We start from the raw sequence: 56460 nt of genomic DNA, 5'->3' as shown, positions 1-56460 counted from the left end.
CGAACACGTAATGTGTGGCGCGGGCCAGCGTGACGAAGCGCTTGCGGGCTGCGCCGGTCAGCTCGCGCTCCAGCGCGGCACTGTCCGCGGGGCGTGACCAGAAATCGAGCTCGCTGCGAATGACGAGCACGGCGGCGCGCAGGTCGGCAGCATCCCAGTACTTGCGACCGTGCGCCATTTCGAAGGCTTCGCGCCGGTACGCCGTCGGAATGCGAACGCTGCGCGGCTCGCGGCTACCGCTTGTTGGATCGCTGGCGATCGTCTCGTTGACATAGGCCTCGGCGACCGCGGGATCGCGCCATTCGGTCTTGTCCGGCGTCGGGATGCTCGCGTCCCAGCGGGCAAGCAGTCTGCTCGCATCGGCGAGCGCATAAGCTCCGCTCGCACGGAAGCGGCCGGGAAATTTGGGGTCCGCGAATACCTCGCCGAACGGCCAGGGCGCATCGACGCCATAGATGGTGTTGAGAAGGACGAGGTGACTCACCTTGTCCGGGTGTCGCGCCGCGTAGAACGCACTCCAGTGGCCGCCGCTGGCCCAGCCGAAGAGTGCGACGCGCGAAGTGTGTGTCCTCATCCGGATCTCGTCCACGACTGCTGCAATGTCCGTCGCGGCCGCATCGACAGCGACGGCAGGCGGATTCGCGTCGGCAGGTTGCTGCAATTCCGCCGGGCGCGTCGACCGGCCCCAGCCGCGAACATCCATGATGTACACGGTACGGCCAGCTCCCGCTGTCGCGAGGCTCTCCGCAAAGGAATATCCCGGCACGGGAAGATCGAAGGAGCCGATGCCGCCAGGCCCGCCGCCGTGGACCAGCAGCAGTGGTGAGGCGGCGGTGCCAGGTGCCTTGCCGCGGATTTCGCGCACGAAGATGGAAATGCCTGGGGCGCTCTCGACCTGGAAGTCTTCCCGTTCGACCGTGCTGGCCGCAACCGCGCATGTCATGAGCTGGCCCCATACAAGGAAGATTGGCGCAAGGAGATGAGCTGCTCGAGCTATCACCGCATGCCCCGGACGGCTCTGCCCGACACCTCGCCTGGCAAAGATTATGGGTTTGGACACCGCTTCTCTCCGGTTCGTCACGCGCCGGAAGCTAGGCATCTCGTTTGGCGTCGTCTAATATGAATGGCGACAATTTTCATATTGTGGTGATATGGATCTGCACCATCTCCGCCATGCGATTGCACTTGCCGACGAGCGCAATTTCAGCCGAGCGGCGGCCCGGCTTGGCATGGCGCAGGCGCCGCTGTCGCAATCGATCCAACGGCTGGAGAATTCGCTGGGCGTGAGGTTGTTCGAGCGTGGCCGCGGCGGCACACGCCTCACGGCGGCCGGCGAGGCCTTCGTCGGTGAGGCCCGGGTCGCCGTGGCAGCTGCGGACCGCGCCAAGAATCTCGCCCGGGCCGCAGCCGAACGCCGCGCGGTGGTGCGCATCGGTCTCGTCTCACTCGCGCTGTGGGGTCCGATTCCCTCACTGCTGAAGACGGCAAACGAAGCGGGCATTGCGATCCATCTCGTTGAACTGGGCACCGACGATCAGCTGGCGCTTCTCGCCAAGGGCGAACTGGATGTCGCACTGGTCTCGCCGCCGTTTGCCGCGCCGCCGCGCCTCCGGACATTCGAGCTTGCCGCGGAAGAGCTCATGGCCGCGCTTCCCGCCGGCGATGTCGATGACGACAAGCCGATCGGGATCGCGCAACTTGCGCGGCGGCTGATATTGTTTCCGAGATCGCAGGGGCCGGTCCTTTATGATGCGATTCTTGCGCTGTTTCACTCCCGCGGGTTGTCACCAAGCCTCGTTCACGAGGCGTCACGGATGCCGACGATCCTGACCCTCGTTGCGGCGGGTCTGGGTGCTGCGCTTGTACCGGCCGGCGTGTCCCGTCACATGCCCGTTCCAGGCGTCGCGTTTCGTCGGCTCGCCGAGGCACGCGCGGCGCCGAAATGGCCTCTGGCGCTCGTTCACCTGCCGCTGCCGTCCAAAGGCGATGCAGCTGAATTGATACGACGCTGGCGTCGGCGCCCGCCAGGAATCGGCTAGACCAATTCCTTCGCCAGCGCGCTGCCGGCGAGATAGAGGCCGAGCAGGATCATCGCGATCAGGAACCAGCGGCGAAACGCTTCCGCGGGCATCCGCGCCCGCACCGATTGGCCGATGAACATGCCGGCAAAGGCCATGGCGAGGCCGACGGCGCCGGGCACGACATTCGCGGGCGTCAACAATCCGACGGCGGTCAGGTTGAAGGCGAGCGCCAGCGTCGCCGTCGTGAAGAACACGCCGAGCGCCTGCACCAGCTCGTCCTTTTCCATGCCGATCGCTTGCATGAACGGCATCGAGGGGATCACCTGCACGCCGGTCGAGGCCGAGATCACGCCGGTGACGACCCCGACCACGCCGCCGACCCATTTCTCGTTTCTGGGCGCGACATGGAACTGGAATTTGTTCAGGCCGATCACCGCGTAGATCACGAGCAGGACGCCGAGCACGATCGTGCCGTAGCGCGCATGCGGCCCGGTCAGCGCGCCGGCATTCAGCCAGCATCCGACCACGGTGCCGATCATCAGCGGCCACAGCCGCCTCAGGATGTCGCGCAGATAGGGGCCGACGAAGGTCTGCCAGATGTTCGTGATGATGGCGGGCACGATGACGATGGCGATGGCGCGGCTCGGCGCCATGCTCACCGCCAGCAGGCCCATGGACACCGTCGGCAGGCCGAGCCCGACCACGCCCTTGACGAATCCGGCGAGCAGGAAGACGGCGGCGATCACGATGAGAAGCGGGTCGATCATGTCGGCACATTGACCGAAGCTGCGATCCGGCACAATCTGGAGGTTACGGAGAGAGCCTTCGTCTGGAGCGAAGGCTGGAGACACCGGCATGCGCTTCGACCTCGTCGACCTCCAGCTCTTCATCGCGGTCGCCGACCAGCGCAGCATCACGGGCGGTGCCGAGCGCTCGCACCTGGCGCTGGCCTCCGCCTCCGCGCGCATCAAGGGGCTCGAGGATGCGCTCGGCGTCGCGCTGCTGAAGCGCGGGCGACGCGGCGTCGAACTGACCGCGGCCGGCGAGAGCCTGCTCGATCATGCAAGGCTGGTTATCCACCAGATCGACGCCATGCGCGGCGATCTTGCCGGCTTTGCCAGCGGTCTGCGCGCCAGCGTGCACTTGCTCGCCAACACCTCGGGGCTCTCGGAGCATCTGCCGAAGGCGCTCGCCGGCTTCCTGCGCGCGCATCGCGACGTCGCCGTCGACATCGAGGAGCGCGAGAGCACCGACATCGCGGCGGCGATCACGACGGGTGCCGCCGATCTCGGCTTCGCCGCCGAGCACGCGCTGCCCGACCATATCGAGCGCTTCATCTTCAGCGAGGACCGCCTGACGCTGGTGACGTCGCGCCGTGGCCCGTTCGCCGGCCGGCGCCGGATCGACTTTCAGGAGGCCGGGGCCTGCGACTTCGTCGGCCTGACCAGCGCCACCGCGCTGCAGGTGCACATCTCCAAGCACGCCGCGCGGCTCGGCCTGCGCCCGCATTTCCGCGCGCGCCTGCGTGATTTCGACGCGATCTGCCAGATGGTCGCGGCCGATGTCGGCGTTGCGCTGGTGCCGGAAGCTGCCGCCCGCCGCTGCGCCAGGACCATGCCGCTCGCCATGGTCCGCCTGCGCGATGCCTGGGCCAACCGGCGGCTCGTGATCTGCGCACGCAGCTTCAAGGCGTTGCCGCGGCCGGCCAAGATGCTGGTGGAGCATCTAAGGGCAGAGGCGGTGTGAGCGGACTCTTACCCTCCAGGTCCCTCTAGGGGAGGGTAAGAACCACCTGCTTCGCCGTCTCGATTCCGGCGTCCTTGATCACGCTCGCCTCCGCTCGCGTTGCTACTGGTTCAGAAGCCTCAAGGCCTCCTCGTGAACCCGCGCGTCGCCGGCCGCGATGATGCGGCCGCCGCCCTGGGCCGGCTTGCCTTCCCAGGTGGTGACGACACCGCCGGCGCCGGTCACGATCGGGATCAGCGCGGCGATGTCGTAGGGCTTCAGCTCGGTCTCGACCACGAGATCGACATGACCTGCGGCGAGCATGCAGTAGGAATAGCAATCGCCGCCATAGCGCGACAGCCGCGCGCCTTGTTCGATGCGGCCGAAGATGGCGCGGTCGCTCTCGTTCATCAGCAGGGGACTGGTGGTGTAGGTCGTGGCTTCCGACAGCGAAGCGCAGCGGCGGACCTGGAGCCGGCGCTCGCCGGAGGGCCCTTTATAGTTGGCCGAACCGTTGTCGCCGGAGAAGCGCTCGCCGATGAAGGGCTGGTGCATCATGCCGTAGACCGGTGCGCCCTTGTGCAGCAGCGCGATCAGCGTACCCCAGATCGGAAAGCCGCCGATGAAGGATTTGGTGCCGTCGATGGGGTCGAGCACCCAGACATAGTCGGCATTGTCCTGCTCATTGCCGAATTCCTCGCCGACGATGCCGTGCTGAGGGAAATTGGCCCTGATCAGCCGCCGCATCACCGCCTCCGCGGCGCGGTCGGCCTCCGTCACGGGGTCGAAATCCTTGGTCTTGCTCTTGTCGTCGATCGACAAGGAGGTGCGGAAGAACGGCAGGATGGTTTCGCCGGAGGCGGTGGCGAGCCGTCCGATGAAGGCGGAGAAGTCGATCACCGTCACGGGAATCCTCGAAGCGAAGGTTGGATGAAGCTGGCCTCCTGCCTAGCTCAATTCCTCCCCCGCGTGCAGCGCTGTCTTGATTTGCTCCCTGGTATTTTGGATGCCGAGGCCCGCTGCCTCATCCTGGTCATCTGCTGGCCAAATATCGATCACGGAGTTGAAAACTTCGTTCCGATGTTGCCTCGTTGGTATGCAAATGATTATCAACCCATTGAATTTCCTTATTAAAGAAACTGAATCTGGGTTTCTCTGGAAGCAACTGAGCCATGTGCGAATTGCATGGGAAACGGTTCAAAAGGCCTTGCACTTTGTGCGGCGCGGCCGCATATTGTTGCGGTGCGGTAGCGCTTGGCGTTACCGCTGCCCTCCTTGGGCGTTTCCTCCCTAGACTTGGGCCGCTTCTTCATCAGAAGCGGCCCTTTTTTCTGTGCGCCTCTTTTTGCTTCGAGGTGCGTAGCGAAGCGAGCGCGCTTTCGCCTCCAATCGCAAGCAACATGATCGTGCGAAGAAGCGCGGGCCTATTCCGCCGCGGCCTGGAACGGGCCGAGATCGGCGAACGGAATCGTGCTGGCCAGCACGTCGGCGAGAACGCCGAAGTCGGAGGCCACTTGCGCAAAGCGTGCGCTCCGCTCGCGCCGCCGCTCGTCCATGTAGATCGCGCGGTTGAGCTCGAGCTGTACCGCGTGCAGGCCGCTTGCGGGATTGCCGTAATGCTCGGTGATGAAGCCGCCAGCATAAGGCTTGTTGCGGCCGATCGAATAGCCGAGGCCGGTCATCGTCTCCTCGACGCGATCTGAAAGCAACGGCGTGCAGCTCGTGCCGTAGCGGTCGCCGATCACGACGTCGGGCCGTCGCGGCTCGTCCCTGCTGACACCGACCGAGGGCATCGAGTGGCAGTCGACCAGCACCACGGTGCCGAACATCTGGTGCACCTTGTTGATCAGCCGGCGCAGCGCGCGGTGGTAGGGCTTGTACAGCGTCTCGATCCGGCCCAGCGCGTCGTCGACCAGGATACGCTCGCGGTAGATTTCCTGGCCGTCGCCGACCACGCGCGGAATGGTGCCGAGGCCGCCGGCGACGCGCATCGATCGGGTGTTGGCAAAGCTCGGCAGCCGTCCGCTGAACATGCGGGGGTCTAGCTCATACGGCTCGCGATTGACGTCGACATAGGAGCGGGGAAAGTTGACCCTAACCGTCGGGAAGCCACGGTCGCTCAGATGGCCGATCAGTTCGTCCATGAACGAGTCTTCCGACCGCCGCAGCGTCGGCAGGTCGATCCGCGATGCCGCCAGGAATTCGTCCGGATAGGTCGAGCCCGAATGGGGCGAGTTGAAGATGACAGGCGCGCGCCATTCGGCGGGCTCGAAGATCTCGAAGGCTGGCGACATGTCGCCGTCAAACCGGGTCATCTTCTCAAGCTTCGTCCCTGCTCAGGCTTCGCCCCCTTGGCGCCGCACGATCCGGCAAAGCTCCGGATCCAATGATTCGGCCGGTCGAACGGCTCTTATGTGTCGTCATTGTCCGGAATCGCAACCATTCTGCCAAGCGAAAAGATGTGATGGACGCTGGAACATGTCTTAACCCTGCGGGCATCGCGGCGGGGACCGGTCGGTCCGGCTCGATTGATTCGGAGCCCGTTCCGGTTCACAAGAGCCGGCAGCGCAGCCGGCCCAAGGTAAAGATTTTCACCCCAAATTTACCCTCTGTCGGGCTTAGTGACCTCTGCTGATATCCTCTGGGGATTCGACGTTTCCTGCCATGGCAAAAATCCTGCTCGCCGAAGACGACAACGACATGCGCCGTTTCCTGGTCAAGGCGCTGGAAAACGCCGGTTTCCAGGTCTCGTCCCATGACAACGGCATGGCCGCCTATCAGCGGCTGCGGGAAGAGCCGTTCGAGATGCTGCTCACCGACATCGTGATGCCGGAGATGGACGGCATCGAGCTCGCCCGCCGCGCCTCGGAACTCGACCCCGACATCAAGATCATGTTCATCACCGGCTTTGCCGCGGTCGCCCTGAACTCGGATTCGGACGCACCCAAGAACGCCAAGGTGCTGTCCAAGCCCGTGCACCTGCGCGAATTGGTCAGCGAAGTGAACAAGATGCTGGCGGCCTAAATCGGCGCCGTTCCGTCCTTGCGCCGGGTCCCCTGAGCCGTTATAGGGACCCCACCGATGAAATGACCTCTAGGGCACGTAGCTCAGCGGGAGAGCACTACCTTGACATGGTAGGGGTCACAGGTTCGATCCCTGTCGTGCCCACCATCTTCTTCAATGATTTAGGCGCCCGCGCTTGAGGCTTGAAGGAGTGGTTTCCACGAGATTTCCATTTCGGCGCGGGTCGCCCCATCCAGATTGGGCTGGTGCCCAAATGCGGGCGTCACTCCGAAGGTGACGCGGAAGGCCGCTTGCTCTTCGATCGTCACATCGGCCACAGCACACTTCCCTGTCTCGGCATCGAGCGCGCGCGTATCGACTGGAGACAGCGTGCGTGAACAGTGTCCGCGCGTAGCACTTCTTTCGTCAACAGCACGTTCGAAGCCAAAACTTTCCGCGGGCGGTCGGCGTTTCCGGCCCGGCGGAGGAAGTTCGCGGCCCTCAAATTCCGCCCGTCCTGTGGTCCATTGCCGTCGCAACACTTGCTCCTGCGCCAATGATCGCCGGGCGGTGGAACTCGCGGGCGCGGCGGCCGTTGCTTGGCCGCGGCAGCAGTAGCGAGGAGAACGCGTGAACCGACGCCAGCTTGTTCAAGGGTCGGCAGTGCTGCCGGCGTTGCTCCTCGCATCGCGAAGCGGTTTCGCCGCCGCTCGCACGTCGGAGGATGCATTCGGGTCGTCCACGGTGAGGGACCTTGCCCGTATTCTGGCGGGTAAGCCGCACGAGGCGCCGGACGAGAAGCTGCCGAGTGGATTGCACGATCTCGACTACGATCAGTATCGTTCGATCCGCTATTTGCCCGAGCGCGCGCTCTGGCGCGGCAAGAATCTTCCCTTCGAAGCGCAGTTCTTCCATCGCGGCTTCTTCTACAAGAACAGAGTGAACATCTTCGAGGTCGCGGACGGAAAGGCAACCGAACTCAAGTACCGCAAGGCGGACTTTTCGTTCGGCGAAAAGGTTCCGGCGTTCGAGGACGTGGATCTTGGGTTCGCAGGCTTCCGCATCCACGCGCCCATCAACCGCGCCGACTATTACGACGAAGTCTGCGTCTTCCTGGGCGCGAGCTACTTCCGCGCCGTGGCCAAGGGACAGACGTACGGGCTTTCCGCCCGGGGACTTTCGATCGATACGGGCGAAGCCAAGGGCGAGGAATTTCCGCTCTTCAAGGCCTTCTGGCTGGAGCGGCCGGCGCCGGGTGCGACCTCGTTGGTGATCCATGCTCTGCTCGACAGTAAAAGCTGCGCAGCGAGCTATCGATTCACGGTGCGGCCAGGGGACACGACGGTCTTCGACGTCGAAATGTCGGTCTATCCGCGTGTCGAAATGCAGCGGGCCGGACTCGCGCCGATGACCAGCATGTTCTTCTACGGTCCGAACGACCGCAATGACATCGACGATTTCCGCCCCTCGGTCCACGATTCCGACGGTCTTGCGATTTTCAACGGGAAGGGCGAAAGCCTCTGGCGGCCGCTCAGCAATCCCCGCGACCTCCAGATCAGCACTTTCGAGGATCTCAATCCGCGCGGGTTCGGCCTGATGCAGCGGGAGAGAAACTTCTCCGCCTACCAGGACATCGAATCCAGCTTCGAAAAACGCCCAAGTCTCTGGATGGAGCCGATCGGCGATTGGGGCGAGGGCGGGGTCATGTTGTTCGAGATTCCGACCAAGGAGGAAGTCCACGACAACATCGCGGCATTCTGGCGGCCTAAAAACCCGCTGCAGGCCAAGGGCGAACACAACTACACCTATCGGCTGCACTGGGGGCCAGATGGCCCGAAGCCGCATTCGCTCGCCAGATTCACGCGAAGCGGGATAGGGGCGAGGGGCGAGGACGCGCGCCTCTTCGTGCTCGATCTGCTCGGCGACAACCTGAAGGGCATTGATCCTGCGGGCGTCAAAGGCGTGGTGACGGCGGAGAAATCCGAGATCAAGAATATCGTCACGCAACCCAATCCCTACACCGGCGGTTGGCGGCTCAGCTTCCAGTGCCAGGTGAAGGGCGAGCCGATCGAGCTGCGAGCGTTTCTGGCCGAGGGCGACAAGCCCTTGTCGGAAGTCTGGGTCTACCGATGGGCCCCTTGAGCACGGCACCCCGGCCGGTTGCCGGCGAAATCGCGAGCCAACGCCTGCTGCCGCACGAGTCCCCGCTCCCGATGGCGCCTGGCGACCTCGGAAGGAGCCGGGTATCGAACCGTGTTCCAGCGCCGGTCACCCCCACGATGGTTTGGCGGCGCGGCCTCATCCTGCTCTCGACGGCGGCGCTCACGGGGGCGGGCGGCTATGAGATGTATCGCGTGCTGCAGGTCGGCGGCGTCACCGTCCTCGAAGGCATGGTGCTGGCTCTCTTTCTGGTCCTGCTTGCCTGGGTCGCGTTTTCGTTCGCCTCCGCCGTGGCAGGCTTTGTCGTGTTGCTGAACCCTCGTCCGGACGAGGTTGCCTTGGCCTCCGGCGCGGAACTGCCAGCCATCGCAAGCCGCACCGCCATGCTGCTTCCCACCTACAACGAAGACCCGCACCGATTGACGGCGCGGCTCCGGGCGATGATCGAATCCCTGGAGACGACCTCGCAGGGAAAGCTGTTCGACTGGTTCGTTCTGAGCGACAGCACCGATCCGGACATCTGGGTCGCCGAGGAAAAAGCGCTCCTCGCGCTGCGACAGGCCGTCGGGACACGGCTGTATTATCGCCACCGCGCCGAGAACAGGGAGCGGAAGGCCGGCAACATCTCCGAGTGGATCACGCGGTTCGGCGGCGTCTACGACTTCATGATCGTGCTCGACGCCGACAGTCTCATGAGCGGTCAGACCGTTGTCCGATTGGTCCATGCCATTGAGACCAATCCGAGCGCCGGGCTGGTCCAGACGCTCCCCATGATCGTCAACGCGCGAAGTCTGTTCAGCCGCGTCCAGCAATTCGCGGGCCGCCTGTACGGGCCGATGATCGCCGCCGGCGTTGCCTGGTGGCACGGCTCCGAAGGCAACTACTGGGGCCACAACGCGATCATCCGGGTGAGGGCGTTTGCCGAAGCGGCGGCGCTGCCGCAGCTGCGCGGGCGCAAGCCCTTCGGCGGACACATCCTCAGCCACGATTTCGTCGAAGCCGCGCTGATGCGGCGAGCCGGGTGGGGCATCTACATGCTGCCGATGCTCGACGGAAGCTACGAAGAGGTGCCGCCCTCGCTGCTCGACTTCGCCGCGCGCGACCGACGCTGGTGTCAGGGCAATCTTCAGCATCTCGCTGTCGTGCCCGCGCGGGGCCTCCATTGGGTGTCGCGCCTGCATTTCATGGTGGGAATCGGAGCGTATCTGACGGCGCCGCTGTGGCTGCTGTTCCTGCTGCTGGGAATGCTGATCTCGCTGCAGGCCCGCTTCGCGCGTCCGGAGTATTTTCCGAAAGGCTTTTCCCTGTTTCCGACATGGCCGGCCCAGGATCCCGTGCTCGCCATCTGGGTGTTCGTCGCCACCATGGCGCTGCTGCTGTTGCCCAAGCTGCTCAGCCTGGTCCTGCTTTGGATGCGGCGCCCGGTGCGACGCCAATTCGGCGGCGCATTGCGTGCCTCGGCCGGAGTTTTCGCAGAGATCGTCGTATCCGCGTTGATGGCGCCCGTGATGATGATCTTTCAGTCAATCGCGGTGGTCGAAATTCTGGCCGGCCGCGATGCGGGCTGGCAGACGCAAAGGCGGGACGACGGCACAGTGGAGCGCCGCGAGCTCTATCGGAAATACGGTGTCCCAACCGTATGCGGCGTTGTGATGGCGGTAAGCGCGTACGCGGTTTCGCTGCCCCTTCTGCTCTGGATGTCGCCGGTCGTCGTTGGGCTGCTGTTCGCCGTTCCCATAGGCGCGCTGACTGCCAGGCCCGCGCCCGGCAAATTGTTCGTCACGCCCGAAGAAGGAGCGCCGCCTTCGGTGCTGCGTCGAGCGAATCAATTGAGCGAGGCGGCTGATGTCGAGATCAGACCCGCGTTGCTGGAGCTGCGCGAAGACGCCAGGCTTTCAGCCTTCCACGTCGCGCAGCTGCCGCTTCCACGCGCCGTCCGGCCCGACACGGTCGATGCGAACCTGGCGGTCGGCCGTGCCAAGGTCGATGCGAGCGATACTTTCGAGGAGGCCATCGCCCATCTGTCCTCCCGGGAAGTTTTTTCGATCTTGAACGACGGTTCGCTGTTGCCGGCGGTGTTGCAAAAGCAATGAACACGCGCCGGGCGACCTGCCGGCGGACGTTCCGTTCCGCAGGATTCGAGATCAATTCGCGGCTGCCTACGAGAAGGCGATACCGAACGCATTGAAGACGGCGAAACCCGGCACCGCAGCATTTCGCGCCGCCCCTCGCGACGTGCTCGAGCTGGTCAAGGACGTGTATCTGAACAACGGCCTGTCCACGATGAGCGCAACCGATCACAACGGCTACGACGAGCGCTCGGCATTCCTGATCAAGGTGGAAGGTGGCCGCTTCAGGCTGATGAAGTAGCAGCCGGGCTGTGGGCGGCCTTCCGTCGCGCGACTTGTCGCCTCCGGCAATGAAGGCGTCGTTTACATGCTGCCGTGCTTTGCCGCGCCCAGCAGCAAGCCCTTCAGCCCGGTCGGAAACAGGCTCGGGGCACCGTCCACATCGAGCTCGGCGAGGTCGAACCAGCGCGCGACGATGTGGACGCCATTGTCCTCCCTGAAGTCGATGCGTTCCTGATCGCGGAAGGCGGCATCGGGAAACTCGACCTCCGAGATGAACATCACCTCGTGTCCGGTTTCTCCCTCGTGCACGAAGATGTTCTCCAGCATCAAGGGCTCGCCCTTGAGGCTGACATCGATGCCGAGCTCTTCGTTGAACTCCCGCACCAGGGCAGCCCGCCAGCTTTCGCCGAACTCGATCTCGCCGCCGAGCGGTCGCACACCCTTGATCCGGCCAGCGTCGTCGCGGACCTCGGCCGCGAGCAGGCGCCCGTCCCGCCAGTGCAGGCCGATCGCGACGACGCGGATGTGGGGATGCGGGCGCCACTGGGTCATCGCGCATCGTTAATCGGATTATCGGGGCCTCGTCCAATGTCACGGCCCCGGGGTGACGAACGCCGAGATGATCGTGCCGTCATTGCCCAGCGTGATGTGCCAGTGCGAAGCGCCGCCCTGGTGCCAGACGGAATAGACGTCCTGTCCCTGCGCGCCTACACCGAGGAATTCCATCGAGGTGATCGGACCCAGTTCGGCAAGGCCGGTCTGCAGGCGCGGCAATTGCTTGCGGGTCGCCTCAGCCAAATCCGCACTCATCTCGCCATAATTGGGCTGGCCCGATGCGACGCTTTCGACGAGACGGCGAAGCGCGGACGCGGTTCCGGGATTGGCGGACCGGGTGCTCATGCGAGTCTCGATCGCGCGCTGGAGGTCTTGCGCCACGGTCGCGTCGATGCGTCGCATGGTGTGATCATTGCCGTGCTGGCGCAGGATCACGGCCGTCGGCATCCCATCCGCCCCGAGGGCAAACCGAAGTTCAACATCGATTCCCCGCCCGATGAATTCGGTTTCGCCCACCGCGTAATAGGGCGCCGAGCTTTGACCGCTGAGCCGTCCCGATAAATGGTCCTGGTCACGCGTCACGGTGAAGACGGCGCTATGGAATTGGTATGTTCCGGCATAACGATCCAGCACCGCCCGCGGTAACTGAATCTCTTTGGCTCTCGACCGGAACTGATCCGCAGCGTCGGCCTTGTTGCTTCCCTCGTTGCTCCGGCCCGAGCCAGTTTGCTCCGCGGAGCGGATTCGAGCGGCTAGGACATTCCAGTCGGCCAACCCGAATATCCTGGCGACGAGCTCAAGGCTCTCACTGACGGTGAGGGAGACCGAACGGGCGTTGAGGGCTTCGCGGAGCGTTTGCGCCATGGCTTTGGCGTCGCGGAAGTCGCGCATACTCTGTTCCTTTGCAGCATGAACGGAGAATGTCAGGGCTTGCGTTGCTGACCCGTTCGCGTGAGCAAAGGAAGCCTGCGGCGGTCCGATACTCTTCACCATACCCCGAAGGGCGCAAGCGGCAGGCGGTATCTACCTATGAAAATTTTGCTTGGGAGCGACGTGTTTGTCAACCGACGTCTCGACAAACAGCACCATGCATCACTCTTTTGATGCAGGGATGCGTAGAGGGATGCAGAATGCTGGTCGGCTGTTCACCGGCTGGAGCAGCAACCTTTTTCAGCCCGCTCGAAATAGAGGTTCGGGCGGCCCTCCACGTGGAAAGCGTCAAGGGCGAACCAGCGGGCAGCGATATCTTCTCCGTTGTCCCAGCGAAAGTGTCGGTCTCGTCGCCGACTTCGCAGCACGAAGCGCTGATGACCGGAGGCATCGGCCGACGTGTCAACGCACGACCTGCGCGCACTTGAGTCATGAGCTCGCAAAGGCAGGGCAGACGTCCGACGGCTTCGTACCTCCGGCACCGCTGCGTCGCCGGGGTCAATGCGTTGATGTTGATCAAGGTGGTGGCGACGAAATGGGGCAATCTCAACGCGAAGATGCAAATGGGGAGATTGACAGTGCGTGCCGGTCTCTTTGCGTTGGCTCTCGTGATCGCTGTTCTGGGATCGTCCTCGGCGGACGCGGGTTGCTGGCCGAGCGAGAACTTTCCGCTCGTCTGTTGGCTCGATACGAAGGGCGAGGGGTGTTCGGAGCACCACGCGCTGACCAGTGCCAAAGCAGTGATGTACCCCTATCCGAACCAATCCATCTATGAGTTCGAAACCACCCATTGGTGGACGGGGCCTCCCATAACGGCCTGCCCGCCGAGCAAGACGATCAAGTTTACCGGCATCTGGGACCGCGAGACGGGCAAGGCGGAGGAAAATGCGTCCACCGGCTGGTTGTCCTGGTCGCGCTACGTCTATTGCAGCAACAACCCATGGACCGGACAAGGGCCGCCAACGGTGCCGATCTGCTCGGGGCCGGCCAACGACCCAAATGTGGGGCAGCCGGTGACCTCGGCGATGCTTTCGCAAAGTCAGAGATTGAATCTGCTTCAGGTCCAGGAGCCGCTACACACGCGATGCCTGCAGCTCGAACCCGACCCGATGGGTTCGGAATGGCTTACCGGAAACTCGCTCGTCCGGGTCGTCGTTTCGCACCATGAATCCCAGAAGATCGAGTGGCGCTATTTCTTCCAGGAATTCTATTCGTTCGATGGCTGGAAGGAAGTCCCTGCGCCGAAGTCGAAGGTCCCCTTGATCTCGACGAAGAAATACACCGAGCGCCGCATCGCGACCACGACGGGACGGTTCTGGCTCAATAAGCAGGGTCGTTGGAAAATCGTCGCGGTCCCGAAGCCGACCTCGGTCGCCGCCCAGCTCGTCGCAACGACCGTCACCAACGAATGTCCGGGCGCGCGATTCAATATCCAGTGAAGGCAGATCGAAAGGACCCCCCTCCCGAAATACGCATCACAAGATCGACAGCAATGACGAACACGCGAAGGAGCGTCTGCCGGATCAAGATCCGGCCAGATATTTCTTCACCGCCGCCTCATCCCATTTGATGCCATTCCCCGGCTCCTCGCCCGGCAGCGCAAAGCCGTCCTTGATCTTCAGCCGCGTCGCCAGCACTGCGTCGGCCCAGTCGACATATTCCAGCCAGTGCGCGGTCGGTGTCACGCAGAGCAGATGCGCGCTGACCTCCGAGAACAGGTGCGTCGACATCTCGATGCCGGCGGCGTGCGCCAGCGCGGCGGCGCGGAGCCAGCCGGTGACGCCGCCGATGCGCTGCACGTCGGGCATCACGTAGTCGCAGGCTTCCGCCGAGAGTGCCGCCTGCATCGAGAAGGCGCTGTCGAAATTCTCGCCGATCTGGACCGGGGTATGCAGCGCGTCGGCAATGCGGGCGCAGCCGGCATAATCGTCGTGGCGGATCGGCTCCTCGATCCAGGTGAGGCCCTCGTCGTCGAGCATCTCGCCGCGGCGGACGGCATCCGTCACCGTCAGCGCCTGATTGTAGTCGCACATCAGCGTGATGTCGTCGCCGACGGCCTTGCGCACCGCGCGGACGACGGCGAGGTCCTCCCGCGCATCGGGCCGGCCGACGCGGATCTTCGCTGCCCGAAAGCCCTCGGCCAGCAGCTTGTGGGCTTCGTCCACCGCGGCGCCGGCCGGCATGATGCCGAGCCCCTTCGAATTGTAGGCCCTGACCGGCTTCGGCGCGCCACCGAGCAGGCGGGCCAGCGGCATGCCGCGTGTGCGGGCCAGTGCGTCCCATGCCGCCATGTCGATGCCGGATTGGGCCAGCCGTTGCAGACCGGCGAGGCCCAGCAGCGTGAAGCGCTGGGTCAGCTTGCGCTCGATCTCGACCGGCAGCAACTCGTCGCCGGCGAGCAGGTCTGACATTTCCGTGACCATCGCCGTCAGCGGCTTCAAGGCCGAGGGCGTGATCGAGAACAGATAGGCATGGCCCACCGCGCCCTGGTCAGTCTCGCAGTCGATCAGCAGCAGCGGCGCCCTGGCGATTGCCCCGGTCGAGGTCTGGAGCGGCAGGTTCATCGGCACGATCACGGGGCGCGCGTGGAAGCGTTTGATGCGAACGGTCTCGGTCATGGGCTTCTCCCGGCGGGGGCGGATGCAGGCGCGGCCGATCTTAAACATCCGTGATGAAACGAAAAGGGCGCTTCGCCCGACCACCATAAAATGGGGTTGCGCAGGCCCGCGATTGTTGGCTCTGTGCTGCCGCATTCTTTGCCGCAGATCCCGACGGGTTTGCGACAAAATCGCACACAGCGGAGCCACAGAGTGAAACAAGAGATCGCCGAAGATCAGCGCAAGAGCGGCATTCTCACGGGCGCCGTGATCGCCTTCCTGCTCCTCGCCCTGCCGCTCGCGGTGTGGCTGGATCTGACCGAGCTGAGCAAGACGGCGCTGCGCCGGCAGGCCATCGATCTCAACTCGGTGATCACGAGCGTGCGCAGCTACTACGCGACCAACGTGGTCGGGCGGGTGCTGGCCAATCCCAACGGCACGACGCGGGTGGTGCACAATTACGAATCCATCCCCGGCGCGATCCCGATTCCGGCAACGCTGTCGCTCGAACTCGGCCGGGTGATCGGCGCGCAGCAGGAGAACATCACCTACCGCTTCGTCTCCGACTTCCCGTTCCAGAACCGTGCCCCGCACCAGCTCGACAAGTTCGAGAAGGACGCGCTCGATGCGCTGCGGAAGGATCCCGAGCAGAAGATCGTCGAGACCGAGACCTCGCTGTTCAACGACAAGGTCCGCCTGGTCGCCCCCGTCACCATGGGGCCGGCCTGCGTGAGCTGCCACAACAGCCACCCCGAAAGCCCGAAGACGGACTGGAAGGTGGGCGATGTCCGCGGCATCCAGGAGGTGATCATCGCCCAGCCGATCGCCGCCAACATCTTCTCGTTCAAGTTCCTGCTGGCCTATTTCGTGATCGCCGCCGGCAGCGGCCTGTCGTTCCTCTCGCTGCAGCGCCGCCAGGCGCGCCGCATCAAGGGCATGAACAAGGAGCTCGAATCCGCCAACGACTTCCTCGCCTCGCTCTCGATGAAGATCTCGCGCTACATCCCGCCCCAGGTCTACAAGAGCATCTTCTCCGGCCAGAAGGACGTCACCATCCACACCGAGCGCAAGAAGCTCACCATCTTCTTCTCGGACATCCAGAATTTCACTGCGACCGCCGAGCGGCTGCAGCCGGAGCAGCTGACGCAGCTCCTCAACGAATATTTCACGGAAATGTCGGCGATCGCCCACGAATATGGCGGCACCATCGACAAGTTCATCGGCGACGCCATGCTGATCTTCTTCGGCGATCCCGAGACCAGGGGCGACCGCGCCGATGCGCAGGCCTGCCTGCAGATGGCCTGGCGCATGCAGCAGCGGCTTGCCGAGCTCAATGCGAAATGGCGCGCCTCCGGCATCGAGCAGCCGTTCCGCTCCCGCATGGGCATCAATTCCGGCTATTGCAATGTCGGCAATTTCGGCAGCGCGGACCGCATGGACTACACCATCATCGGTGCGGAGGCGAACCTCGCCGCGCGCCTGCAATCGATCGCCGAGCCCGGCGGCATCGTGCTGAGCTACGAGACCTTCGCGCTCGTCAGCGACATCGTCCGCGCCCATGCGCTGCCGGCGATCACCATGAAGGGCATCAGCCGCGAGGTCATTCCCTATTCGGTGGACGCGCTGAGCGACACTGCTGCGGAGAACAGCGGTATCATCACCGAGCGCGCCCCGGGCCTCGAGCTCTATCTCGACCCCGCCGTGGTGAAGTCAGGCGACGCCGCACGCGTGCGCTCGCTGCTGGAAAACGCGCTGGCCTCGCTCAAGCCGGCGTGAGGGCGGGCACAGGAGGTCGTCATGCCCGGGCTTGTCCCGGGCATCCACGTTCTTTGTGCCGCGAGGAAATACGTGGATGGCCGGGACAAGCCCGGCCATGACGCCCTGGAAGCTTCGGTGCACCCAACGATCACTTCAGGTGCTCGCTGCGGGGAGGGTGTTCAGACCGGAGACAAGGTGAACAGAGGGCTGGCGAGGGGGTAGGCCGGCAAGCGCGGGTGAGTCAGCTCACCTTGCCGCGCCTTCCGTGAAGGCCGTCTCGATCACCTCGCCGAACGGCTGCCAGGAACGGCCGTCGAACTGGACCAGCCGCATCTGCCTGATCGGCAGGTAGTTGCTGGGCGAAGTATTCATCCGGATGTCGGGCAGCGCCACGGACGGATGATAGTCCCTGAGCGAAGCCGCCTGACGCATGATGTTCTCGCGCGAGAAGTCGTCGCCGCATTGCTTCAACACCTGCGTCAGCGCCTCGGCCGCGGCGTAGCCATAGAGTGCGGCGCTGTTGTTGGTGCTTTCGACCCGATGGTATTTGTCCATGAAGGCGAACCAGTCCTTCATGGCGGGATCGTCCTTCCAGGCGGGGTCGCTCGGATCCTTCAGAAAGGCCGCCGAGATCACGCCGGCCGAGTTCTCGAGGCCCGCGGGTGCCATCGCATTGGCGATCGAGGCGGAGGCATCGTTGACGATGAAGACCGGATGCCAGTTGAAGGACGCCGCCAGCTTGATCACCTTGGATGCCGTCGATCAGCGCGAGAAACCTGCTCCGGTCGAGAAGGTGCCTTGGCCACCACACCTTCGGTTCGGCTAGGTGAGTGCCAACACCACGTTATGGACCAAATCGGAAATCGTATCGTCGGCTTGCGGCTGGAGAACTACCATGGTTGATGGGTGCGCCGCGGTGTTCCTTCTGCCCAGCTTTTCTCTAAGGGTTCGGACGACATTGTCGTTAAGCAACTGAGCGGTTTTGCACAGGTCGATGATTTCTGATTCCTTCAGCTCATCGGAGAAGTCGTCGTAATCCTTGATGACGATGCCTGACTTTTTAGGGCTCTGGAATTTCTTCGGGATGGCGGCATTGAAGGAATCCAGCCGCGCCGGGTCCTTGAGTATCCAGTTCAACAGATGGTCGAATGCCAGATTCCAGGTCATGACGATGCAAGCGCGGTAAGCCTTGACGCGGTAGCAGTCGATGGCCTCGCTCAGGAACACCTTCTCCGAGGAGTTGGGCACCTTACCCGGCAGGTCGGTCAGAAGCTTACTGACCGCCTGCATGCTCGGTTGATTGCCATACTTCGTATCAAACTGACTTCGCACTGGACGCGTCAGCTTAAAGCCTTGCTTCTCACGGACCAAGTCTGGCGTATTGTAGCTGGCCATTCGCATCAGAGACTGGCCTATGTTCTCTTTGGTGACGAGATGAAGCGTCTTGTAACACGCGCGAATGTGGTCGGAGTGGAAGTGCTCCTTCCCCTCATATGTGTGAAGATACCAACCGATCAGCTTGATCTTTTCTCTTGGTGGCAGCTTGTCAAAGCCCGCCACCTGGTTCACGAATTCACTCAGCACCATTGGCAAGCTTCTTATTCACGTAGTCGAGCCCTATGTGGTTGATTTCGTAATGACCGCGTTCCGGTGTCGTGAAGAACTTGCGACCCTTCAACTCGCGTAGCGGCTGGCTGAAGTCGTTGATGGCGGTGGACCACCCAATCGACCGAAAGCACGTATAGATATGACCATCGGTGACGATCGGGACGTTCCGGTGCTCAGCAAGCCATGCGGCTGCAATCAGAAACTTTTTGTGCTGGCTGCCATCGTCCTTCCCTTTGGAGAAGTCGGAGAAGGATAACGGCGCGTTCATATCGATATCCACTACGTCAGGTGCCTTGGGAGGCTTGCGCGGCGAGCTGGAACGAGGCTTCTTCAGCGTGATGACCTCAGCTTCATCGCCGGCATCAACACGGTCGAAGTCCATCTCCTCTTGCTCAGGCTCGCCGCCACCGTTCAACTGAGGCGGTGCAGGTGGCAGGCGGCGCAAAGCCGGAGCTGGAGCCGCAGGGCGCAGCGCGTTCGTCAGGGCAGCGGTCAAAGTATGAATCTGGTCGTCAGCAACTTCGGCGTCCAGCACAATCAACTTGATCCGGGAGGTCCCGGTCGGCTTGCTACTCTTTGCCATTACTAGGTTTCCAGACTAGAGGGGCGAATCACACGTTGTCACTTACCTATCGTGTATCCATGGGTTGAGAGTTCCGGGCAAGGGGAAGTTGCTTATTTGTTCCGGTTATCCGGGGCTTTCCCCATCTCTGCACCCAACCGGATGAGATGAAGAAATTTAACCCGCCGGATACCAGGAAATGCGCGCTGGGCGGTAGCAATTGTAGGCCGCTGATATCGAATGTGATCTGACTCACGGCGGACTTTGTAAGACTTTTTCGATTGACGGATTTTGCCGAGTATACGGCGAAATCCTCAAATAATTCAGATACTCAGCGCGGTCGTTGTGAGTCCGGATTTCGCGACTAGAGTTTTTTGGTGCCCCAAGCGTAAATCAATTCTGTTGCAAGGAATCGAATCTCTGGTCGTTGTGAATCTTGGCTGAGGAAGCAGCCGACCATCCCGTGCTGCATGTTATATTCCTGGGTCTGAGCCTCAGCGCCAAAGGTGCGCTGGCCGTTTGCGCCGCTCCGACCATCGTGCTGTCGGTGGTCGCGTTCCACCGGCTTTGATTGACGCTCATTTGCAATCGGCTCACGATTCAAACCATGCAAACATCTCAGCCTGTGAAGCGAGGTGGCCGCCGCGTTGGCGCCGGTCGGCCAAAGGTAGTGGCCGGTATGGGGAGGATACAGTGCCGATGAGAGTCCCTGCCTGCATGTTGGACGGGTCGTGGACGTCGTTCGGATGGGCGGACGCTCGCGGCTGCTTATCGACATGAAGCAGTTCAACTGCCACCTAAGCCGAAATATCCAAGGACAAACTTCGTAGCTAAGGCTCTAGCTGCGTCGAATCCAACCTTCAGTGTCCCATTTCCCAAGGCAACCGGAATATCTTTGAGCCATTCAGCGGTTCGCTGACCTACCGTTTTCGATCCCGTCTTGGCGTCGTCCTTTACTGCGATCTCCAGCTTTTTTACGTCCTGCTCAACCAAGCCAAGCTCTTTCATCGCCGAAAGCAAGCCCGACAGGTCATTCTGAGTGACTGTCATGCTTTGCAGTTGGCTGAACTGCTGAGCAGATGCTGCGACCACGACATTCCCACCGTAGATGTGGTTCACAACTGACTGATCGACCTTGGCTTCTGGAAGTCCCAAAATATCGCTGGTGTCGTCGCCGAGTTCATCTTTCAGTTCGAGGGCGAGCTGGAGTATTCGTGTTCGCACCGTATCAAGGATCGCTGTGAAAACGGTGCCCGGTATTTGTTGCGAAGCTCGGATCAGACTCCATCCCTTGATGAACTTGTCAGAGTACATGTTCACGAGGTCTTGCGGCCAAGCTATTCGCCCACCGTTGGGACTTCCATCTTCATCCTTGCCAACGTCGTAGGCCGCAATCGGCTGCGTCAGGAAGACCTTCTCCGCCCAATGGCGAAAATCCTCCTTCAAAATGCTCGACGCCAGCGGTTGATTGTTCAGCACGTTTCCAAACGGCCCAGCAAAGGAGCCGGTCGCTGCTGCCCCCACCACACGGTAGTCAGGAAGAGCCTCAGCGTCCTTATATCCATTCAGCTCTTGTTCGACCCAAGCCTTGAGCTTCTCGTTCTTAAGTTGATGGGCAAGCACTAGGCATTGCCGCAATAGTGTGGGTAGGGGGGTGTGCTCGGTTACAGCGCCGGTAATGATGTCGTCAAGCAACGGCATAGCGGGACCTTAAAGAAAGGGAGCGTGCCGCTTCTAACATTTCCCGTTGGCTTCCGTAGTTCGCTTCAAACGTGCGAGTTCTGTTATGCACAGCTTCGCCGAATGGACCGAGCCGGTGTTGGCATTCACCAGCGCAGTGTGGATGAGGGCATGTTGTCGCGGCCCCACTCCCACTCTGCTCCCTCCCCCCTTGTGGGGGAGGGCTGGGGAGGGGGAGCCCAGCAAAAGGTCCGCATATGGATCGTCGTGCGCCCGCAGCCTGAATCGCTTCACCTTGCCGCGCCTTCCGTGAAGGCCGTCTCGATCACCTCGCCGAACGGCTGCCAGGAACGGCCGTCGAACTGGACCAGCCGCATCTGCCTGATCGGCAGGTAGTTGCTGGGCGAAGTATTCATCCGGATGTCGGGCAGCGCCACGGACGGATGATAGTCCCTGAGCGAAGCCGCCTGACGCATGATGTTCTCGCGCGAGAAGTCGTCGCCGCATTGCTTCAACACCTGCGTCAGCGCCTCGGCCGCGGCGTAGCCATAGAGTGCGGCGCTGTTGTTGGTGCTTTCGACCCGATGGTATTTGTCCATGAAGGCGAACCAGTCCTTCATGGCGGGATCGTCCTTCCAGGCGGGGTCGCTCGGATCCTTCAGAAAGGCCGCCGAGATCACGCCGGCCGAGTTCTCGAGGCCCGCGGGTGCCATCGCATTGGCGATCGAGGCGGAGGCATCGTTGACGATGAAGACCGGATGCCAGTTGAAGGACGCCGCCAGCTTGATCACCTTGGATGCCGTCGACGGCACGCCGAGAAAGACGAAGATGTCGGCGCCCGCGCGTTTGAGGATCGAGACGTGCCCGTCGAGATGCTCGTCGGCAATGTCGAAGGCGATGTCGACGAGGACGTGACGGTTGAGATCGCCGAGGCCTTCCTGGATGCCCTTGTAGAGCATGCGCCCGAACTGGTCGTTCTGCCAGAGCACCACGATCTTCTTCCTGGGGTAGTAGGCCTGGATGTAGTTGGCGTAGATGCGCCCCTCGGACCTGAACGACGGCTGCCAACCCATGGTCCAGGGAAACGCCTTGGCCTTGCTCAGCTCCTCGTCGCCGGAGGCGACGAAAAGCTGCGGGATCTTCCTCTCGTTCAGGTACCAGCGCGTGGCGAGATTGCCGGGCGTGCCGAACGAGCCGAACATCAGGTGCACATCCTCAGTCTCGACCAGATTGCGCGTCAGCTCCAGCGCAGTCGCCGGATCGGAATTGTCGTCGCGCGTGATGAAGCGGATCCTGCGGCCGTTGATCCCGCCACGCGCGTTGATCATGTCGAAATAGGCGGCTTCCGCCTGGCCGATGGCGCCGAACTCCGAGAGCGGTCCCGAATACGGCATGACATTGCCGATGCGGATTTCCTCGTTGCTTGCCGGTTGCTCGGCACGTTGCTGGGACATCGCCCCGAGCGAGGCGAAGGCGGCGATCAACACGAGCAGCAGTCTGCCGGTGACGCGCATGTTCGACACCTTGTCGTTGGCCCCACACCAAGGCCGCTCCGTCTAGGTCAAGCGTTTGTCAATCGTGTGGCTTGCCGCCCACTTCAAAGTGGCGGGGCTGACGGCCTCGACCTAAAGGGGCAGACGTGCTGACGCTCTGTTACAGCTGTGTGCCCTCAAGCCTTCGCTACGGCAGCCCGCGCGCCTCGAGCTGACGCACCAGCAGCAGCGTCGGCTCGGCGAGGCTCTCGCCGGAGCCGTCGAGGCCGAAGGCGCTCGCGATACCTTCGCGGCTCCGCAGCAGCGTGCTGCGCGGGCAGTGGCCGGCGCCGCAGAGCGTCTTCTTCAAGGTTTCGCCCTGCGCCACGAGGCCGGAGGAATCGTCCACGGCCCAGGCCAGCACGATCGGCACATCGACATTGAGGATGCCGGGGAAGACCGATCGGCTGTCGTACTGGGTGGGGTCGGTGCCGAGATAGGCCTTCTCGCTGTCGCTCGCCTCCTTGCCGACGCGGTAGATCCCGGACACCAGCACGACGCCGGCGACGTCGGCGCCGTCGGTCTGCAACTCGGGATGGGCCAGCAGGGTGGCGACATGGAAGGCGCCCGCGCCGTAGCCGACTGCGACGATCTCGCGGCGATCGCCGTTGAAGAGGTCGATATTGCCGTGAACCCATGATAGCGCCGCCGCCACATCGGACGCGCCGGCGGGCCAGGTCGCCGCGGGCGCCAGGCGATAGTTGACGCGGACCCCGATCATCTCGTTGCGCGCGGCAAAGCACATGGCCTGGTCCTGGATCTGGCGCGACAACTCCGGCGCCGCGCGGTCGCCGGTAAAGGTGTCGCCCGCCACGAACAGCAGCACAGGCCGCGGCGTGTCCGCCTTGGTCGCGCTGGTTGCGACGTCGAGCACGTTGGCCTCGCTCTCGCCATAACGCAGACCGCGCGAGAAGGCGACCTGCTCGCACAGCCGGGCGGTGCCGCCGGCGGTGGTGTCGCTGTCGGTGAGGCCCGCCTGGACGAGCCCGGTGGGCGGCGACAGCCGCGCCGGCAAAACTCCGTGTGCGGAGGCCGCGGTCATGGTCAAAAGCAGGAAAAATGCCAGGTAATTCTTCATGGTGATGCCGGCCTCGCGGACCGATATTGGCTTGCCGATTTGGCCTGTCTTTTCAATTCGCCTCATTAGTTGGCTGATGTTGAGGCGAATTCACGGCACCTTCGCCCGGCAGGCGGCCGGCGTGGCGCGGGCCTCAGCCTGGCAAAAACCCGCGATTGGAGTGCAAGTCCGCGGGCCCCGCGACGATTGCGCCGCGCAGCCACTTTGTCCCGGTCCGTCAAGCCGTTGCCGGGCGCCATCTGGCCCCGCACCGGAAATGGCTTCCTACTGTGCATGGGGTTGTTTTCGCAGTTTATGTTGGACCGGCCTGTCAGGCCCGCTTCATCGTTCGGAAGGTGATGGAGTAGCGGCGCGCCTCGACCGGCGGAATGCTGTGCTCCCATTGCGACCGCGCCTCGCCCTCCATCATGTAGAGCGAGCGCGGCAGGGCCTCGAGCGTGTGGCGTTCCCATCTGTCCCCGTTGCGGCGGCGGAAGCGGAATTTGCAGGGCGAGCCGAGCGACAGGCCCAGGACCTTGTCGAAGTGCGGCTTGTCGCGGTGCCAGCCGATGCCGACGCCGACCTCATATTCGGTGCACAGCACCTGCCGGACGCTACCCGCCGGCAGCCGCGCCCATGCCTCGACCTGCCGCGCGACGGGCAGCAGCCAGTCCGGGACCGGCTCCGCCTCGGCCAGCCGCTGCAGCGAATAGTCATAGCGATAGCCGAACGAGGCCACCCGGCGGTTGCCCTCGAAGGCGCCGAACTGGAAGCGCTGGAGCGGCCATGCTGCGATGCGGTCGATCAAGCCCTGCTCTACCGCCGCATCGATGAAGTCGTCCGTATGGCGAAGCCCCGCAGGGCCCGCTTCCGGTTCGGCGAACAAACCAAGCTGCGTCATGCCTCGCATTTCCGTGATGGAACCTAATGGCGGCTGATGCGACTTATCTATGACGCGGGAAGAAACGTGCGAGGCTGTCATGGCAGAGAAGCATACCGCCGATCCGGTCGAGATCATGCGGGCGACCGGTCATCCTGAGCTTGAATATGCCGCGGGCTGGACCATCGCTGGTCTCGTCACCATCGGCACCATCGTCGCCGCTTGGGTGTTCGCGATCTGAGGCATGATCCGGAAAAGTGTGAAGCGGTTTTCCGGATAGATCATGCCTCAACAAGAAAGCTGGGGGGCGATGCGCATCGCACCTCAGGCCACAGGGAATTGGAGCTCGAAGGTGACGCCGCCGTCGGTCGGCTTGAGCCTGATCGAGCCGCCATGGCTGGCCATCACCGCACGCGCGATCGCCAGCCCCATTCCGGTACCGCCCTGGTCGCGGCGGGTGGTGAAGAACGCATCGAAAATCCGGTCGCGGTTGGGCGCCGAGATCAACTCGCCGTCGTTGCTCACGGTCAGCCGCAGGGTCGTGCGCTCGTCGGCGGCCTCCAGCCTGATGGTCCTCGCCTTGTGCCGCAGCGCGTTGTCGGCGAGATGCGACAGCACGATCAGCGCCTTCTCGCCGGACATGCCGATCGCCCGGTCGAGGCTGCCGCTGGCTTCGATCGAGCTTGCCGGAAACCTGTTCCGGAGGTCGGCGATCACGGGCGCGAGCTCCGTGCGCTCGTTCTGCGGCAGGCTTTCGGCGCGGGCGAGCTCGCGCAGCCGCTGTGCCATCGCATCCAACCGCTGGGTGTCGGACAGGATGTTGGCGATGAATGTCGTCTGCTCGGCCGGCGTCAGGCCCCCGGCCTTGCCCTGAAGTGAATCCTGCAACAGCTCGGCCGCGCCCTTGATCGAGGTCAGCGGCGATTTCAGCTCGTGGGTGAGGTGCGCCGAGAACGTCGCGATGTAGTCCGAACGCCGCGCCAGCTGCTCGGCCATGCCGAGGAAGCTGTGCGAGAGCTGGGCGAACTCCCGTGTGCCGTAGTGCCGGAGCGGCCGGAACGCCTCGCGGTCACCGCGGCCGATTCTGGCGGCGCGATCGATCAACTCGCGCATCGGCAGCGTGATGGTGCGCGAGAACACGAGCCCGATCGCGATGGTGCCGAGGAGCACGGCCAGCCCCGCCAGCACGAACTTGGCCCGCTCCTGGTAAAGGTGGTCGAAGATGTTGCTCGGCGTCCGCGTGGCGTAGATCACCCCCGCGACGCGATTGTCGACAATGACCGGCATCGCCGAGAACACGTGCACGCCGAGGCCCCGGCTGAAGGAATAGATCGGCGGTGGCGGCTTGTCCGGCACGCGGTTGCGCAAGGTGGCGCGGTATTGCCCGTGCAGCGCGTCCGCGACCTCCTCGATATGCGCAAGGGATTGCCCGACCTCCTGCCGGCCGGCGATCACCACGCCTTGCGGATCGAGGATGCGAAAGCCCGCCAGCGTCACCTTCTGCGTCTCGCGGATGATCGGCGTCAGTCTTGCGCCGATCTCGACATAGGCGGGCTGCGCCGGCCGGGGTGCAGCCTGGGCATCCGGCCGCCGCCGCAGCAGATCGTTCGCGGTGAGGTCGAGCCCGGGGCGGATCGGCGTGACCTGGTCACCGGGATCGGGCAGCACGCCCGGTGGCACCTCGGCGCCCAGCGTGAGGCCGCTATCGAGCCTTGCTGCAACCTCCTGAGCATAGATCGTCGCCAGCACGCGGCTCTGCGCGATCAGTTCGGCCTGGGTCTGTCGGATGAGCTGGTTGTCGTAGAGGCGAAAGAAGAACAGGCCCACAAGCGGCAGGATGGCGACGGTGGCCAGCACCGTGAAGATGACCAGCCCCAGCGACGGCCGCCATTTGTCTGGCGCCGCGCTCATGCCTCTTTCTCGCAGCGGCCGAGCTTGAAGCCGACGCCGTGGATGGTCTCGATGACGTTGTCGCAAGCCAGCGCCGCGAGCTTGGCGCGGATGTTGCGGATGTGGCTGTCGATGGTGCGGTCGGAGACCTGGATGTTGAGCTGATAGGCGGCCCGCATCAGCTGCTCCCGATTGAAAACCGATGTGGGTCGGGTCAGGAAGGCGCGCAGGATGCCGAACTCGATCGCGGTCAGCTTCAGCGGTGTCCCTGCAAATGAAGCTACGTGCTGTTCGGGATCGATCAGGAGACTGCCCTGCGACAGCGCGGTGGGGACCGCCTTGGCCTCGCCATTGCGCGGGTTGAGGCGACGCAGGATGACGTTGACCCGCGCCACCAGCTCGCGCGGGCTGAACGGCTTGGTCACGTAGTCGTCGCCGCCGATCTCGAGGCCGAGGATGCGGTCGATCTCCTCGTCGCGCGCCGACAGGAACAGGATCGGTACGTCGGACGTCTTGCGGATCTCGCGGCAGACGTCGAGGCCGTCGAACTCGGGCATGCCGATGTCGAGCACGATCAGATCGGGCCTGTCGGCGGCAAAGCGGATGAGCGCCTCCTTGCCGTCGCGCGCCTCGATCACGTCCATGCCGGCCTTCTTCAGGGCGACGCGGATGACCTCGCGGATGTGGCCCTCGTCGTCGACGATGAGAATGCGATTCGCCAAGAAATTCTCCGCTGTCTCGTCAGCCCGCCAACCGGCTGCCGGACCTGGTTTCCGCCCGGGCGTCCAGCCTGCGCTGGAGCCGCCAGCTTCGGAAGCTCCAACTCCGCCAGGCCAGGTCCCGGCGCTGCTGTTCTACAAGGCGGTCGCGGCGCGACACAAGGCAGCCCTCGCTGGCGCCGGGCCGCAGCGCGATCGCCCTGTCGATGGCGGGCAGCGCCTGTGGCCCGAGCGTCAGGAGATAGTTGATGTCGATCTGCACGCCTTGGCCCGATGCTTCCCGGCTGTGGGTGACATTGTAGTCGGCAATGAAGGCGTCGAAGTTCACGAGCGAGCAGCCGTACAGCACGATCGTCAACGCGATCAGGTTGGTGCTGATCAGCCATTGGTTGGACCGGTTGAGGGCGATGCGGGTCACGATCAGGACCAGTCCGAGCGCGACCAGCCCCATCCAGACGAAGGCCGCGATACGCCAGTAAGTCAGCATGTAGATGTCGACATAGAGATCGAGGCGGAGGATGGAGGAGGCGACCAGAAGCACGTTCTGCCCGACCCAGAGATAGACCAGCGGCCGGATCACCTTCGATTTCTCGGCCGGTCCGCCCGGTCGCATCGCGACCAGAACGAAGGCGGCAGCGAGCAGCGCGGTCGCGATCAGCGGGTAGGCGCCGCGATGGGCGTAGGACGCATAGGTCACATTGTCGGGCAGCGCGACGTGGCCCCAGAGATAGATGCCGTCGAGAATCGACTGTGCCGCGAACAGCAGATTGAACAGGATCAGCGAGCGCAGGATGGTGGAGGGGCCCAGAAATTCCGGCGGGATGAAGGGCGGCGGCGGCGGGCCCGCGAGGTCGGTTTCGGTGGCGGCGGCAACCTTCTTGCGCCGCCAGCGCACATGGATGAACGGCCAGACCAGCGCCAGCATCAAGGTCCAGAACAGCACGCGCGGGACGCTGACATATTCGAGGATGATCTTCGGATTGAGCAGCGACACCCATTGCTCGATCACCGGATTGGCGGCGGCGAACAGCGCCACGAACACGGTGCTCAGCACCACCGGCATCAGCCAGAGCGCGATGCCGCGGGTGAACGCCGACATGTTGAAGACCTGAAGCGCGTCGGGAAAGAATCTGAAGGGACCGAACAGGACAAGGTTTCGCAGCGCGCGGGCGCGGTCCGCGAGGCTGGTCGTCTCCGGATTGGTTGCGAGCAGCAAGGCGATGGCCAGCGCTGCGACGAGGATCAGCAACGAGAGCGGAGTGAGCTCCTCCACGGCCGGCACGAGACCGAGTGCAACGATCGCGCCGCCGGTCACTGCGCGGCGAAAGTCCAGCGCCGCACGGTTGGCAAGCAGCGAGGCGCAGGCAATCGCGACGGCCAGGATCACCAGCGACAGTCCGATCCGCCGGCCGTAGAGCAGAAAGTCGGCAAGTGCGGCGAGCATCAATGCCATTGCAAGCTTGGCCGACAGCGCCGAAGGCCTGATCGGTTGAGTGTCCGTCGTCGACGTCGAAGCCAGGCTCGTCATGTCCAGAAGATTCTCCGTGAAGGGTGTCGTGACGGAGTCTGAACGGCGCTTGCGCAGAAACCGGGATGGATGTCAGCACGGTTTCAGGGATCTTTTGCAGTTTTCGTGCAGGCAGGCTTTTCCCCCTCGCGCAGTGGCAGTCGCCTTGATAGGTGCGATGCGTTCATCACCTTGGGCTTGACGCATCATGCAGTTTCTCAATCGCCTCGGTCTCATCCTGCTCTGGCCTGCCGCGCTTCTCGCGGCGTTCGTGGCCGCGAACAAGAACGATCCCTACCTGCTCGTGCTACGCGGCGCCGGAAACGTCGCGCTTGTCGTCGCAAGCATCCTGGTCGTCATCGTCCTGCTGCGTCGTGGGCATTGGCGCAGCATTGCGGGCAAGCTGCTCGTCATGCTCTGGTGCCTGCCGCCGGTTTTGATGTTGGCGGCGCATGTCAGGTTCGAGCTGCGCAAGCACGAGGTTCTCAGCGCGAGCGCCGCCGAGGCGCGCCAGCTCGGGCCTCACTTCATGGTTGGCTATTCCTCTTTTCCCGAGGTCGCGCGTCTCGCCGAGCAGGGATTGATCGGCGGGGTCTACGTCACCCGGCACAACATCCGGGGACGGACGATCGAGGCGCTGCGGGCCGAGATCGCGGCGCTTCAGGACAAGCGGCGCGCCGCAGGCCTACCACCGCTGGTCGTTGCGGCCGATCAGGAGGGCGGCATCGTCGGGCATCTCGCGCCGCCGCTGACCAAGGTGCCGGCCCTGGCGACGCTCGCCGGGCTCGCTCCCGACGAGCAGCAGGCCAGGGCCGAAGAGTTTGGCCGCATCCACGGCCGAGAGCTTGCCGATCTCGGCGTCAACCTCAATCTCGCGCCGGTGCTCGACCTGAAGCCGCCGGTTCGCCGCAATCGCCTCGATTTTCACACGTTGATCGGCCAGCGCGCGATCGCGGCCGATCCCGCGGTCGTCAGCACGATCGCTAGCGCCTATGTCCGGGGGCTGGAAGAGTCGGGCGTCGGTGCCACGCTCAAGCATTTCCCCGGCATCGGGCGCGTGCGCGATGACACGCATCATTTCAGCGCCAGTCTCGATACGCCGGTGAAGCAATTGGAGGCAACCGATTGGCTGCCGTTCCGCGCGGTGCTGTCGCACTCGCGGAGCGCTCTGATGGTCGGCCATGTCACGCTCACCGCTGTCGATCCCGACCGCGCCGCATCGCATTCGAAGCGTGTGGTCGAGGGAATCATTCGTGGGAAATGGGGTTACCAGGGCGTGGTGATGACGGACGATCTCGTCATGGGCGCGATCTACCAGAACGATGTCTGCAAGGCCGTGGTCGAGGCGATCAATGCCGGTGTCGACATGCTACTGGTTGCCTATGACGGCGCGCAATTCTATCGGGTCTTTTCCTGCGCCCTGGATGCATCGCGGCAGGGCAGGCTCGACGCGGCGATGCTGCGCGCGAGCGCGGCGCGGTTGGAACTGCGCTCGCCGGCCGCACAGGCCGCAGCGGTCTCACCCGTTGGAAGCACACTTGGGATGATGGGCATGCCTGCTGCCCCGCGCGCGATGGCGCGGGGCGGTTGAGCTCGGCGAGTCTGCGCGTCGCGACGGGCGCTGTCTATTCTGCCTGCTCCAGCGCCGCGGGCATCTTCGCTACGGACATCAGCGACCGCGCCACCTGATTGAGCAGGAGATCGGCGTTCTCCTCTTCCGCGAGCGACTTCGATAGCAGCGCGACGATGGCGCTGTGCCGGAGCTGCTGCGCAAGGTTGCGCGCGGTGGTGTAGCCGGACATCTCGTAATGTTCGACGCGTTGGGCCGCCGAGATCAGCGCGAGGTCGGCGGCCGCGTCCTCCTTCTCTTCGCCTTCCTTCATGACTTCCTGGCCTTCCTCGATCAGGCCCATCATGCCCTTGCAGGGCTTGGCCCGCGCATTCTCGCCGAGCAGCTCGAAGCATTCGTTGATGCGCTCGACCTGGTTCTCCGTCTCGGCCAGATGCTGCTCGAACAGTTCGCGCAGCTGGTCGAAGCGCGCGGCCTGAGCCATCTTGGGAAGCGCCTTGGTCAACTGCTTCTCGGCATGGAGGATGTCGCGCAGCTCGTGAAGCAGAAGGTCGGTGAGGCCGGCCTCGTCGACGGGCGACGAACTCTCCGCGACGATCGATGGGGCCGCGCCGGGATCAGAAGACTGAAGCGCAGGCGATTCCGTGAATACCCAGTCCTCGCCTTCGTTCCAGGGACCGCGGGTGTCGATCTCGCCGTGATCACCGCTGCCGGTGGAATCGTTGAAATACTGGTTCACGAGGCCCGGCGTCGGAGCAATCCGGCCGATGCTGAAGGCCGGCTTGGACAGGCTTTCGAGCGCTCGCGCGAACGCCTTCATGTGTGTAATCTCTCGCGTCATCAGGAACTGCAGCGCGTCCTTGCTGCCGGCGTCGTCGCAGAAATTGATCAGTCGTTCGTAGACGATCTTTGCCCGTGCTTCGGCGGCGATGTTGCTGCGGAGATCGACGTCGAGCTCGCCGGTGATCTTGAGATAGTCGGCAGTCCAGGGATTGCCTTGCGAATTGAACAGGTTGACGCCGCCGCCGCCGGCAATCGCAATCAGCGGATCGGCTTCGGCCGCCTGGCGGTCGTTCTTCGAAGGCGCGAGGTGCATCCGGGCTAGGCAACCGACGACTTCGAGATGGCTGAGCTCTTCGGTGCCGATATCCATCAACAGGTCCTTGCGGTCGGGATCCTCGCAGTTCAGCCCCTGAATCGAATATTGCATCGCCGCCGCAAGTTCCCCGTTGGCGCCGCCGAACTGCTCGAGGAGCATATTGCCGAAGCGCGGATCGGGTTCGTCGACGCGCACGGTGAACATCAGCTTCTTGACGTGGTGGTACATGGGACGGCTCGCGCTATGAGGGAAACTACGGCGACAACGGGCCCTTGGAATGTTCGTTCCTTGTCATCCCAAAATTCGGATTTCGTTCCAGATCGGTCTGGCGGGGCGGCCTGAGCCTGTCCCGGCAATAGAGCAGCGACGGAGCTATGGGCCTCCGCCGCTCCCCCGCGCCAGTGGACCAGCTCGCAATGCGGTCGAGGGGCCGGCGGTCTCATCACGCATTGTGCTTCGAATGCAGGTGCGTTATGGCTCTCGCGCTTTTCAGAGGCGGAGACGAGCTTTGTCGAAACAATCCCTGCGCGAGGAGGCCGAACGCCTGATCCGCGAATCGATGGAAAAGAAGACCATCGTCGTCAAGCAGGGCACGACCCGCATCGAGGCGGTCTGCGGCAAATGCGGCGCCCCGAACCGGGTCCAGGCGGAAAAGGGCCAGGCCCGCGTCAAGTTCGCCTGCAAGCAGTGTGGGCACAAGCAAGAGACGTTGTAACCCATTCGCAGCTGCACCCTCGCCCCCTTGCGGGAGAGGGTGGCTTCGCGGAGCGAAGCCGGGTGAGGGGTTTCTCTCCGCGAGTCCTCTCTCAGTCGTATTCGTGGCGACAACCCCTCATCCGGCGCTTCGCGCCACCTTCTCCCACAAGGGGAGAAGGAAGAAGAATCATTCTCCCTCCACGAACTTCTTGAACGCATCGGCATAGTCCGGGTGCCAGCGCGACAATGGCGGGCGGTTCTCGACGATGTCGCCCATAGCCCAGAGCATGCGCTTCTCGTCGAGGGCCCGGGGCACGTCGTTGTCCGGGCAGAGGATGTAGAAATCGCCGGCTTCCAGCCGTGCCAGCATGAAATCGACCGTCTGCTCCGGCGTCCAGGCGCCGGCCGGCTTCTCGGTGCGTCCCTTGGCGGTCAGGCCGGTGAAGACGAAGCCCGGGATCAACAGATGTGCCGTGATGTGGCAGCCCTTCGTGTTGCGCAGTTCGTGTTGGAGCGCCTCGGTGAACGCTTTCACGCCGGCTTTCGAGACATTGTAGGCGGGGTCGCCCGGCGGCGTGGTGATGCCCTGCTTGGAACCCGTGTTGATGATCAGGCCCGGTTTGCCGCGCGCGATCATGTTCGGCGCGAAGATTCGCGAGCCGTTGATGATGCCCCACATGTTGACGCCGATGATGCGTTGCCAATGGTCGGGCTCGCCGAACAGTGTGCTTCCGGGCTGGATGCCGGCATTGTTCATGAGGATGTCGGTGCCGCCAAACCGCTCGCGCACCGCGCGTTCCAGTTCCGTCACGCTCTCGACCGTGCTGACATCGACGGCGGATGTCATCACGTTTGCGGGTGCCGTGACGGATGACAGTTTTGTTGCAGTCTCCGCCAACCGTGCCTCGTCGACATCCGCGACACATACCTTCATCCCAGCGCGCGCGAAGGCGGTGGCGGCGGCAAATCCGATGCCGGATGCGCCGCCCGTGATGACGGCAACATTGTCTTTGACGATGGCGGGATGTGGCATGGATCGTCTCCGTGGAGGGCGTCGGTCGAGCTATAACATGGCGGCAGTCCAGCCCTGCACAAGTCGGCATGGGAGGTCTTCGTTCGGCGCTGCCTTTACGCCTAACCAGCCCGGCTGTATCCTCGATCGAACGATCCCGCCCAGATCGAGCCAATCAATCACCTGACAGGGAGTGCAGCCATGGCTGTGTCGCAGGCTATTCCGATCACGCGCCATCCGTTTGCAAATGGATCTTACAAGCCGATGCTGATCGACGGGAAGTGGGTCGATGCAGCCTCGGGCAAGCGCTTCGAAACCCGCAATCCCGCCACCGGCGAGTTGCTCGCCACCGTCGCCGAAGGCGACAAGGAGGACATCGATCGTGCGGTTGCCGCCGCTCGCCGCGCCTTCGAAGGCCCCTGGAGCAAGGTCAAGCCCTTCGAGCGGCAGAACCTGCTCTTGAAGCTCGCTGACCTCGTCGAGAAGAATTTCGACGAATTGTCGCAGCTCGACACGCTCGACATGGGCGCGCCGCTCAGCCGCACCCGCGCCTATCGCCTGCGCGCCGTCGGCATGCTGCGCTATTACGCCGGCCAGACCACGGCGATCCACGGCGAGACCATCGAGAACTCGCTGCCCGGCGAGATCTTCTCCTATACGCTGAAGGAGCCGATCGGCGTCGTCGGCGCCATCATTCCCTGGAACGGGCCGCTGACCGCGACGATCTGGAAGATCGGCCCCGCGATCGCGACCGGCTGCACCGTCGTGCTCAAACCGGCGGAAGAAGCGCCGCTGACCTCGCTGCGCATCGCTGAGCTCGCGATGGAAGCAGGCGTGCCGCCCGGAGTCATCAACGTCGTGCCCGGCTATGGCGAGACGGCGGGCGCCGCGCTCGCCTCGCACCATGACGTCGACAAGGTCGCCTTTACCGGCTCGCATGTCACGGGCCAGTCGATCATCCGTGCCTCCGCCGGCAACCTCAAGCGCGTCTCGCTCGAGCTCGGCGGCAAGTCTCCGGACATCGTGTTCGCGGATGCCGATCTCGACGCAGCCGTGCCGGGCGCGGCGATGGCGGTGTTCGCCAATTCGGGGCAGATCTGCAGCGCCGGTACGCGCCTGTTCGTCGAGCACTCGATCTATGACGAATTCGTCGGCCGCGTCGCCGAGTTCGGCAAGAAGCTGCAGGTCGGCAACGGCCTCGATCCGAACGTGCAGATCGGACCGCTCGTCTCCGAGCAGCAGCTCGAGCGCGTCACCGGCTATCTCGATATCGGCCAGAAGGAAGGCGCCAAGGCGCTCGCCGGGGGCGGACGCGTCACCGAAGGTGCGCTGTCGAAGGGCTTCTTCGTCTCGCCGACGGTGTTCGCGGGCGTTGAGGACAACATGCGCATCGCGCAGGAGGAGATTTTTGGTCCCGTCATCTCCGCGATCGCGTTCAAGGACATGGACGAGCTGGTCAAGCGCGCCAACGCCACCACGTTCGGTCTTGGCTCCGGCCTGTGGACGCGCGATGTCAGCAAGGCCCATGCGGTGGCGAAGCGCCTGCGCGCCGGCTCGGTATGGGTCAACTGCTACCAGGCGATGGACCCGGCTGTGCCGTTCGGCGGCTACAAGATGAGCGGCTACGGCCGCGAGTCCGGCAAGCAGCACGTCGAGGAATATCTCAACGTGAAGGCGGTCTGGATCAAGACGGCGTAAGGCCTGTTCCTCGTCGCGTTCCGCGAGGGGGAATATCTGCTTCTTGTGGGGCGGCGCCTTTCCGGGTGGCCGCCCCACGCTATATGATCAGCATCCTTCCATGGAAAATTGGGGCCAGCATGAAATTTCCGGCGTTGTTCAAACCGTTGCAGGTGGGTCCGTACAAGCTCGCGCATCGCGTCGCGATGGCGCCGCTCACGCGCATGCGCGCCGAGCGCGAAAGCTTTGCGCCGCGGCCGCTCAATGCCGAATATTACGGCCAGCGCGCAACGCAAGGCGGCCTGATCGTCGCCGAGGCCTCGCCGGTGCTCTCGCACGGACGCGGCAATCCGGCGACGCCGGGCATCTATTCCGATGCGCAGATCGCCGGCTGGCGCAAGGTGACGGATGCCGTGCACGCCAAGGGCGGCATCATCTTCCTCCAGCTCTGGCATGTCGGCCGCGTCTCGCACTCCTCCTTCCACGGCGGTGCGCTGCCGGTGTCGGCCTCGTCGATTCCGATCAAGGCCGAGGGCATGAAGGCGATGACGGCCGACGGCAAGATTGCGGACTACGAGACGCCACGCGCGCTGGAGACCGATGAGGTCAAGGGCATCGTGGAAGCGTTCCGGCAGGGTGCGAAAAACGCGCTCGCCGCGGGCTTCGACGGCGTCGAAATCCACGGCGCCAACGGCTATTTGCTCGAGCAATTCCTGCAGTCGCGCAGCAACCAGCGTACCGATCAATATGGCGGCGGAATCGAGAACCGCGCGCGCCTTCTGCTCGAGGTCACGCAGGCCGCGATCGACGTTTGGGGGGCGAACCGCGTCGCCGTCCGGTTGTCGCCGCACGGCATCGCCAATGATTCCGGCGAGCCCGATCCGATGCCGCTCTACACCCATGTCGTGAAGGCGCTCGACAAGCTTGGCCTGGCGTACCTGCATTTCATCGAACCGCGCTCCAGCGGTGCCGGCCGCGCCGACGTCCATTGGGACAATGTGCCCTCGGCAATGGTGCTGTTCCGCCCGCTCTACAGCGGCGTGCTGATGACCGCCGGCGGCTTCACCGGCGAGACCGCGAACGCGGCGATCGCCGACGGCCATGCGGATATCATCGCGTTCGGCCGCATCTTCATCTCCAATCCCGATCTGCCGCGCCGTCTGGAGCACGGCTATCCGATCACGCCGTACAACCGGGCGACGTTCTATAGCGGCGAGGAGAAGGGATATACGGACTATCCGGTGTATGACGAACTGACGCCGGCATAACTTGCTCCGTCATTCCGGGGCGCGACGAAGTCGCGAGCCCGGAATCCACCCGACCGCATACCCGGAGGTGAGATGGATTCCGGGCTCGATGCTTCGCATCGCCCCGGAATGACGAGTTAGGGTGTCGCGCCACCGTCAGCCGCAATGACGACGGAGAAGACAATGGCCAAAGCCGCAGCCGCCGCAGGTATAGCCACCGGCCAGTGTCTCTGCGGCAAGGTCGCCTTCGAGATCGACGTTCCCGCGCGCTGGGCCTGGCACGATCACTCGGCCGCCAGCCGCCGCGCCCATGGTGCGGCTTACGCAACCTATGTCGGAAGCTGGAAGAAGCGCTTTCGCATCACATCCGGCAAGTCCGCGCTCACGCACTACGAGGACAGGGCCACGAAGACCACGCGCAGCTTCTGCTCCCATTGCGGTACGCCGATCATGTACGAACGTCCGCGCGGGCCGCACATGGTCAACATCCCCCGTGCGCTGTTCACGGAGCGCACCGGCCGCCAGCCGCTCTATCACATCGCCATCGAGGAGCTGCAGGAATGGGCCTATACCGGCGAGCCGCTGGTGCCGCTGAAGGGGTTTCCGGGCGTGGTGTGGCAGCGCTCGAAAAAGAAGAAGCGCGCGAGAGGCGAGGATCCGTTCGAGCTCGGCCGGGAGGAGATGTAACGTGGGCCGTGTGCTCAGCTCCCATGCCCCGGACGCTGCGCAGCGCCCCCGGCGATGCGAAGCATCGTCCGGTGCGGTGCGCTGCAGAGCCGGGGCCCATGCAGCCGCGAACGCGAAGCGAATCTGGGTCCCGGCTCTGCGCCGCAACGTTGCACGTTGCGCCGCGTCCGGGACACGCGAGTGGGGCTCTCGCGCAACGCAGCCATGACCACGCTTCCTTGCGCGCCTCCCAAGATCTCGGCCATCATGCCTTCAGTCCTTGCGGCAATGCCCGCTCCTGGAGGAAACATGAAGAACAAGATCACCGGCCGCTCCGCGTTTCTCGCGCTGCTCAAGGACGAAGGCATCACGCATCTGTTCGGCAATCCCGGTACCACCGAGCTGCCGATCATGCACGCGCTGAAGGATCATCCCGATCTCACCTATGTGATGGCGATGCAGGAAAGCCTCGTGGTCGCAATCGCCGACGGCTACAGCCGCGCCTCGGGCAAGCTCGTCGCCTGCAACGTGCACGTCGCGCCCGGCCTCGGCAACGCGATGGGCTCGCTCTACAACGCCCAGTTCACGGGCACGCCGATGATCCTCACGGCCGGCCAGCAGGAGCAGGGCCACGGCCTGATGGAGCCGGTGCTCTATGGACCGCTGGTGCGGATGGCCGAGCCGCTGGTGAAATGGGCGGTCGAGGTGACGCGGCTGGAGGACCTGCCGCGCATCGTCCGCCGCGCCGCCAAGGTCGCGACCACACCGCCGACCGGACCGGTGTTCATCTCGCTGCCCGGCGACATCCTCAACAGCGAGGCCGGCATCGATCTCGGCCGGTCCACCCGCATCGATGCGCGGACAAGACCATCGGATGAAGCGCTGAAGGCTTTCGCCGCCCGCCTGCTCAAGGCCGAGCGTCCCGTGATCGTTACCATGGACGAGGTGGTCAAGAGCGATGCGCTGAAGGAGGCGGCGGAGCTCGCAGAGCTATTGGGTGCTGCCGCCTATCAATCCTCCACGCCCTATGGCGCGCATTTCCTCTCCGAAAGCCCGAGCTTCGTCGGCACGCTCGCGCGCGTGCAGAAGGCCGCGCGCGATACCCTCGCACCTTACGATCTCCTGATCGCGCTCGGCGGCGATCCCCTGCGCATGTCGGTCTACAGCGAGGTCGATGCGCTGCCGGACGGACTTGGCATCGTGCAGGTCGGCCTCGTCGATTGGGAGATCGCCAAGAACTACGGCGCCGAGATCGCGCTGAAGGCTGATTTGAAGGAAACGCTGCGCGCGCTGATCCCGATGTTGAAGGAGATGGGTGGCTCTGCACTGGCGCAACGTGCAAGACAGCGTCTTGCCGAGCTTGCGCCGAAGAACTGGACCGCGCGCCGCGCCGAGCTGGTCGAGCAGATCAGCAAGAGCGCTGGCCGCAGCCCGATCGATCCGGACTTCCTGGTGCTGCAAATGATCGAGGCGATGCCTGACAATGCCATCCTCGTCGACGAAGGCCTCACGTCCAGCCGCCAGATCACGGCGCTGCGGCCGCACCGCGATCGCTACGGCTATCATGGCCTTGCCTCCGGCGGCATCGGCTGGGGACTGCCGGCCTCGGTCGGTGCCAGCATCGCCAATCCCGATCGTCCTGTGGTCTGCTTTTCGGGCGATGGCAGCGCGATGTATTCGATCCAGTCGCTGTGGACGGCGGCGCACCACAAGCTGCCGCTCAACGTCATCATCGTCAACAATGGCGGCTACCGCATCATCAAGCAGCGCCTGCTCGCCTTCCATGGCGACGACAACTACGTCGGCATGGACTTCGTCGATCCGCCCGTGGATTTCGCCGGCATCGCCAGGGCGCTGGGGTGCGAGGCGATCAAGGTCAGTGATCCCAGGGAGTTGAAGGGCACGCTGGCGTCGGCGTTCAATCGACCGGGGACGAAGCTGATCGAGGTGATGGTGGACGGCAAGGTCTGAGGCGCGATCAAGCTCCCGCACACTCGGTGTCATCGCCCGGCTTCGACCGGGCGATCCAGTAGTCCAGAGACGGTTGTGATGGAGCGAGGAGCCGCGGCGTACTGGATGCCCCGGTCAAGCCGGGGCATGACAGCGAGTGTGTGGCAGCTATCCCTTCCTCCCCACCCGATACCCCGCCGCGGGATGCGGCGCGCCTAACCTCGCACGTCCGCTGCCGAACAGCTTCTCCCGCAGCGAGCCCTTGGCATACTCGCTCTTGTACCGTCCGCGCCGGGTCAGCTCCGGCACCAGCATGTCGGCGATGTCCTCGAAATCGCCGGGCGAGATCGCGAACGCGACGTTGAGGCCATCGACATCGGTCTTTTCGAACCAGTCCTCGATCTTGTCGGCGACGCTTTCCGGCGTGCCGACCACGACTGGGCCGGCGCCGCCGATGCCGACATGCTCGATGACGTCGCGCACGGTCCAGACGCGGTCAGGATCGGCGCGGGTGACGTTGTCCATCGCGCTGCGGCCGGCGTCGTTCTGGACATGACGGACCTGCTGGTCGAGGTCGTAGCCGGAGAAATCGACGCCGGTCCATCCCGACATCAGCGCCAGCGCGCCCTCGGGGCTGATGTGGCGGCGGTAGTCGGCGTATTTCTCCTTCGCCTCGGCTTCGGTCCGCCCGAGGATGATCGTCATCATCGAGAACATCAGGATCTCGGCCGGGTTGCGGCCGAGCGCGGCGGCCTCCTGGCGGATCGCGGAGACGCGCGGCGCGATCACCTTGGCTGATGGCCCCGACATGAACACGCATTCGGCATGCTTGGCCGCGAATTGCCGGCCCCGCGGCGAGGTGCCGGCCTGGTACAGCACCGGCGTGCGCTGCGGCGATGGCTCGCTGAGGTGAATGGTGTTGTTGATGCGGTAGTTCGCGCCTTCATGATTGACGCGATGGACCTTTGCAGGATCGGTGAAGATGCCGCGCGTCCGGTCTCGCAGCACGGCGTCGTCCTCCCAGCTCCCTTCCCAGAGCTTGTAGACCACCTCCATATATTCGTCGGCGATGTCGTAGCGGTCGTCGTGCCCGGTCTGCCTGTCCTTGCCGGCACCGCGCGCGGCGCTGTCGAGATAGCCGGTGACGACGTTCCAGCCGATCCGCCCCTCGGTGAGGTGATCGAGCGTCGACATCCGCCGTGCGAACGGGTAGGGCGGCTCGAAGGACAGATTGCTGGTGACGCCGAAACCGAGATTCTGCGTCACCGCTGCCATCGCCGACAGCAGCAGCAGCGGCTCGTTCGAAGGCGTCTGTGCAGCATTGCGCAAGGCTGCGTCAGGGCTGTTGCCATAGACGTCGTAGACCCCGAGCACGTCCGCCAGGAACAGCCCGTCGAAACGGCCGCGCTCTAGCGTCCTGGCGAGATCGATCCAATAGGGCAGGCGATTATAGTCGGCGGTGCGGTCGCGCGGATGGGTCCACAGGCCCGGTGACTGGTGTGCGACGCAATTCATCGCAAAGGCGTTGAGCCTGATCTGTTTGGCCATGCTGGTCCCCTCGGCGCCCTGTACTGAGCGCTCTTCGAATGATAGATGTGCGCCCCAACTTGGCGAAGTTCTTGCATATGTTTGGGGGTTGGCAAGGTCAAAATCAGCGGTGCCGCCACGCCTGGCAAGCCGATCTCGAGCGAGCAGAAACGAAATCCCAAGAAAATTACAAGCGAACTACAAGAGAAACTCCAAGAAACTCTCCAAGCCCCCTGCCACTTTCGATGGCCTACGTAGCCCGCTACGTTCGCCCGCCTCGACAACCTTGAAAACGTAAGCAATGACCAGAGCCGACGCCATCGCCCGCGCCCGGAACGACTTCAAATCCGGTGCGTTCCTCGCTGAACTCGACCGCCGCGTCGCGTATCGGACCGAAAGCCAGAACCCGTCGCGCGGCACCGAGCTGCGCGCCTATCTGGAACGGGAGATGCAGCCGGCTTTCGCGGCGCTCGATTTTTCCAGCCGCATCGTCGAATCCCCGAGCGGCAAGGCGCCCTTCCTGGTGGCCGAACATCACGAGAGCGCGTCGGCGCCGACCGTGCTGGTCTACGGCCATGGCGATGTCGTCGACGGCATGGAGGGCGAATGGCGCGAGGGGCGCGATCCCTGGCGCACGACGGTTGCGGGTACGCGCCTCTACGGCCGCGGCACCGCCGACAACAAGGGCCAGCACAGCATCAATATGGCGGCACTCCGCGCGGTGCGTGACGCTCGCGGCGGCAAACTCGGCTTCAACGCGAAATTCATCGTCGAGATGGGCGAGGAGATCGGCTCGCCGGATCTCGGCAAGGTCTGCGATCTCAATCGCGACGCGCTCAAGGCCGACCTATTCGTAGCCTCCGACGGGCCGCGCCTGTCCGCCGACCGGCCGACGCTCTTTCTCGGCTGCCGCGGCGGCATCCGCATTCATCTCGACGTGAATCTGCGCGACGGCGGCCACCATTCCGGCAATTGGGGCGGCGTGCTCGCCAATCCCGCGACCATCCTGGTCAACGCGATCTCGACCCTGGTCGACGGCCACGGCCGTCTCCTGCTCGATGCCTTGAAGCCGCCGCGGCTCACCAACCAGATCCGCAGCTACCTCGCCGACGTGCAGGTGGTGCCGACCGCGGACGAGCCGATGCTCGCGGAGAACTGGGGCGAGGAGGGGCTGTCGGCGGCCGAGAGGCTCTATGCCTGGAACACGCTGGAAGTGCTGGCGATGTCGTCGGGCAATATCGAGAAGCCGGCGAACGCCATTCCCGGTCACGCCAATGCCGTGCTGCAACTGCGTTTCGTGGTCGGGACGAAAGTCGAGGGCCTGATCGAGGCAATCCGCGCGCATCTCGTTGCAAAGGGTTTTCCCATGGTCGAGGTGCGGGCGGCCCAGAGCTTTGCTGCATCGCGCACCGATTTCGACAGCCCCTGGATCAAATGGGCGGCGGATTCGGTCAGGGAGACCACAGGAAAGGCGCCGGCCGTGCTGCCGAACTTCGGCGGCTCGCTGCCGAACGACGTGTTTTCCGAGATCCTGGGCCTGCCGACGATCTGGGTGCCGCACTCCTATCCCGGCTGCTCCCAGCATGCGCCCAATGAGCACATCCTGCTGCCCTTGACCGAAGAGGCCTTGACGGTGATGGCCGGGCTGTTCTGGGATCTCGGGGAATTGCCAGGACCACTGACAGGCCCGTTAACCTGAGGCATTGGTCCAGCCAAAAGTCACATTCTAATCCGGCCCGATTTGTGCTTGCATCCGGCCGCATCATCCTGAAAGGGGAAGAAGAAAGTGAAACATTTCCGTAGCATCGGGCTCGCGCTCGCCGCGACCTTCGTCGTCAGCCAGGCCGGGGCCCAGGAGCTGACCGGCACGCTGAAGAACATCAAGGACACCGGCGCGATCACGCTCGGCTTCCGCGACTCCTCGATCCCATTCTCCTATCTCGACGACAACCAGAAGCCCGTCGGGTTCGCGATGGACATCTGCTACAAGATCGTCGACGCCGTGAAGAAGGAGCTCAAGCTCGACAAGCTCGAGGTCAAGCTCAACCCGGTGACGTCGGCGACGCGTATCCCGCTGATGGCCAACGGCACCATCGACCTCGAATGCGGCTCGACCACCAACAATGCCGAGCGCCAGAAGCAGGTCGCCTTCACCAACACCCACTACCTGACCGCCAGCCGTTATGTCTTCAAGAAGTCGAGCGGCCTGAAGTCGATCGACGATCTCAAGGGCAAGACCGTCGTCTCGACGGCCGGCACCACCAACATCAAGCAGCTCACCGAGGCCAACGTTGCGAAGAACCTCGGCGCCAACATCATCCCGGCCAAGGACCATGCCGAAGCCTTCCTGATGGTCGAGACCGACCGCGCGGTCGCCTTCGTCATGGATGACATCCTGCTCGCCAGCCTCGTCGCCGGCTCGAAGTCCCCGGGCGACTACGTCATCTCCAAGGATGCGTTCTCCAAGCCCGAGCCCTACGGCATCATGCTGCGCAAGGACGATGCACCTTTCAAGAAGGTGGTCGATGCGGCAACTGCTGCGCTCTACACCTCCGGCGAAGCCCAGAAGATCTACGACAAGTGGTTCACCCAGAAGATCCCGCCGAAGGGCCTGAACCTCAACACGCCGATCTCGGCCGAGTTGAAGAACGAGTTCGCCAAGCCTACGGATTCGCCGAACCCGGACGACTACAAGTAAGATAAAACCTCGATCTTTCGATCGGGATCATGTCCGGCCACTCTTGACACCAGGGTGGCCGGACATTTGCATAGGCGCTCAGGACATCCATGACTGGCGCGTTCGCGCGGGGGACACGTGAACTACAACTGGAACTGGGGAATCTTTTTCCAGCCGAACCCGATGGGGACCGGCACCTATCTCGATATGCTGCTGTCGGGCCTGGTGCTGACCCTCAAGACCGCGGCGCTGGCCTGGGTCATCGCGCTGATCACCGGATCGATCGTCGGCGTGATGCGTACGCTGCCGTCGAAGGGGGCGAACTGGTTCGGCTTTGCCTATGTCGAATTCTTCCGCAACATGCCGCTGCTCGTGCAGCTCTTCCTGTGGTACTTCGTGCTGCCGGAGCTGCTGCCGAAAGCTGCCGGCACCTGGCTGAAGCAGCTCCCGAACGCGCCGTTCTGGACGGCGGCGATCGGCATCGGCTTCTTCATGTCGGCCCGCGTCGCCGTGCAATTGCAGGCCGGCATCGGTTCGCTGCCGCGCGGGCAGAAGATGGCAGCAACCGCGCTGGGCCTGACCACGGTACAGGCCTATCGCTACGTGCTGCTGCCGATGGCATTCCGCATCATCCTGCCGCCGCTCACCTCTGAATTCCTCAACACCATCAAGAACACGGCGGTGGCAATCACCATCGGCCTGCTCGAACTGACCGGACAGGCGCGCTCGATGCAGGAATTCTCGTTCCAGGTGTTCGAGGCCTTCACCGCCGCGACCATCCTCTATCTCCTCGTCAACGCCGTCGTCGTGACCGGGATGCGCTTCCTCGAGCGCTGGGTCGCGATCCCCGGCTACATCACGGGGAAATAAGCGATGTTCGGCAATCTCGATTTCGACGTCATCCGCCGCGCACTGCCCTATCTGTTCTTGGAGGGCATGACCTTCACGTTGACGCTGACAGGGCTCGCCGCCCTTGGCGGTCTCGTTTTCGGCACGGCACTCGCGCTGATGCGGCTCTCCGGCTTCAAGATCCTCGGCCGCATCGCCGGAATCTATGTCGACTTCATGCGCTCGCTGCCGCTGGTGCTGGTCATCTTCTGGTTCTACTTCCTGGTGCCCTATATCGGGCAGTGGGTGACCGGCGCCTCGCGGCCGATCAGCGTCGGCGCCTTCGCCTCCTCGCTCATCACCTTCATCATGTTCGAGGCGGCGTATTTCTCCGAGATCATGCGTGCCGGCATCCAGTCGATCTCGCGCGGACAGCCGGCTGCTGCGAGCGCGCTGGGGCTGACCTACGCGCAGACCATGCGCTACGTCGTGCTGCCGCAGGCCTTCCGCAACATGCTTCCGGTTCTGATCACGCAGACCATCGTGCTGTTCCAGGACACCTCGCTGGTCTACGTTCTCTCGATCACGGACTTCCTGGGCGCGGCCAGCAAGGTGGCGCAGCGCGACGGGCGCCTGGTCGAAATGTACCTGTTCGCAGCAGTCGTTTACTTCACCATCTCCTGTATCGCGTCCTATGGCGTCCGCCGCCTCCAGGCGCGCATCGCCATCATTCGCTAGGGCTAGAAGCTCATGATCGAAATCAGCCACGTCAACAAATGGTACAGCCCCAGCTTCCAGGTGCTGACCGACTGCACCACCAGCGTCACCAAGGGCGAGGTGGTCGTGGTCTGCGGCCCCTCCGGCTCGGGCAAGTCGACGCTGATCAAATGCGTCAATGCGCTGGAGCCGTTCCAGAGCGGCGATATCCTGGTCGACGGCATCAAGGTCAATGATCCCAAGACCAACCTCCCGAAGCTGCGTTCGCGGGTCGGCATGGTGTTCCAGCACTTCGAGCTGTTTCCTCACCTGAAGATCATCGACAATCTCTGCCTCGCGCAGGAGAAGGTGCTCGACCGGTCGCGCGACAAGGCGAAGGCGAAAGGCATGCAACTGCTGGAGCGCGTCGGCCTCAAGGAACAGGCGCAAAAGTATCCCGCGAACCTGTCCGGCGGCCAACAGCAGCGCGTTGCGATCGCCCGTGCGCTCGCCATGGATCCGATCGTCATGCTGTTCGACGAGCCGACTTCCGCGCTTGATCCGGAAATGGTCAGCGAGGTGCTCGACGTCATGGTGGATCTCGCTCATGAGGGCATGACCATGATGGTTGTCACCCATGAGATGGGTTTTGCCCGCAAGGTCGCCAACCGCGTCATCTTCATGGACCGCGGCGAGATCGTCGAGGACGCGGCGAAGGAAGACTTCTTCGGCAAGCCCCGTAGCGACCGCGCGCAGAAGTTCTTGTCGAAGATTCTCTCCCACTAACCGGACGTCATCCCGGGGCGCGCATAGCGCGAGCCCGGGATCCATACTCCCGATGGTGGCTATGGATTCCGGCCTCATTCGCTGCGCAAATGCCCCGGAATGACGAAACGTGGGGTGCTTGCTCCACTCATTTCGCGTATAAACGCGCCAAATCCCTTCCCTCCCAGGAGACCCGCCTTGGACCCGATCGCCTATGTCAACGGCTCATTCGTCCCGCTTTCGGAAGCCAAGATCTCGGTGCTCGATCGCGGCTTCCTGTTCGCCGACGGCATCTACGAGGTCTCGGCCGTGCTGGACGGCAAGCTGGTCGACAATGCCTCGCATCTGGCCCGGCTGGAGCGTTCGGTCGGGGAGATCAAGCTGAAGCTGCCGGAGACGATCGAGCGCATCACCGAGCTCCAGAAGGAGCTGATCGCGCGCAACAAGCTCCAGGACGGTCTTGTCTATCTCCAGGTTACACGCGGCGCCGACAAGGGGCGCGACTTCCCGTTTCCCAAGGGGGACGTCAAGCCGAGCCTGGTGATGTTCACGTCCGAGAAGGACATCATCAACGCGGCGGCGGCGAAGACCGGCATCAATGTCATCACGGTGCCCGACATCCGCTGGGAACGCCGCGACATCAAGAGCGTGGCCTTGCTGGCGCAGGTGCTGGCGAAGCAGGCCGCGGCCGAAGCCGGCGCCGGCGAGGCCTGGATGCTGCAGGATGGCTACGTCACCGAGGGTGGCTCGTCGTCGGCGTTCATCCTGACCAAGGACGACGTCATCGTCACCCGCAAGAATTCCAACGCGATCCTGCCCGGCTGCACGCGCAAGGCCGTGATCGCGCTGGCCGAGGAGCGCCAGCTCCGCGTCGAGGAACGGTGCTTCACGGTCGCCGAGGCGCTCGCCGCCAAGGAGGCGTTCATCACCAGCGCATCCTCGTTCGTGCAGCCGGTGGTCGCCATCGACGGCAAGACAATCGGCGACGGCAAGCCAGGTCCGATCGCAACGCGCCTTCGCGAAATCTACGTGGAGTTCGCCAAGGCGACGGCGGTTTGATTGTCATTGCCGGGGCTTGACCCGGCAATCCATCACGAGTCAGAAGTCGTTTGGATGGATGCGCGGGTCAAGCCCGCGCATGACGATTTGTAATCGGGCGGGCGTTGTTGCCTACGCTACCGAAGCCTTCACCTTCACCGGATGCACCGCGCGGAACGCGATCGCGAGCCTGTTCCAGGCGTTGATGGCGCCGATCAGCATGGTCAGGTTCACCGTCTCCTCATCGGAGAACTGTGCGCGGACCTGCTCGTAAGTCTCGTCGGGCGCATGCGTCTGCGAGATCAGCGTCACCGATTCCGTCCACGCCAGCGCGGCACGCTCGCGCTCGGTATAGAGAGGGGATTCTCGCCACGCGTTTAGCAGGTAGATGCGCTGCTCGGTCTCGCCGCGCTTGCGCGCGTCCTCGCTGTGCATGTTGATGCAGAAGGCACAGCCGTTGATCTGCGACGCTCGGATCTTGACCAGCTCGATCAGCGATTTCTCGATGCCGGTCGACTGGATCTGCTCCTCCAGCGCCATCAACGCCTTCATCGTCTCCGGCGCGGCCTGGAGGTAGTTCATGCGAGGCTTCATGATTGTCTCCTTGCTTCTTGGGTTGAGGTCAGTGGGCGCCACCGGCCGAGGTGTGGCCGGGCTTCTTCAGGAAGAGGACGGCGAGCAGCGCCACGATCAGCGCCATGCCGAGCAGATAGAAGGTGTCGCTGAAAGCCAGGATATAGGCCTGCTTCTGCACGATACGGCCGATCGCGACATAGGCGCGATGCGCGGCATCCGCATGGTCGAGGACGCCGTGATTGACGAAATACTGGGTGAGTTGCTCCAGTCGCGTGCGCGTTGCCTGCTCGAATATCGAGACCGACTGCATCAGCACGTTGGAATGATACTGCTCGCGCTTGGTCAGAACGGTCTGCAGGATCGCAATTCCGACCGCGCCGCCGAGGTTGCGCATCATGTTGAACAGGCCGGACGCCGAGCCTGCGTTCTCGGCTTCGATGCCGGCGGTTGCCACCGCCGACAGCGGCGCCATGACCAGTGCCTGCCCGATGGCGCGAACGACATTGGGCCACAGCAGCTGGTCGGCAGCGTAGTCGCTGGTCATGGTGATGTTCATGAAGTTGGACGCCGCAAACAGCACGAAGCCGACGCCGATGATGATCCGCGCGTCGAAGCGCTGCATCAGGCGCGGCACCAGCGGGATCAGCACCAGCTGCGGCAGTCCGGTCCAGGCCAGCACCATGCCGATCTGCTCGGCATTGTAGCCCTGGATGCGTGACAGATACTGCGGCAGGATGAACACCGAGCCGTAGAGCGCGATGCCGAGCAGGAAGTTCGCGAGCATGCCGAAGCCGAAATTGCGGCGCACCAGCAGGCGCAGGTTCAAGAGTGGCTTCTTTACCGTGAGCTCGATGATCAGGAAGGCGGTCAGCGCCACCGCCGCTATCACCGACAGCTTGACGATGAAGGGTGAGCCGAACCAGTCGTCCTTGTTGCCTTCCTCGAGCACGGTCTGCAGCGCCGACAGGCCGATTGCCATGGTGACGATGCCGGCCCAGTCGCCCTCCGCTAGAAGCGACAGCTTCATTGGCTTGGCCTCAAGCGCGTACCAGAGCATGCCGACCATGATCGCGCCCGGGATGAGGTTGACGTAGAAGATGTACTGCCAGCCGAAATTCTCGGTCAGATAGCCGCCGATGGTCGGGCCGATCGCGGGCGCGAACGTCGCCGACAGCGCGAACAGCGCGAGGCCCACCGGCTGTTTGCCGCGCGGCAGCAGGGTGATGATCAACGTGAAGGCCAGCGGGATCAGCACGCCGCCGGTGAAACCCTGGATGGCGCGCAGCACGATCATCTGCGACAAATCCTGCGCCAGCGCGCAGGCCGCGGAGAGAGCCAGGAACAGGATCGCGTTGGTGAGTAGATAGATGCGGATCGAGAACACCTGCGCCAGCCAACCGGACAGCGGGATCACCACGATCTCGGCGACGAGATAGGAGGTCGAGATCCAGCCGCCGTCGTCGATGCCGGCGCCGATCGCGCCCTGGATGTCGGCGAGCGAGGCGTTGACGATCTGGATGTTCAGCACCGCCATGAAGGCGCCAAGCGTTGCGCCGATCACCGCGATCCAGGTTTTGGCCGGCACCGACGGAGCGGCGGGTGCGGGAATGCTGGGGGCGGATGTCGCGTTGAGGGCGGGTTGAAGCGTGCTCATGGAAGCCTCGTCTCGGCTGCGGAGACAGGATGCGGATGATTTCGACAATCGAGGACGTTCTGGAACGGTCTTCCGGCAGGGTTTGACAAACCTGCCGGGTCCGGGTCAGCCGCCGTGCGGCCTTAGCATGTTGTCGGCGAGACGCCTGGCCGTCTCGCGCTCGGCCAGCACGGTCGCCTTGGTGTCGATGGTCGGCACCGCGGACATGCCGGGGCGAAGCAGGCCGGTGAGGCTGTGGTCGTCGAGCACGATCTTCACCGGAACGCGCTGCACGATCTTGGTGAAGTTGCCCGTGGCGTTGTCGGGCGGCAGCAATGCGAATTCCAGCCCGCTCGCCGGCGACAGGCTGTCGACATGGCCGTGCAGCGCCCGATTGCGGAAACTGTCGACGTACAGCTCGACCGGCTGGCCGGGCCGCACATGCGTGAGCTGGGTCTCCTTGAAGTTGGCAACGACATAGACCGCATCGAGCGGCACCACGGCCATCAATTGCGTGCCGGCTTGCACGTATTGGCCGACGCGCAAGCTACGGGCGCCGACCGTGCCATCCACCGGTGCTGTGATCTCGGTATAGGACAGGTTCAGCGTTGCCTGCTGCGCGACCGCACGGGCACGTTCGAGCTGGGCTGCGGCCTGGGCACGCTTGCTCGTGAGCACGTCGATCTTGCGCTGTGCAGCCACAAGGCCGAACTTCGCGTGCTGCAATTGCGCGCTGCTGGCGCGCAGCGCCGCGTCGGTCTGCTGCGCGCGCTGGATCGTGCCGGAGCCCGACTTCATGAGGTCGTCGTAGCGGGCGCGCTCCTCTTGTGCGAATTTCAGATTGGCGTCCGCGGCAGCGACATCGGCCGTGCTTTGCTCGATGATCGGCTGTTGCAGTTCGAGCTGGGCATCGATGTTGCGCACGGAGGCTTCGGCAGCCGCGACGTCGGCGCGGGCCTGGTCGAGTGCTGCCTTGAAATCGCGGTCGTCGATCTTGGCCAGCAACTGGCCTGCCTTGACCTTCTCGTTATCGCCGACCAGCACCTTGGCGATATAGCCGGACACTTTCGGCGCGACGATCGTGGAATCGGCCTTCACATAGGCGTCGTCGGTGGATTCGAGGTACCGGCCGGTCTTCAAATAGTCGTAGCCATAGTCGCCGGCGACCGCGATGCCGAGGATCAGCGCCAGGCCGATGGCCGCCCGATTGATTGTCTGCCGAGACAGCCGCAGGCCGATTTTTGCAGTTGTTCCAGAGACATAAGAAGCGTTTGACATGACATCCTCGAAATTCCGGTCGCCCGTTCGAGGAGGGACGCCCGCATTGACGAGGGTAAGATGCGTTGTCCCGGCCTTTGTGATAATCCCGGAATTATTTGAAGCATTATCCAGTAATAACGGATAATCGGAGCTTCTGAGCCATGGATCGCTTCACCAGCCTCACCGCCTTCGTCCACGTGGTCGAAAACGGCGGGTTTTCCGCCGCCGCCCGCCGCCTCAACATGTCGACGACCATGGTGAGCAACCACGTCCAGGCGCTGGAGGACCGGCTCGGCGTGCGGCTACTCAACCGCACCACGCGGAAGGTGAGCCTCACGGAAATCGGCAAGGCCTATTACGATCGCTCAACCCAGATTCTCGCAGATCTCGAACAGGCCGACGACGTCGCGAGCGAATTGCAGTCGGTGCCCCGCGGCACGCTGCGGATTCACGTCGCCACGCACATGGTGCCGCTTGTCGCGCCGATCGTGGCGAAGCTGCTGTCGACCTATCCGGAACTCAGGATCGATCTGCGCATGGGCGAGGCCGATGTCGATCTCATCGAGGAGGGCTACGACGTTGCCCTGCGCATGATCCCGCCGCCGGATTCGAGCCTGATCGTGCGGAGACTTGCCACCTGGCGTCACGTGCTGTGCTGCTCGCACGATTATCTCGAGAAGCACGGCCGGGTGCAGAAGCTCGACGAACTCACCGGGCACAATTGCGGCCGGCACTTGAACTATCCGTTTGGCGACGAATGGCGCTTCCTTGACCGCAAAGGCACTCCGGCCTCCGTTCGCATCTCGGGCAGCTTCGTCACCAATAGCGGGGAAGCGCTGCGCAAGGTCGCACTGGAGGGCGCCGCTGTCTGCCTGATGGCGGGGTTTCTCATTCAGGACGATCTCGATACCGGCCGCCTCGTGCGCCTCTTGCCGGAATATCGGACGGTCGAGCTGTCCATGAACGCGGTCTATCCGCATCGCCATCATCTGTCGGCGAAGGTCAGGACCTTCATCGACCTGCTCGCGCACCACAGCGCCGAGCAGCAGAAGCTGATCAATCCGTATTCATGAATGACGCGGCGGCGGCAGCCGGCCAAACACGCTGTCGAGGGCCATGCCGATCGCAAGCAGACGACGATCACTTCCCGCGGGGCCGTCGAGTTCGAGCCCGATCGGCAGTCTGCTGCTGGCGCCGAGTGCGATCGGGATCTGGATGCCGGGAATGCCGGCATTGCTGCCGGGATCGGTGTTCTGGATGAACAGCGCGAAATTCTCCAGGCTGCTGGAGTCCGGGTTGGAGGGGATGGCGACGCGCGGCGTGGTCGGAAAGGCGATGGCGTCGAGCTTGTTTCTGGAGAACGTGTTGCCGTAGAGCGCCTGAAGCGCAGGCCGCGCGATCTTGACCGCGGCGTCGTAGATCGGCTTGGCGTCGACAAGCGTGTCGTCGGGACCGGGCAGCTTTCGCGGGATCACGAGGCCCTCATAGGTACCCTTGACGTCGGCGCTGGAGATCTCCTGCGCCAGCGCTTCGACGCTGAGGCCGGTGCCGGTGTGGGCGAGATAGGCGACCAGATCGTCATAGGCCTCGTATAGCGCGACTGGAAAGCTGGCCTGGCCATTGAGCTCCGCCAGTCGAGGCATCTCGATCTCGACCACGACCATGCCTTGGGCTTTCATCTGCGCGACTGCCTGCTGGAAGGCGGCCTCGGTGTCGCCATCGAGATTGGCCAGCATCGTCCTGGCAATGCCGATGCGGACCAGCTTGAGATCCGCAGGCAGGACCGGATCGCCACCGGCGATCACGCGGTCGAGCAGCGCGACATCGGCCATGGTTGCGGCCATCGGACCCGCGGTGTCGCGGGTGTGCGAGATCGGCGCGATGCCGTCTTGCGGATAGCGCCCGACCGTTGGCCGTAGCGAGGCGCACCCGTTCAGGGCGGCAGGCACGCGCACCGATCCGCCGGTGTCGGTGCCGAGCCCGCCCGCGATGATCCGCGCGCCGATCGCGGCGCCCGTCCCGGACGAGGAGCCGCCGGCGATCAGGGACCTGTCATAGGCATTGCGTACGCCGAACTCGGCACCGGCCTCGAACGCGGTGTTGTAGCCGGAAATGCCGAAGGCGAGCTCGTGCATGCTGGTCTTGCCGATGACGATCGCTCCCGCATCGCGCAGCTTTGCCACGACAGGTGCATCGGCCCTTGGAATGTAATCCTTCAGCGCGGGGGTGCCGGCGCTACAGGGCAGCCCGGCCACCTCGATATTGTCCTTGATCACCACGGGTACGCCGCCGAGCGGCTTGCTCCTGTCACCCTTGGCGTCGAACGCCGCGGCGGCCTCCAGGGCACCGGCCTCGTCCAGCGTGATGAAAGCGTTGAGATCGGCGTTGGCTTTGGCGCGGGCAAGAGCTTCCCGGGTGAGCGCGGTACTCGTGATTTTCCCGGCGCGGAGGTCGGCCGTGGCCTGGGTCAAGGTCAACTCGTCGTAATTCATGAGGCGTCACCTGATTGCAGAGGTGCCATCAGGGCGCCTCCGCCACGGAAGCTGAAGCTTCGCGGGCGCCGCGTCAACCGGTGGCGTGGATCTTTGCCGGAGATGGCGTGCCTCGTTCGAAAAGCAGCCGCTCGACTTCCGCCTTCACCTTGCCGATCGCGGCATCCTTCACCGGGCCATAACCGCGGATATCCAAGGGCGCCTTTGCAATCGCGACGAGATCTGCAAGACGCGTCGTGTCGAGCTGGTCGAGCATCCGTTCGATCAAGCCCTCATACCAGGCGATCAGCTCCCGCTCGGCTCGCCGTTCCGCGGTGTAGCCGAAAGGATCGAAGGGCGTTCCACGTAGCCCCTTCAAGCGCGCCAGCATGTTGAGAGGCATCTGGACCCACTGTCCGAAGGCCCGTTTGCGCGGACGTCCGCGTGCGTCGCGCCGCGACGGCAGGAACGGCGGGGCGAGGTGATACTGGACGCTGAAGCCATCCTCGAATTCGCGCTTCAGCTCGTCGAGGAAGCCGCTTTGCATGTGCAGCCGCGCCACCTCGTACTCGTCCTTGTAGGCCATCAGCTTGAACAGGTTGCGCGCGACGGCCTCGGTCAGCGCTTCGCTGTTCAGGCCGGCTTCGGCGCTGCGGACTCTTGTGACGATCGCCCGGTATCGCGCGGCATAGGCCGCGTTCTGATAGGCCGTGAGGAAATCGAAGCGCCGGGCGATGAGCTGGTCGAGGGTCTCGGCCTTGGGCGCATCGTCCGCGCTCGGCAGAAAATCCGGATCGGCCGCGGCGATCCGGCCCCAAGCAAAGGCCTGCTTGTTGCGTTCAACGGCGACGCCGTTGAGCTCGATCGCGCGCAGCAGCGCCTGCAGCGAGACCGGGACCAGACCGCGTTGCCAGGCAAAGCCGAGCATGATGATGTTGGCATAGACGGCATCGCCGAGCAGGCGTTCGGCCAGAGCATTGGCGTTGATCGCGCCGAGATTGCTCTCGCCGATCACGTGGCCGATCGCACGCAGGCGGGCTGGCGAGGTGAGATCGGCGTCGCGGAAGCGGACGACGTCGCCGGTCGGCATCTCCGCGGTGTTGACCGCAGCGCGCGTGCCTTTCCGGTAGGTTCCGGACGCCTTCGGCGAGGAGCTGACGACGAGGTCGCAACCGATCAGCGCGTCGGCCGCGCCCTGATCGATCCGGACCTGATGCAACGCGTCGGGGCTGGCGGCGAGGCGGATGTAGCTCAGCACCGGACCGAATTTCTGCGCAAAGCCGGTGAAGTCCAGGACCGAGACGCTGCGGCGTTCGAGATGTGCAGCCATGCCGATCAGCGCGCCAACCGTGATCACGCCGGTGCCGCCGACGCCGGTCACCAGCAGATCGTAGGGTCGCTCGAGCGTTGCGGGCGTGGGCAGGGGTAGTGAGGCCGCGCGGCCGACCGCGTCGATCCGGCTCGCGCTTTTCTTCCGGCGCGTCGCGCCTTCGACGGTCACGAAACTCGGGCAGAAGCCGTTGAGGCAGGAGAAATCCTTGTTGCAGGCCGACAGGTTGATCTGCCGCTTGCGGCCGAGCGGCGTCTCCTTCGGCTCGACGCTGAGACAGTTGGATTCGACCGAGCAGTCGCCGCAGCCTTCGCAGACGAGGTCGTTGATGTAGGCGAAGCGTTTGGGATCGGCCATCTGCCCGCGCTTGCGGCGGCGTCGCTTCTCGGTGGCGCAGGTCTGCTGATAGATCAGGACCGACACGCCGGAGACGTCGCGCAGCTCGCGCTGCACGGCATTCATCTCCTCGCGGGGGTGGATGGTGACGCCGGTCGGCAGGTCGCCAGGCGAGAACTGTGCGGGATCATCCGACACCAACGCGATACGCGCCACGCCCTCGGCGCGGACGCTGTGGGCGATGGCATGCACGCTGACCGGGCCGTCGACCGGCTGGCCGCCAGTCATCGCCACGGCATCGTTGAACAAGATCTTGTAGGTGATGTTGGCCCTGGCTGCGATCGCCTGCCGGATCGCCATCGAGCCGGAGTGATAATAGGTGCCTTCACCGAGATTCTGGAACACGTGCTTGTTGCCGGTGAATCTCGACGATGCCGCCCAGTTCACGCCCTCGCCGCCCATCTGGATCAGCGAGGAGGTCTCGCGGTCCATCCAGCTCGCCATGAAATGGCAGCCGATACCGGCGAGGGCCTTGGATCCCTCCGGCACTTTCGTCGAGGTGTTGTGCGGGCATCCCGAGCAGAAATACGGCGTTCGCGTTGCGCCGCTGACGTTGATGGTGCGCGCCGCTTCCGGCATCAAGGCGGCTGCACGCGCAGCGAGATTGAGGCCCGGAAACATCGGATCGAGCCGGCGCGCGAGCACGTCCGCGAGCGCCCGCGGCGACAATTCGCCGATCCAGGAGATCAGCCTTGTCCCTCGCTCGTCGTGCTTGCCGACCATGCGCTCGGGCTTGTCGCCGGGATAGTCGTAGAAATACTCCTTGAACTGGCTCTCGATGATGCCGCGCTTCTCCTCGACCACGAGGATCTCGCGCTTGCTCTTCACGAAGTCCATGGCGTCATGCAGCGCCAGCGGCCAGACCATGCCGACCTTGTAGATGTCGATTCCAATGCTCCGGCAGGCCGCTTCGTCGAGGCCCATCAGCCGCAGTGCTTCCATCAGATCGAGATGCGCCTTGCCAGTGGTGACGATGCCGTAGGTGGCGTTCGGAATGTCGTAGATGTGCCTGTCGATCGGGTTGGCCTTGGCGAAGGCGTAGACCGCGTGCTTCTTCGCTTCCAGCCGTTCTTCGATCTGCGAGCCCGGCAGGTCGGGCCAACGATAGTGCAGGCCGCCGGGCGGCGGCGTGAAGTCGGGCGTGCGGAAGTCGCGGGGCGGGCGCAGCGCGACGGAGGCGCCTGATTCCACGATCTCCGAAATCGCCTTGAAGCCGACCCACATGCCGGAGAAGCGGCTCAGCGCGTAGCCATATTCGCCGAACGCGAGATATTCGCCGACATCGGCCGGATGCAGCGTCGGCATGAACCAGCTCATGAAGGCGACGTCCGACTGGTGCGGCATCGAGGATGACACGCAGCCGTGGTCGTCGCCGGCGACCACCAGAACGCCGCCATGCGGCGAGGAGCCATAGGCGTTGCCGTGCTTGAGCGCATCGCCGGATCGATCGACGCCGGGCCCCTTGCCGTACCAGAGCCCGAACACGCCGTCGACGTCGCGGTCGGCTTGCGTTTCGACCTGCTGCGAGCCCAGCACCGCTGTCGCCGCGAGGTCTTCGTTGACGGCCGGAAGAAATTCGATGCGGTCCCGTTTGAGCCGTTCCTGGATGCGCCACAGTTCGAGGTCAACGCCGCCGAGCGGAGAGCCGCGATAGCCGGAGATGAAGCCGGCGGTATTGAGCCCGGCCGTACGGTCCCGGCGCGCCTGATCGAGCGCGACGCGGACGATGGCCTGCGTGCCTGTGAGGAAGACGCGGCCCTCCTGGCGCTCGTAGCGGTCGGAGAGCTCGTAACTATCAAGTGACGGAATGGCGTCCATGGCGGACCTCGTGCGGCATCCTGTCGGATGATGGAAGGTTATGCCCGGGTCGCTGGTAGGTCTTACCTATTTATCCCGTGCAAATCGAAAATTCGGTAGAATTTTGCATTAGGTGTCCGAATATGGTAGAAACTGTCGCTTTGAGGGTATGCATGATCGAAGAGCAGGACACCAGGATTCTCGCCCATCTCCAGAGGGACGGCCGTGCCACCAACCAGCAGCTGGCCGATGAGGTCGGCATGTCCACTTCGGCCTGCTGGCGCCGGGTCCGGGCCCTGGAGGACAGCGGCGTCATTCGCGGCTATGCGGCCTTGGTCGCGCGAGAGCAGGCGGGCTTTGCGATGTCGGCCATCCTCCACGTCTCGCTGGAGCGGCATGACGCGAAGTTCGTCGACGAATTCGTGGCCAGTGTCACGACGCGCCGCGAGGTGCTGGAGTGCTTTGCGACCACGGGCGACGCCGACTATCATCTGCGCGTCGTCGTGCAGGACATGGCCGCCTACAATCGCTTCCTCGACGAGTTCATGTTCCGCATCCCCGGCATCCGCTACGTCCGCAGCAATGTCGTGCTGAAGGAGATCAAGACGGGCGTGGCGTTGCCGTTCTGACTTGCGAGACATGCCGCAGGGGAGGTCAGCCTACCGCTCCTCCCGCACGAACCTGTTGCGCAACGTCCCGACGCCCGTGATCTCGACCTCCACGACGTCGCCGTGCTTGATATCCGGCGAGGCGCCGTCGGTGCCCATCCAGATCACGTCGCCGGGCCACAGCGTGAAATACCTCGTCAGTTCGACCAGGAAGGGCACCACGCCGAAGATCATGTCGGCGGTCGCAAAGCGGTTGGTCTCCTTGCCGTTGACGCGGACGATCGTTTCCATTCTTTCGAGATCGGCTTCGGTCTCGATCCACGGCCCCATCGGCTTGAACGTGTCGGCATTCTTGGAGCGCCACAGGCTGCGGTCCGCCTTCTGCCAGCTGCGCTCGCTCACGTCG

General features: G+C 63.9%; 49 protein-coding genes, 1 tRNA gene and 2 pseudogenes (2 of these 52 running past the window's edge). 26 read left to right on the top strand and 26 right to left on the bottom strand.

Features of this window, described 5'->3' with window-relative positions:
- Positions 1–943, bottom strand: partial view of an alpha/beta fold hydrolase gene (locus EDE08_RS13085; RefSeq protein WP_165935898.1) — the 5' portion only. Its footprint begins 89 nt before the window's first position; the window shows 943 of its 1032 coding nt (coding positions 1–943); its start codon is at positions 941–943; its stop codon lies off the left edge, out of view.
- 208 nt (positions 944–1151) lie between these two features.
- Here EDE08_RS13085 and EDE08_RS13080 point away from each other — a divergent pair, with 208 nt between their 5' ends.
- Positions 1152–2039: a LysR family transcriptional regulator gene (locus tag EDE08_RS13080; RefSeq protein ID WP_131869063.1), complete on the top strand. Its 888-nt coding sequence runs from the start codon at positions 1152–1154 to the stop codon at positions 2037–2039.
- Here the strand turns inward: EDE08_RS13080 and EDE08_RS13075 are convergent.
- On the bottom strand, positions 2036–2788 hold the full coding sequence (locus tag EDE08_RS13075; RefSeq protein ID WP_131869064.1) for a sulfite exporter TauE/SafE family protein: 753 nt from the start codon (positions 2786–2788) through the stop codon (positions 2036–2038). The two genes, EDE08_RS13080 and EDE08_RS13075, sit on opposite strands and share 4 nt — an antisense overlap.
- An 88-nt stretch (positions 2789–2876) precedes the next feature.
- Between EDE08_RS13075 and EDE08_RS13070 the strand changes: the two genes are divergently transcribed.
- Positions 2877–3767, top strand: a complete 891-nt coding sequence (locus tag EDE08_RS13070) for a LysR family transcriptional regulator (RefSeq protein WP_131869065.1) — start codon at positions 2877–2879, stop codon at positions 3765–3767.
- A 102-nt stretch (positions 3768–3869) separates the two neighbouring features.
- Here EDE08_RS13070 and hisN read toward each other — a convergent pair whose 3' ends face one another.
- Positions 3870–4652: a histidinol-phosphatase gene (gene hisN, locus EDE08_RS13065; RefSeq protein ID WP_131869066.1), complete on the bottom strand. Its 783-nt coding sequence runs from the start codon at positions 4650–4652 to the stop codon at positions 3870–3872.
- A gap of 24 nt (positions 4653–4676) precedes the next feature.
- On the opposite strand from hisN, the gene EDE08_RS13060 reads away from it, so the two are divergent.
- Positions 4677–4880: a hypothetical protein gene (locus EDE08_RS13060; RefSeq protein WP_131869067.1), complete on the top strand. Its 204-nt coding sequence runs from the start codon at positions 4677–4679 to the stop codon at positions 4878–4880.
- A 290-nt stretch (positions 4881–5170) separates the two neighbouring features.
- On the opposite strand, the gene EDE08_RS13055 is transcribed toward EDE08_RS13060, so the two are convergent.
- Positions 5171–6061: an N-formylglutamate amidohydrolase gene (locus EDE08_RS13055; RefSeq protein ID WP_061879247.1), complete on the bottom strand. Its 891-nt coding sequence runs from the start codon at positions 6059–6061 to the stop codon at positions 5171–5173.
- 349 nt (positions 6062–6410) lie between these two features.
- On the opposite strand from EDE08_RS13055, the gene cpdR reads away from it, so the two are divergent.
- The 5 genes and pseudogenes from cpdR to EDE08_RS13025 all read left to right on the top strand — a co-directional run.
- A complete protein-coding gene (gene cpdR, locus EDE08_RS13045; RefSeq protein WP_028179810.1) occupies positions 6411–6770 on the top strand; it encodes a cell cycle two-component system response regulator CpdR in 360 nt (119 codons plus the stop codon).
- 72 nt (positions 6771–6842) lie between these two features.
- Positions 6843–6917, top strand: a tRNA-Val gene (locus tag EDE08_RS13040).
- Positions 6918–7493: 576 nt separating this feature from the next.
- Positions 7494–8891 (top strand): glucan biosynthesis protein G, encoded by a 1398-nt coding sequence (locus EDE08_RS13035; protein ID WP_502700593.1) that lies wholly within the window; start codon positions 7494–7496, stop codon positions 8889–8891.
- Complete coding sequence (gene mdoH / locus EDE08_RS13030; protein WP_131869069.1) at positions 8879–11002, top strand: glucans biosynthesis glucosyltransferase MdoH; 2124 nt, start codon at positions 8879–8881, stop codon at positions 11000–11002. The genes EDE08_RS13035 and mdoH overlap by 13 nt, the downstream gene beginning before the upstream one ends.
- A gap of 13 nt (positions 11003–11015) precedes the next feature.
- Positions 11016–11279 (top strand): annotated as a pseudogene (locus tag EDE08_RS13025) (ABC transporter substrate-binding protein); the annotation flags it as partial.
- A gap of 62 nt (positions 11280–11341) precedes the next feature.
- On the opposite strand, the gene EDE08_RS13020 reads toward EDE08_RS13025, so the two are convergent.
- Positions 11342–11812 (bottom strand): NUDIX hydrolase, encoded by a 471-nt coding sequence (locus tag EDE08_RS13020; RefSeq protein ID WP_131869070.1) that lies wholly within the window; start codon positions 11810–11812, stop codon positions 11342–11344.
- Between the two features lie 39 nt (positions 11813–11851).
- The gene (locus EDE08_RS13015; protein WP_131869071.1) at positions 11852–12706 is read right to left on the bottom strand and encodes a glyoxalase superfamily protein; all 855 of its coding nucleotides are present in this window, start codon (positions 12704–12706) and stop codon (positions 11852–11854) included.
- A 548-nt stretch (positions 12707–13254) separates the two neighbouring features.
- Here EDE08_RS13015 and EDE08_RS13010 point away from each other — a divergent pair.
- A complete protein-coding gene (locus EDE08_RS13010; RefSeq protein WP_245524781.1) occupies positions 13255–14184 on the top strand; it encodes a hypothetical protein in 930 nt (309 codons plus the stop codon).
- 84 nt (positions 14185–14268) lie between these two features.
- On the opposite strand, the gene EDE08_RS13005 is transcribed toward EDE08_RS13010, so the two are convergent.
- A complete protein-coding gene (locus tag EDE08_RS13005) occupies positions 14269–15363 on the bottom strand; it encodes an enolase C-terminal domain-like protein (protein WP_131869072.1) in 1095 nt (364 codons plus the stop codon).
- Positions 15364–15555: 192 nt separating this feature from the next.
- On the opposite strand from EDE08_RS13005, the gene EDE08_RS13000 reads away from it, so the two are divergent.
- Positions 15556–17118 (top strand): adenylate/guanylate cyclase domain-containing protein, encoded by a 1563-nt coding sequence (locus EDE08_RS13000; protein ID WP_165935897.1) that lies wholly within the window; start codon positions 15556–15558, stop codon positions 17116–17118.
- Positions 17119–17346: 228 nt separating this feature from the next.
- Here EDE08_RS13000 and EDE08_RS12990 read toward each other — a convergent pair.
- The 3 genes and pseudogenes from EDE08_RS12990 to EDE08_RS12980 form a co-directional block, all read right to left on the bottom strand.
- Positions 17347–17862: pseudogene (locus EDE08_RS12990) on the bottom strand (ABC transporter substrate-binding protein); the annotation flags it as partial.
- Between the two features lie 60 nt (positions 17863–17922).
- On the bottom strand, positions 17923–18687 hold the full coding sequence (locus tag EDE08_RS12985; RefSeq protein WP_131869075.1) for a hypothetical protein: 765 nt from the start codon (positions 18685–18687) through the stop codon (positions 17923–17925).
- Positions 18674–19291, bottom strand: a complete 618-nt coding sequence (locus EDE08_RS12980; RefSeq protein WP_131869076.1) for a hypothetical protein — start codon at positions 19289–19291, stop codon at positions 18674–18676. The genes EDE08_RS12985 and EDE08_RS12980 overlap by 14 nt, the downstream gene beginning before the upstream one ends.
- 415 nt (positions 19292–19706) lie before the next feature.
- On the opposite strand from EDE08_RS12980, the gene EDE08_RS39385 reads away from it, so the two are divergent.
- Positions 19707–19841: a hypothetical protein gene (locus tag EDE08_RS39385; RefSeq protein WP_283810552.1), complete on the top strand. Its 135-nt coding sequence runs from the start codon at positions 19707–19709 to the stop codon at positions 19839–19841.
- A gap of 215 nt (positions 19842–20056) precedes the next feature.
- On the opposite strand, the gene EDE08_RS12975 is transcribed toward EDE08_RS39385, so the two are convergent.
- The 4 genes from EDE08_RS12975 to EDE08_RS12960 all read right to left on the bottom strand — a co-directional run bounded on the left by EDE08_RS12975 (position 20057) and on the right by EDE08_RS12960 (position 24440).
- Positions 20057–20971: an AbiTii domain-containing protein gene (locus tag EDE08_RS12975; RefSeq protein ID WP_131869077.1), complete on the bottom strand. Its 915-nt coding sequence runs from the start codon at positions 20969–20971 to the stop codon at positions 20057–20059.
- Positions 20972–21240: 269 nt separating this feature from the next.
- Positions 21241–22464, bottom strand: a complete 1224-nt coding sequence (locus tag EDE08_RS12970) for an ABC transporter substrate-binding protein (RefSeq protein WP_131869078.1) — start codon at positions 22462–22464, stop codon at positions 21241–21243.
- Positions 22465–22630: 166 nt separating this feature from the next.
- On the bottom strand, positions 22631–23560 hold the full coding sequence (locus EDE08_RS12965) for an alpha/beta hydrolase (protein WP_131869417.1): 930 nt from the start codon (positions 23558–23560) through the stop codon (positions 22631–22633).
- A gap of 310 nt (positions 23561–23870) precedes the next feature.
- The gene (locus EDE08_RS12960) at positions 23871–24440 is read right to left on the bottom strand and encodes an alpha-ketoglutarate-dependent dioxygenase AlkB (protein WP_131869079.1); all 570 of its coding nucleotides are present in this window, start codon (positions 24438–24440) and stop codon (positions 23871–23873) included.
- A gap of 79 nt (positions 24441–24519) precedes the next feature.
- On the opposite strand from EDE08_RS12960, the gene EDE08_RS38410 reads away from it, so the two are divergent.
- Positions 24520–24660 (top strand): hypothetical protein, encoded by a 141-nt coding sequence (locus EDE08_RS38410; protein ID WP_165935896.1) that lies wholly within the window; start codon positions 24520–24522, stop codon positions 24658–24660.
- A gap of 83 nt (positions 24661–24743) precedes the next feature.
- Here EDE08_RS38410 and EDE08_RS12955 read toward each other — a convergent pair whose 3' ends face one another.
- From EDE08_RS12955 to EDE08_RS12945, 3 genes are read right to left on the bottom strand one after another with little or no spacing between them, the layout of a single operon-like run.
- Entirely contained in the window at positions 24744–26330 is a 1587-nt protein-coding gene (locus EDE08_RS12955) for an ATP-binding protein (RefSeq protein WP_131869080.1), read from the bottom strand.
- On the bottom strand, positions 26327–27031 hold the full coding sequence (locus EDE08_RS12950; protein WP_131869081.1) for a response regulator: 705 nt from the start codon (positions 27029–27031) through the stop codon (positions 26327–26329). The genes EDE08_RS12955 and EDE08_RS12950 overlap by 4 nt, the downstream gene beginning before the upstream one ends.
- Positions 27032–27050: 19 nt before the next feature.
- Positions 27051–28556 carry a DUF4153 domain-containing protein gene (locus tag EDE08_RS12945; protein WP_131869082.1) on the bottom strand — a complete coding sequence of 502 codons (1506 nt, stop codon included), beginning with the start codon at positions 28554–28556 and terminating at the stop codon, positions 27051–27053.
- Between the two features lie 187 nt (positions 28557–28743).
- On the opposite strand from EDE08_RS12945, the gene EDE08_RS12940 reads away from it, so the two are divergent.
- The gene (locus tag EDE08_RS12940; protein WP_131869083.1) at positions 28744–30126 is read left to right on the top strand and encodes a glycoside hydrolase family 3 N-terminal domain-containing protein; all 1383 of its coding nucleotides are present in this window, start codon (positions 28744–28746) and stop codon (positions 30124–30126) included.
- Positions 30127–30160: 34 nt separating this feature from the next.
- Here the strand turns inward: EDE08_RS12940 and EDE08_RS12935 are convergent, their stop codons facing one another.
- Positions 30161–31432: a DUF892 family protein gene (locus EDE08_RS12935; protein ID WP_061879057.1), complete on the bottom strand. Its 1272-nt coding sequence runs from the start codon at positions 31430–31432 to the stop codon at positions 30161–30163.
- A gap of 280 nt (positions 31433–31712) precedes the next feature.
- On the opposite strand from EDE08_RS12935, the gene EDE08_RS12930 reads away from it, so the two are divergent.
- Complete coding sequence (locus EDE08_RS12930) at positions 31713–31919, top strand: hypothetical protein (RefSeq protein ID WP_061879056.1); 207 nt, start codon at positions 31713–31715, stop codon at positions 31917–31919.
- Between the two features lie 168 nt (positions 31920–32087).
- Here EDE08_RS12930 and EDE08_RS12925 read toward each other — a convergent pair whose 3' ends face one another.
- On the bottom strand, positions 32088–32933 hold the full coding sequence (locus EDE08_RS12925; protein ID WP_131869084.1) for an SDR family NAD(P)-dependent oxidoreductase: 846 nt from the start codon (positions 32931–32933) through the stop codon (positions 32088–32090).
- Positions 32934–33113: 180 nt separating this feature from the next.
- Between EDE08_RS12925 and EDE08_RS12920 the strand changes: the two genes are divergently transcribed.
- From EDE08_RS12920 to EDE08_RS12905, 4 genes are all read left to right on the top strand, one after another.
- Complete coding sequence (locus tag EDE08_RS12920) at positions 33114–34610, top strand: aldehyde dehydrogenase family protein (RefSeq protein WP_131869085.1); 1497 nt, start codon at positions 33114–33116, stop codon at positions 34608–34610.
- Between the two features lie 119 nt (positions 34611–34729).
- Entirely contained in the window at positions 34730–35857 is a 1128-nt protein-coding gene (locus tag EDE08_RS12915) for an alkene reductase (RefSeq protein WP_131869086.1), read from the top strand.
- Between the two features lie 162 nt (positions 35858–36019).
- On the top strand, positions 36020–36523 hold the full coding sequence (locus EDE08_RS12910; protein ID WP_131869087.1) for a GFA family protein: 504 nt from the start codon (positions 36020–36022) through the stop codon (positions 36521–36523).
- A 288-nt stretch (positions 36524–36811) separates the two neighbouring features.
- A complete protein-coding gene (locus EDE08_RS12905; protein ID WP_131869088.1) occupies positions 36812–38473 on the top strand; it encodes a thiamine pyrophosphate-binding protein in 1662 nt (553 codons plus the stop codon).
- Between the two features lie 147 nt (positions 38474–38620).
- Here the strand turns inward: EDE08_RS12905 and EDE08_RS12900 are convergent, their stop codons facing one another.
- The gene (locus EDE08_RS12900) at positions 38621–40000 is read right to left on the bottom strand and encodes an LLM class flavin-dependent oxidoreductase (RefSeq protein ID WP_131869089.1); all 1380 of its coding nucleotides are present in this window, start codon (positions 39998–40000) and stop codon (positions 38621–38623) included.
- A gap of 280 nt (positions 40001–40280) precedes the next feature.
- Here EDE08_RS12900 and EDE08_RS12895 point away from each other — a divergent pair, with 280 nt between their 5' ends.
- From EDE08_RS12895 to EDE08_RS12870, 6 genes are all read left to right on the top strand, one after another.
- Positions 40281–41678, top strand: coding sequence for a M20 family metallopeptidase (locus tag EDE08_RS12895; protein WP_131869090.1), 1398 nt, complete (start codon positions 40281–40283; stop codon positions 41676–41678).
- Positions 41679–41765: 87 nt separating this feature from the next.
- Positions 41766–42677 (top strand): amino acid ABC transporter substrate-binding protein, encoded by a 912-nt coding sequence (locus EDE08_RS12890; RefSeq protein WP_131869091.1) that lies wholly within the window; start codon positions 41766–41768, stop codon positions 42675–42677.
- Between the two features lie 117 nt (positions 42678–42794).
- Positions 42795–43526, top strand: a complete 732-nt coding sequence (locus tag EDE08_RS12885; protein WP_131869092.1) for an amino acid ABC transporter permease — start codon at positions 42795–42797, stop codon at positions 43524–43526.
- A 3-nt stretch (positions 43527–43529) separates the two neighbouring features.
- Positions 43530–44222 (top strand): amino acid ABC transporter permease, encoded by a 693-nt coding sequence (locus EDE08_RS12880; protein ID WP_131869093.1) that lies wholly within the window; start codon positions 43530–43532, stop codon positions 44220–44222.
- Positions 44223–44234: 12 nt separating this feature from the next.
- Positions 44235–44966, top strand: coding sequence for an amino acid ABC transporter ATP-binding protein (locus EDE08_RS12875; RefSeq protein WP_061879045.1), 732 nt, complete (start codon positions 44235–44237; stop codon positions 44964–44966).
- 177 nt (positions 44967–45143) lie between these two features.
- On the top strand, positions 45144–46004 hold the full coding sequence (locus tag EDE08_RS12870) for a D-amino-acid transaminase (RefSeq protein WP_131869094.1): 861 nt from the start codon (positions 45144–45146) through the stop codon (positions 46002–46004).
- 111 nt (positions 46005–46115) lie between these two features.
- Here the strand turns inward: EDE08_RS12870 and EDE08_RS12865 are convergent, their stop codons facing one another.
- The 3 genes from EDE08_RS12865 to EDE08_RS12855 all read right to left on the bottom strand — a co-directional run bounded on the left by EDE08_RS12865 (position 46116) and on the right by EDE08_RS12855 (position 49470).
- Positions 46116–46577, bottom strand: coding sequence for a carboxymuconolactone decarboxylase family protein (locus EDE08_RS12865; RefSeq protein ID WP_131869095.1), 462 nt, complete (start codon positions 46575–46577; stop codon positions 46116–46118).
- Between the two features lie 28 nt (positions 46578–46605).
- Complete coding sequence (locus tag EDE08_RS12860) at positions 46606–48213, bottom strand: MDR family MFS transporter (protein ID WP_131869096.1); 1608 nt, start codon at positions 48211–48213, stop codon at positions 46606–46608.
- A 105-nt stretch (positions 48214–48318) separates the two neighbouring features.
- The gene (locus EDE08_RS12855; RefSeq protein ID WP_131869097.1) at positions 48319–49470 is read right to left on the bottom strand and encodes an HlyD family secretion protein; all 1152 of its coding nucleotides are present in this window, start codon (positions 49468–49470) and stop codon (positions 48319–48321) included.
- Positions 49471–49613: 143 nt separating this feature from the next.
- On the opposite strand from EDE08_RS12855, the gene EDE08_RS12850 reads away from it, so the two are divergent.
- A complete protein-coding gene (locus EDE08_RS12850; protein WP_131869098.1) occupies positions 49614–50525 on the top strand; it encodes a LysR family transcriptional regulator in 912 nt (303 codons plus the stop codon).
- Here the strand turns inward: EDE08_RS12850 and iaaH are convergent.
- Together iaaH and EDE08_RS12840 are read right to left on the bottom strand one after the other, a co-directional pair.
- Positions 50520–51944, bottom strand: a complete 1425-nt coding sequence (gene iaaH / locus EDE08_RS12845) for an indoleacetamide hydrolase (RefSeq protein ID WP_131869099.1) — start codon at positions 51942–51944, stop codon at positions 50520–50522. The genes EDE08_RS12850 and iaaH overlap by 6 nt on opposite strands.
- A 73-nt stretch (positions 51945–52017) precedes the next feature.
- A complete protein-coding gene (locus EDE08_RS12840; RefSeq protein ID WP_131869100.1) occupies positions 52018–55467 on the bottom strand; it encodes an indolepyruvate ferredoxin oxidoreductase family protein in 3450 nt (1149 codons plus the stop codon).
- A 152-nt stretch (positions 55468–55619) separates the two neighbouring features.
- Here EDE08_RS12840 and EDE08_RS12835 point away from each other — a divergent pair, with 152 nt between their 5' ends.
- Positions 55620–56075 (top strand): Lrp/AsnC family transcriptional regulator, encoded by a 456-nt coding sequence (locus tag EDE08_RS12835; RefSeq protein ID WP_131869101.1) that lies wholly within the window; start codon positions 55620–55622, stop codon positions 56073–56075.
- A gap of 30 nt (positions 56076–56105) precedes the next feature.
- Here EDE08_RS12835 and EDE08_RS12830 read toward each other — a convergent pair whose 3' ends face one another.
- On the bottom strand, positions 56106–56460 hold the end of the coding sequence (locus EDE08_RS12830; protein ID WP_131869102.1) for a fumarylacetoacetate hydrolase family protein. It continues 431 nt past the right edge of the window; only the last 355 of its 786 coding nucleotides appear in the window; its start codon lies off the right edge, out of view; it ends in the stop codon at positions 56106–56108.

The organism is Bradyrhizobium sp. R2.2-H, from assembly GCF_004346455.1.
Classification (GTDB): Bacteria; Pseudomonadota; Alphaproteobacteria; order Rhizobiales; family Xanthobacteraceae; genus Bradyrhizobium; species Bradyrhizobium diversitatis.
The sequence above is the reverse complement of the archived record's forward strand: the minus strand, read 5'-3'. Positions and strand labels throughout refer to the sequence as shown.

Excerpts from the sequence above, each read along its gene's own strand:
- EDE08_RS13010 (WP_245524781.1), top strand. The coding sequence starts at position 13,255 with ATGTTGATCAAGGTGGTGGCGACGAAATGGGGCAATCTCAACGCGAAG.
- EDE08_RS13075 (WP_131869064.1), bottom strand. The coding sequence starts at position 2,788 with ATGATCGACCCGCTTCTCATCGTGATCGCCGCCGTCTTCCTGCTCGCC.
- EDE08_RS12940 (WP_131869083.1), top strand. The coding sequence starts at position 28,744 with ATGCAGTTTCTCAATCGCCTCGGTCTCATCCTGCTCTGGCCTGCCGCG.
- EDE08_RS13055 (WP_061879247.1), bottom strand. The coding sequence starts at position 6,061 with ATGACCCGGTTTGACGGCGACATGTCGCCAGCCTTCGAGATCTTCGAG.
- EDE08_RS12895 (WP_131869090.1), top strand. The coding sequence starts at position 40,281 with ATGACCAGAGCCGACGCCATCGCCCGCGCCCGGAACGACTTCAAATCC.
- EDE08_RS12925 (WP_131869084.1), bottom strand. The coding sequence starts at position 32,933 with ATGCCACATCCCGCCATCGTCAAAGACAATGTTGCCGTCATCACGGGC.
- iaaH (WP_131869099.1), bottom strand. The coding sequence starts at position 51,944 with ATGAATTACGACGAGTTGACCTTGACCCAGGCCACGGCCGACCTCCGC.
- EDE08_RS13080 (WP_131869063.1), top strand. The coding sequence starts at position 1,152 with ATGGATCTGCACCATCTCCGCCATGCGATTGCACTTGCCGACGAGCGC.
- EDE08_RS12945 (WP_131869082.1), bottom strand. The coding sequence starts at position 28,556 with ATGACGAGCCTGGCTTCGACGTCGACGACGGACACTCAACCGATCAGG.
- EDE08_RS12970 (WP_131869078.1), bottom strand. The coding sequence starts at position 22,464 with ATGCGCGTCACCGGCAGACTGCTGCTCGTGTTGATCGCCGCCTTCGCC.
- EDE08_RS12905 (WP_131869088.1), top strand. The coding sequence starts at position 36,812 with ATGAAGAACAAGATCACCGGCCGCTCCGCGTTTCTCGCGCTGCTCAAG.
- cpdR (WP_028179810.1), top strand. The coding sequence starts at position 6,411 with ATGGCAAAAATCCTGCTCGCCGAAGACGACAACGACATGCGCCGTTTC.
- EDE08_RS13060 (WP_131869067.1), top strand. The coding sequence starts at position 4,677 with ATGAAGCTGGCCTCCTGCCTAGCTCAATTCCTCCCCCGCGTGCAGCGC.
- EDE08_RS13015 (WP_131869071.1), bottom strand. The coding sequence starts at position 12,706 with ATGCGCGACTTCCGCGACGCCAAAGCCATGGCGCAAACGCTCCGCGAA.
- EDE08_RS12840 (WP_131869100.1), bottom strand. The coding sequence starts at position 55,467 with ATGGACGCCATTCCGTCACTTGATAGTTACGAGCTCTCCGACCGCTAC.
- EDE08_RS12850 (WP_131869098.1), top strand. The coding sequence starts at position 49,614 with ATGGATCGCTTCACCAGCCTCACCGCCTTCGTCCACGTGGTCGAAAAC.
- EDE08_RS12920 (WP_131869085.1), top strand. The coding sequence starts at position 33,114 with ATGGCTGTGTCGCAGGCTATTCCGATCACGCGCCATCCGTTTGCAAAT.
- EDE08_RS12875 (WP_061879045.1), top strand. The coding sequence starts at position 44,235 with ATGATCGAAATCAGCCACGTCAACAAATGGTACAGCCCCAGCTTCCAG.
- mdoH (WP_131869069.1), top strand. The coding sequence starts at position 8,879 with ATGGGCCCCTTGAGCACGGCACCCCGGCCGGTTGCCGGCGAAATCGCG.
- EDE08_RS12955 (WP_131869080.1), bottom strand. The coding sequence starts at position 26,330 with ATGAGCGCGGCGCCAGACAAATGGCGGCCGTCGCTGGGGCTGGTCATC.
- EDE08_RS12915 (WP_131869086.1), top strand. The coding sequence starts at position 34,730 with ATGAAATTTCCGGCGTTGTTCAAACCGTTGCAGGTGGGTCCGTACAAG.
- EDE08_RS12865 (WP_131869095.1), bottom strand. The coding sequence starts at position 46,577 with ATGAAGCCTCGCATGAACTACCTCCAGGCCGCGCCGGAGACGATGAAG.
- EDE08_RS12855 (WP_131869097.1), bottom strand. The coding sequence starts at position 49,470 with ATGTCAAACGCTTCTTATGTCTCTGGAACAACTGCAAAAATCGGCCTG.
- EDE08_RS12900 (WP_131869089.1), bottom strand. The coding sequence starts at position 40,000 with ATGGCCAAACAGATCAGGCTCAACGCCTTTGCGATGAATTGCGTCGCA.
- EDE08_RS12935 (WP_061879057.1), bottom strand. The coding sequence starts at position 31,432 with ATGTACCACCACGTCAAGAAGCTGATGTTCACCGTGCGCGTCGACGAA.
- EDE08_RS38410 (WP_165935896.1), top strand. The coding sequence starts at position 24,520 with ATGGCAGAGAAGCATACCGCCGATCCGGTCGAGATCATGCGGGCGACC.
- EDE08_RS13020 (WP_131869070.1), bottom strand. The coding sequence starts at position 11,812 with ATGACCCAGTGGCGCCCGCATCCCCACATCCGCGTCGTCGCGATCGGC.
- EDE08_RS12985 (WP_131869075.1), bottom strand. The coding sequence starts at position 18,687 with ATGGTGCTGAGTGAATTCGTGAACCAGGTGGCGGGCTTTGACAAGCTG.
- EDE08_RS12835 (WP_131869101.1), top strand. The coding sequence starts at position 55,620 with ATGATCGAAGAGCAGGACACCAGGATTCTCGCCCATCTCCAGAGGGAC.
- EDE08_RS12980 (WP_131869076.1), bottom strand. The coding sequence starts at position 19,291 with ATGGCAAAGAGTAGCAAGCCGACCGGGACCTCCCGGATCAAGTTGATT.
- EDE08_RS12975 (WP_131869077.1), bottom strand. The coding sequence starts at position 20,971 with ATGCCGTTGCTTGACGACATCATTACCGGCGCTGTAACCGAGCACACC.
- EDE08_RS12965 (WP_131869417.1), bottom strand. The coding sequence starts at position 23,560 with ATGAAGAATTACCTGGCATTTTTCCTGCTTTTGACCATGACCGCGGCC.
- EDE08_RS12960 (WP_131869079.1), bottom strand. The coding sequence starts at position 24,440 with ATGACGCAGCTTGGTTTGTTCGCCGAACCGGAAGCGGGCCCTGCGGGG.
- EDE08_RS13005 (WP_131869072.1), bottom strand. The coding sequence starts at position 15,363 with ATGACCGAGACCGTTCGCATCAAACGCTTCCACGCGCGCCCCGTGATC.
- EDE08_RS12860 (WP_131869096.1), bottom strand. The coding sequence starts at position 48,213 with ATGAGCACGCTTCAACCCGCCCTCAACGCGACATCCGCCCCCAGCATT.
- EDE08_RS13070 (WP_131869065.1), top strand. The coding sequence starts at position 2,877 with ATGCGCTTCGACCTCGTCGACCTCCAGCTCTTCATCGCGGTCGCCGAC.
- EDE08_RS12910 (WP_131869087.1), top strand. The coding sequence starts at position 36,020 with ATGGCCAAAGCCGCAGCCGCCGCAGGTATAGCCACCGGCCAGTGTCTC.
- EDE08_RS12880 (WP_131869093.1), top strand. The coding sequence starts at position 43,530 with ATGTTCGGCAATCTCGATTTCGACGTCATCCGCCGCGCACTGCCCTAT.